The organism is Vibrio sp. BS-M-Sm-2, from assembly GCF_041504345.1.
Taxonomy (GTDB): Bacteria; Pseudomonadota; Gammaproteobacteria; order Enterobacterales; family Vibrionaceae; genus Vibrio; species Vibrio satsumensis.
In genome coordinates this window covers 115,344-173,014 of the sequence record NZ_CP167895.1, presented here as the reverse complement: position 1 = coordinate 173,014, position 57,671 = coordinate 115,344, and the positions used below count along the sequence as shown (strand labels likewise).

The following is a 57,671-nucleotide window of genomic DNA, read 5'->3' as shown; positions in this document are numbered from 1 at the left end:
AAAGCCACTGAGAGAACATAGCAGTAATGAACCAATGCGTATCTTCTCTTTAGGGATGCTTTGTGTCGTCATTAACGCCACTTTGTAACCCAACCAAGCAGCAGGCAGCAAAGGTATAGTGATGATCAAGTGGTGTAGCGTGAAGAAGCCAATTGGGATCTGTACAACCAACGAAATGATCGAACTAAACACGAAAAACGCAGAAAGGTTACCACGAAGCTGATTGGCATCTTGGTGTTGGAGTAGCAGTGCCATCGGTGGACCACCAATACCAGAACTGGTGCCAAAGAACCCAGAGAAGAACCCTGCAATACCCATCTTGATTGGGGTTGGTTCGAGTCTGAATGGCAGTAGGCTAACAATCACGGCAAATACCACCAATAAGCCTAACCATAATGACAACACGCTCGTTGAAACCATCACCAATAATGCTCCGCCTGCCAATGAGCCCGGAATGCGGCCCAGCAATGCGATTTTTAACCCGCCAATAGAAATGTTTGCACGGTGTTTAAAGGCGTTGAATAAAGAGATAAACAGGCCAACCAAGCAGATAGGCGCAGGTACATAGTCTGGTGAAACCAAAAACAGCAGTGGGGCTGCAACAATGGCCAAACCAAAGCCGATTGCGGTTTGCACAAATGAGCCAGCAAAAATGAGTGCCATTGCGATAAGGACAGTCTGATCTATGTATTCCATAAGCCTGCGGATTAGTTTTAAAGGAGCGAGTGGATACTATAAATTAAAACGAAAAGGATAGTCTTATTATTCAGTGAGGTTTATGCAAATATCGGCCGTTTTAATTGGTGAAATAGTGACTAACAAAAAAGCGAGTGAGTATATCAGGATGTTTCCCTTCAATACTCACTCGCTTTATTGGAACGACTTGTTGTTTACGCTAGTGGGGGAGTCAGCGTTAAACGTTAAGCCATTGCCAATTTCAGTCGCTCAATCGGCTTGTCATTGATTGGTAAATGGATAAGCGCTGCCGCAAATGCAAGTACCACGGTTGACCACCAGATTGGCTCGTAAGAACCGTAGTAATCGTAAATACGACCGCCAACCCAAGCGCCTAAGAAGCTACCCACTTGGTGAGTAAAGAACACCAAACCGTACAACGTCGACAGGTAACGAGCACCGAAGATCTGACGAACTAAGCCAGAAGTTAGCGGAACCGTACCCAACCAACAAAAACCAATCGCTGCACCGAAGATAGCCGCAGTTGACTCAGTAACAGGCAAAGTGACAAAAGCTCCGATAACCACAGTACGTACTAAGTACAGTGCCGACATTACATGACGCTTGCTGAACTTATCGCCCATCACACCCCAGAAGTAAGATCCGAAGATGTTGAAGATACCCACATAAGCCAGTGCCATTGCTGCGCTGCTCGCGGGTAGGTTTTTGTCGGCTAAGTAACTCGGTAAGTGCGTCGCAATGAACATCACGTGGAAACCACACACGAAGAAGCCTGCGTGAATTAACCAATAACTTTTGTTCGCAAATGCTTCAGACAGCGCTTCTTTTAGTGTCTGAGTGTCTTCTACTTGCTTATTGGTTGCCGACTTCGGCGCTCGCATAAACAGGGCAAAAGAGATCATGAAACAACAAAGTACGCCAAAGACTTGCATTGCACTCTGCCAGTCAAATTCGTTCAACATGTATTGTGCGCCCGGAATTACCGCGAACATACCAAATGAACCTGCTGCTGTGGTTAAACCAAATGCCTTCGCTGCGTGCTCTGCAGGTACTACTTTTGCTACCGCGCCTAGCACGATCACATAGCTCGTCGCACTCAATCCAAGGCCAACTAATGCGCCTAATGAAACGTAAAGCATGCTTGATTCGGTAGAAATAGAGGTAAGAAGTAAACCCAAACCGTAAGCACATGCGCCAGCAATAATGATGCGTCTTGCTCCCCATTTGTCAGCAGCCATACCAACAAAAGGTTGGAACACGCCAAACAATAGGTTTTGTAGCGCAATCGCGAAGCTGAAAAACTCTCGACCCGTGCCGAAATGCTCTGAAATTGGCATCATGAAAATGCCGAATGATTGTCTGATCCCTAGACTGATAATAAGTGTGCCGATCCCAAGCCATACCAGTAAAGGAAAACGGAAAATGCTCATTCTTATACTCTTAAACTAATGGTGGTGATGTGAGTGGTCTTGCGCTGACATGTGTTGGTCAGGCATCTCATGGTGATGTTCGTGCCCAGAATGCTCATGAGCTGACTGCTGGTGGCATCCACTGCTCACGGCATGCTGAGCCAAGAGATCAATCAATGGCTGGCTGTGATGCACAATAACCAAACTAATGACGAGAAATAGCGTCATTCTGGCCAGTTGGGCAAAAAGAGATTGTGAAAACATACGGTGTTGACATGCGCTCAATGTTGTAAGAAGTCGCGCATCATAATGACGAGTGAGGTATGTATCAAATGACCATTTGTGATTTAGTCTATGCGTTTTATGCATAGATTTATGCATGGTTTTATGCGTCGTTAGAATTAGGGTAAAACGTGACCAATAAATAGGAAAACTCGAAGTTTGCTGGTTAATAGATAGAAGTATGTAATTAAGAATGAAAGTCCAAATGCAAGATTGTAACTGTCTGTTTAATTGAAGATTTCACAAAACTGTAAAAACTAATATACAAACTAATCACTAATCAACATTGGCCATTTACTCGACTTATCTGTCAAACATCGTAAATTTGGGCATAAATCGTTTCAAAACTACTGAAACGCGATGTTAAAAGATTCAGGGAGAGTCATTCACATGGATAAAGATCATAACCTTCGCGAAAATTTACTGGCACTGCTCTTAGGTAGCGCACTAGTTTCACTCGGCGTTATCTTTTTCAACCAAGTCGGTTTGCTCACCGGAGGCACGGCTGGTCTAGCGATCTTCATTACCAAAGTAACAGACCTAAGCTTTGGCCAAGTGTTCTTCGCACTTAACTTACCTTTCTATATTTTGTCGGTCGCTCGTATGGGCTGGCGCTTCACCATCAATACGTTTATCGCGGTTTCGATTGTTTCGTTCGCCGTGGATCACTTGTATCACGTGATTCAAATTGCCGAAATTCATGCATTGTATGCAGCTTTACTTGGTGGCGGCTTGATTGGTACCGGCATGCTGGTGATCTTCCGTCATAAGATGAGCTTAGGTGGCTTCAACATTCTGGCGCTGTTCCTACAAGAACGTTTTGGAATTCGTGCGGGCAAGGTTCAGATGGCATTAGACTGTACGATTGTTGTGCTTTCACTGTTTATTGTTGATGTGTCACTGGTTCTCCTGTCTGTGCTTGGTGCGATAGTCACCAACTTGATTCTAGCAATGAACCATAAACCGGGGCGCTATCAACCTGTGGTAAAAGCGGAAGCAGCATAGTTCGGTTCGATCAAACACTCGATTCGCTTAAGCTTTAGATTTGCTTAAGTAAAGCGTGATTTGCAGATTATGAAAACAACAAAGCCAGCATCAATTGCTGGCTTTGTTCTATTGAAATAACGGATTCGATGTAACGATTAACACTTGCCGCAGCTAGCGTCCGGCTTAAGCTCGCAATCAATCACATTGCCTTGTTGATCAAGTGACAGGTTACAGCACTCTTCAAACAAGTTCTTAAGATCCCCGCGACTTTTCTGAACACGAGACTTAACGGTTGAGTAGCTGATGTTTTGAGCCTCTGCGATCTCTTTTTGGCTTTGGCCTTTGATATCGACAGCAAGCAGTAGCGATGAACTTTGTTCTGGCAGTGCCTGAATAAAAGGTTCAATACACAATGAGAGCTTCTGCTTAAATTCAGAGTCGTGGTCTAAATCGGTAAACCACAGATCTTCAGCATCAATTTGGCTATCACGTTGTTGGCGTGCATGCTTACGGTAGAAATCGATGATGGTGTTGTTGGCTAACTGGAACAGCCAAGCCTTAACACTGCTCGCATCTTGGACTTTGTCTAAGTTCTGATAGGTCTTAATCAAGATATCTTGGAGCAAGTCGTCTACATCCGCAGAATTGTTGACCTTTGAATGCAGGAATGACTTTAATGCTTGCTGATACTCGGCCCAAACTTGTTCGAGCTTCAAAGGTGCCTTATTCAAAGGTGCCCCGTTCAAAGGTGCATCAGTTGCACTGTTCATTCACGCAACACTCGTCTTGTAAGAAATCAATCACGCCTTCTAGACACTCATACTCCGCCACGCAGAATAGAGTTCTTCCTTCTCGTCTTTGGCTGATTAGGCCCGCAGACGCCAAGCTTGATATGTGGTGAGACAAGGTAGAACCGGGAATGCCTAGTTCTTCTTGTAGGCCGCCAACTGCAATGCCTTGATAGCCAGCTTTAACGACACTCTTATAAATGGTTAGGCGAATAGGGTGCCCCAACTCTTTAAGTGCTTTCGCAACGACTTCTAAGTTCATATTAACTCCTCAAGATTTAATTTCGATGTTAGTCGAAATGTATGTCGAATTCAAATTTAAAAACGGTGGCTGTGTAAGTCATTGAAAAAATGTGTTTTAGAAAATCATTTCGATTTTTATCGAAATAAAGCTTGATCTGGAGCTGTTTATTTCTATAATTCGAGAATATTCGAAATTAAGGGTTGGTTACTTTTCTCATAGAGCCCGACCTTCAATCCAGTTTGGAGTTAATTATGAGCAATGAAATGTTAACAATGCTAAAAGACGCACTTGATATGTTCGCTTTCTTAGCAGTAGAGCTAATTATCCTTTTCTTAGCGATCAGCTACATTGTTGGGATTCTTCAAGAGTTCCTTACACCAGAAAAGATTCAATCTATCCTGAGCTCACGTAATGGTAAGGGTTATGTAGTAGCAGCACTACTGGGGGCAATTACACCTTTCTGTTCATGTTCGACCATTCCTTTCTTAAAAGGATTGCTGCGTGCAAGAGCGGGTTTCGGTCCAATGATGGTGTTCCTATTCGGTAGCCCACTATTGAACCCAGTGATCATTGGTTTGTTCGTGATTACGTTCGGTTGGCAAGTCGCTGTGTTCTACTTCCTTGTAGCAATGACGGTATCTGTAGTGGCTGGTTACGCACTTGAGAAGCTTGGCTTTGAGCGTTACGTAAAACCTGAAGCGTATGAATCAACAGGTTCAGCTTCAAGCTGTGGCACTAGCTGTGGTGACTCTGCTCCTAAGAAAGCCGCACCGGTTAAAGCAGAATCTTCATGTGGTACAAGTGCATGTGGCGAACCTGCACCCGTAATGGCGAAAGAGACATCTTGCTGCGATTCTAAAAAAGAAGAGCCACAAGTAACGGTTTCATGCTGTTCAGCGGATGGAAGCGCAACAGCTGAAATCGTAGAGAAGAAAGAACCTAGTCGTTGGATGAGAATTTGGTTCTCAACTTGGAAAGACTTCAAACAAGTTTTCCCTTACCTAATGATGGGTATCGCGATTGGTTCATTCATCTACGGCTTCATTCCTACAGACCTAATTGCACAGTACGCTGGTGAAGGTATGTGGTATGCGATTCCAGTAGCTGCCGTGATTGGTATTCCACTGTACATTCGTGCTGAAGCGGTAATCCCATTAAGTGCAGCTCTAGTACAGAAAGGTATGGCGCTGGGTTCAGTAATGGCATTGATCATTGGTAGTGCAGGTGCAAGTTTGACGGAAGTTATCCTGCTTAAATCAATCTTCAAGAACCAAATGATTGCAGCATTCCTATTCGTTATCCTAAGCATGGCGATGGGTGCAGGCTTCCTATACAGCTTCATCTTTGGTTAATCAGGTCTGATTCTGAGATAACACCACAGATACCAAGAGATAGACAATTAAAAGAGCTCACATAGTTGAGTAATGCCGATCAGTTAAGAAATTTGTGAGATCATTTGACCGATCCTCAAAAGGCTTCAAAATCCGATATTAGGAAACTAATATCGGATTTTTTATGTCTTTAGAAAGCCAACTTGCTAATACTTTTCGGTCATGTAATACCTTCCATCACTTTGACAAATACTCTGACATTCTTAGTCCAGAGCTTATCCAGCAAGGCTTTGAGCAAGCTGGCGTAGCAACCGTTAGAAGAAGGCGGTTACCTTTGGAAGCAGTACTTTGGTCCGTTGTTGGAATGAGTCTCTTTCGTCAACAATCTGTTTGGGATATCGCTAACCAACTCGATATTGTCCTGCCAGACAAACAACGCTTTGTTGCACCAAGTGCTGTTGTTCAAGCGAGGCAGAGATTAGGTGAAGAAGGTGTAAAGCAAGTCTTTAAGAAGATGGCAGCGCATAGCTATCAAGCGTCTAACTTCGAAACTTGGTGTGGATTAAACCTTCTCTCCGTCGATGGTGTCGTTTGGAGAACAACAGATACACCTGAAAATCATCAAGAATTTAAAGCACAGCGTAATCAATCATCTGAAAATATTTACCCTAAGGTACGTATGGTTTGCTTGATGGAGCTTACAAGTCATCAACTAATCGATAGTGCATTCTCTGACTATCGCACCAGCGAAATGCGGCTCGCAGAAGAGCTCATCGAGCAAACACCAAATCATTCTCTGACTATTTTTGATAAAGGATATTACTCTTTAGGGCTGCTTAATCGTTGGAACAAAGTAGGTCAAGAAAGGCATTGGATGCTCCCTGTGAGAAAGGACTTTCAGTATGAAGTCGTCCATAAATACAGCCGGAGTGACGCTATCGTTGCCATAAAAACAACACCTCAGGCAAGAAAGAAGTTCAGTGATCTCCCTGAGACAATAGAAGCAAGGTTAGTATCGAAAATTATCAAGGGTAAGGAATATCAGGTACTTACATCAATGTGTGATGGGTTGCGCTTTCCTGGTGAAGACATCGTAGAGCTCTATCGCTATCGTTGGGAGATCGAATTAGGCTATCGGGAAATGAAGCAAACCTTGCTGGATAGTGAGTATACATTGCGAAGTAAGCGGCCAGATATGGTCAAACAGGAGCTCTGGGGAATTTTGTTAGCCTATAACCTTATAAGGCAGGTTATGACAAAAGCAGCGAGTAAGTTAGATAGCATCTGGCCGAATCAATTAAGCTTTACGAGTAGTGCCATGGCTGTGACTCAATACTTCGCTGCTTTACCTTTAACGAGCCCGGGAAAACTACCTAAACACTATGAAGTGTTATTACAGCAAGTATCTATGTTTATCCTACCACCCCGAAGAGAAGATAGAAGCTATCCTCGCTGGGTAAAACTGAAACCCAAGAAATATGCAACAAACAGAAAAAATGCCAGTCAGCTTAACTGACTGGCATTACTCACATAGTTGAGCTCTTTTTTTGCTTAGGTTGTCCCGTCCTGAAATGTGTTTAACAAAGCATGATTATCAGACTGCGTTTGGCAGCGCAGCCGAAGTACCGTATGCAGCGAAAGCATTGGTGGCTAATACATCACAGTGATGACGGTTAATGGCATCGCCGTAATTGTTAGTGATTCCGGGGAACTGAAAGCGATACATTGGAATACCATAGCGACGCTCCCTCTGCTGACCGATTCTATCTTTGCTTGTCCATAACAGCCGGTTCTTTGCCGTGTAAGTCATGCCGTGCATTTTATTGAAGTGATCTTCATTACTGCGCATTTGCTCGTATAGCTCAATGATGCGCTGCCTAGAAATGTTCAATGTCGAGTTCGCCTTAAGTTGCGTTCCCCAACCCGTTAGTACCTTTTCCATGAAATCACGGGTAACGAGCCCGGGGCCAGTAAGTAAACCCGCACCTTTACTTCCGCCTGAGGTATTGGCATTCCCTACCAAAGTACCGTGTCGGCCTGGCATATAGGTAGTGTAATATTTAGTGGAAGGGGACATGCGTGGCATTCTCGCTTTGAAAGCTAATGAGCGTTCGTCTTCAGCAAAAACACATACGATCTGTTTGACGTTTTTGCCCAGTAATTTGTAATCCTTGAATGCGTTCATCCCACCGGGAACGGGGTCACACGCAAAGATGTTGACTGGGATATGGCTTAGCTTGGGATCTTTGAGCATTCGGTTCGCCAATTCAAAGCAACTGACACCCCCGCGGCTCCAACCCACGATGTTAACTTGGCTAATCGGTTTACTTTGGCGCTCAATCGCGATGTTCTGCTGGCGTGCTGCCATGCCGTGTTTCAGGTCAGCCGCTAGTTCTTGCGAATCTTTCAACCAATTTTGATATTTCTGGTTGGTTGCAAAAGGCCAAGCCGATTTTGCAGGGCGAGATTCACTGAGCAGTCCTTTCGCTCGCTTCATGTAGTCATTCTTATCTTGTTGGTTTCCACGCAAGATATTCAGAACATGGCGCATATTGCTATCAATGCCTTTGCCCAACAATGTTCCCTTAACTCCAGAATACGTGTCGTCCTTACCTTGCTTCAACCACTCGTTCTGATTGCCACTGCCAACGCCATCCACTTGAATGTAGTCAATCATGTCTCTGCCCGTTGCATTCTTCGCTAGCGTCGAAATCAATTCGCCAGAAACATAGTTTTTGTGATTGTTGTCTTCTGAGTTTGAGCCTGTACCACAGAAGAATACGGTTAATACGCTCATCCTTTGCCTTTAACACAATTAATTAAGATTGGAATCAGTATAGAAGTGATATGAGAAATTTATAAGATTGAATGAGTTAGAGAGAAGCATTGCTCCGAAAGTTGATGTAATTAGTCTGAAAAAAGTATCGCTATCCAATTTTTGGAGTGCTGTTTATCTATAATTTTAAAATTATCATTAATATCTATGTTTCCGTGTTGTTAATGTAATGGTGTCAGTATTTTATATTGTTGGTTAATAATTGGACTGTTTTTACATCGATATCTAGTATTTGTATAAGGCCGACCAATCCAATAGCATTCATTAATATTCAGAATGTTACGTTTATTTGACGGTGGAAGTGTCAAAAGTATGGAGTTAATGAATGAGAGATAAATTAAAAATTTACTGTCTTGGGACCCCAATAGTTGATACGGAAAATCGATTTGATATTGCGCAAGTAAGTGATATTGAGCAACTACCAGAGTTGTTAGGTGGTGTGGTTTTTCTAAACACAGAAGCCAGTGTACAAGATGATTTATTAAGTCAACTTCACCGTTGCAGAAAGTTTTGGTCTTGGAAGATTTATGTATTTGAAACTAGCGCATTGTCAGTTTGTTTATCTGATGGAGTTTTAAATCAAGAGACTATCGAGGAAGAACTGCTCCAACATAGTAGAACGTTGAACAGTGTTTCCGAATCGACGGAGGCTTTAGACCCTTTAATTGGATGGTTAGGGTTAGAGCAAGATCGACGACTAGTCCCTCATCGATCCCTGACTCTGAAATCGATATATTCTTACCCTTTAGTCGACTTATATTATCCAGAGTTGAGTTCTACATATCGTTTTGTTTTGTCAGAAACCAAGCGTGATACGTTTGAATATGATGAGTTGATCAATCGAGTCCGTGTATGTTCTGACTGCGCTAGTGCTCATTTGAATTACATCGAAGTGTGCCCTTCATGTAAAGGCATTGATATTACCGAGCGTGTCTCATTACATTGTTTCACCTGTGGTCATGTAGCCGAACAAGGACAATTTAAACGTAACCATAAACTGGAATGCCCTAAATGTTTAACTCAACTTCGTCATATCGGTGTGGATTATGACCGCCCGTTAGAGACTCATTCATGTAACGTTTGTTCTCATTCCTTTTCTGAAGCTGAGACTTTGGCTGTTTGTTTTAGTTGTGATGCCAAGAATGATGTTTCTCAGTTGGTTGTCAGGAAAATCTATTCATTAAAATTAGGTGTGCAGGGCGAGTATATATTTCGTCACGGCGTCAAATTATCTGCTCCAGAGCTGACCCTACGCGGCAAAGTAGACAGCGGGTATTTTTCGAACCTCCTTGATTGGGTCAATCGTATCGCTATCCGTCATCAAGAAGAGCATCTTCTCCTAGGTCTGCATCTCCCTGATTTAGCTCAATATGTATCTAAGAATGGAGATGCGAAAATGTTTGCTTTGATCGAGCAAATTACTGAGCGCCTTAACGGTTTGTTTAGAGACTCAGATATTTGTTGTCAGTACAAAAGTGATGTTCTTTTCGTATTTATGCCTAAAGCTAAGATGGAACATATCAATGTTCTGCGTGAAAAAATAGAAGCCCTTTGTCTACTTATTGAAGACGATGATTTTACATTGAATGTGTTTGCTTGGAGCCTTCCTGACCCCATGGTTAAAGAGGACGTAGGGGCGTGGTTAGAGAGTAAAGTCGGCGAAATTTATGCTGTCGAATAGCCTCAATCTTCAACAATATTTTTGGGGAATGTTACTCGAAAATACAGAGTTATGGCTCATGCTGTTTCCCATGATGGTTATTGTTGAACTGCCACTTTTTTTACTCGTGTTAACAGGGATATTTCGTTGGTCTTATTCTGAGAGTGATATTGAGATAACAGAATACCCGAGCATATCTTTCGTCATTACTTGTTATGGCGAAGGGGATGCGATTGAAATTACGATAGACACACTAGTTGAGCAACTGTATCCCGGAAAGATTGAAGTGTTAGCGGTAGTTGATGGTGCAGCTCAGAATGAAGATACTTATCAAGCTGCGATTCGAGGTGAGCAGAGACATCAATCTGTAAAAAATCGAAATGTTCGAGTTATACCCAAGTGGCAAAGGGGAGGAAGAGTATCAACGTTGAATGCTGGTTTAGATAATGCCACCGGCGATTTTGTTATAAATGTTGATGGCGATACTTCTTTTGATAACGATATGGCACTGCAAATGATGAAGCAATTTACTGACAAGAATGTGATTGCTTCAGGTGGTGCGTTGCGTGTAAGAAATTGGCAGGACAACTTACTTACTCGTATGCAGTCTCTAGAATATATGTTGTCTATGCAAGCAGGAAAAACAGGGCTCTCAAATTGGGGAGTGCTAAATAATATTTCTGGAGCCTTTGGTGCATTTAGAAAAAATGTATTAAAACAAGTTGGAGGTTGGGATACGCATACGGCTGAAGATCTCGATTTAACGATGAGGCTTAAGCAATATAAGAAACGCTACCCAAATAATAGATTGGCTTTTACACCAAGAGCTGTCGGTCATACTGACGTGCCTCATACCTTAAAAGGATTAGTACAGCAAAGGCTTAGATGGGACGGAGATTTATTGTTTCTGTTTTTGAGGAAACACAATGAAGGACTAACCCCCGTTTACTGGGTTGGGGGAATTTCATCTTCACTCTTGTTTATGGTGTTTTGCAAAATGTATTGCTGCCGATTCTAGTTTCAGTGTTCATGTTTTATATATTTTGGGTGTACTCAATGGATTTTGTTGCTGCATTGATGATTCTAATTTATTGCGTGTATTTGTTGACCGTAATTCTATTTTTTACTGTTTACATTGGTTTAGTTTCTGAAAGGGAGAAAGAGGATCTAAGAATGGCTAAATGGCTACCCCTATATCCTTTTTATCAGTTTTTTATGCGGTTGATTACTGCGTTCTCCATGATTAATGAATTATTTAGAAGAAGTCACGAAGAGTCGAGTATGGCTCCTTGGTGGGTATTGAAAAAAGGCAAAAGGTTTTAGCAATGAAAGTAAAATTTCATCTGGATAAAAAAAGTAAACCTCAATCGGATGACGGTGTAAAGGTTGCTTACGGGCAAGCAAAAAGAGGGGGATATCGCTTTCGTTGGTATTTGATCTTGAGCTTGGTAGTAAGCCCCCTTTTATTTGTGGCTTATTTTTTGTTGAAGACAAATTTTCTCGTGATTGCTCCGGCTATTGTTACGTCTTATCCAGTTACTCTGACTGCTAAGGTTGCAGGCATTGTTGGGCCGATTCCCATAGACGACGGAACTCAAGTGGAGCGAGCACAGACTGCAATTCAATTGACGAATTTGGAAATTGAAGCTCAAATTGAGTTTATACATGCGGAGCTGTTAGGGTTAAAAGTCAATTTACCAAGCGATATGGAAGCATTGTACCTAAACGGTATTGCAGAAACACGTCGGAACCTCAGTAAAGTACAGCAAATTCAAAAACGTTATGAAGAATATCGTAAAAAAGGACAAGTATCGGATGTGGATTATGCCAGTATTGTTGGGATGGGTAACTCGCTGAACAACCAGTTGAACCAACAAAAGCTTGATTATCAAAGCGCGAAATTGGCTGAAGAGGAGAGGGAGTTAGCTGGACCAGTTAGTCAGGCTAGACGTTCATTGATGAAAGACTTAGCCCTTAAGCGTGTAAGAGAGCAAGAGTTATCAATAAAGTCTCCTTATGCGGGTCGCGTCGTAGATATACATGTTGTCGAAGGGCAGCGTGTTTTTGAAGGCGATGAGCTAGTGACGATAGCAAAAAATACCGCTCCTCATATCGTGGCTTACCTAGACCCGAAATATTTAGAAGACGCTGTAGAGGGAGCAAATGCGTTAGTAAAGTTTCCTAACGGTAGCTCTTTTGAAGCTGAAGTGTCCGATTCGGTAGAAGTTGTGAGTAAATTACCAAGCCAGTTAGTAAGCCCGTTTGAAGGTCAGCCAGCGTATTTGAAAGTTGTATTGGACTTTATTACAGCACCGCCAGAAGAGTATTGGGTTGAAGGGATGACAGTTGAAGCTCGTTTTTAGTGCGGATGTTAACTGAACAAAGGAGTAAATGGAGCGATGATCGCTCCATTTTATTTCAACAGCTATTGGGTTGAATTAGAAGCCTCTTAGATCTAGCTCATTGTTGATCAACACGACACACTGAGAAGCGAACAGCATGTTCGGACCTAAACTGATTTTCTCTGTTCCCAGACGCTTCAAGCTATTGTAGCTTTTCTTCGGCATAGGGATGTGGTCAGTTAGAAGGAAACATGGGTTTTCAGCAATCTCTGCATCACGGATAAAGTCACCTTTCTTATCCATCATGTACAGCTGGTGGTCTTCAGCCAGTTCTTTAACCAGCTTTTCAAAACTCATAGTACGAACAGTGATGCCCGGTTCAACCTGACGCGTCTGCTCTTTAGTCATACCTTGAGAAGCGTCAACTGCTCTTACTACCGCTGATAACAATGCAGACTCGTGGAAGCCACCAATGTTGGTGATCTCATTTGAATCGAATGTAATCGTACGTGAAAAGTCTTTAGTGCTTTCTAGTACAAGGTGCACGGTGACATTCTCACGGTGAGATTGAGCAACGAAGATCGTGTTCATCAGAGTATGAGCCAGAATCTCAGTATGAGCATCTTGCCCAACACCTTCTAAGATAAGTTTGCTCTCTGTAGGGGCTGCGCGAGCGCGTAATACAAATGAACGCATGGAATGTACCTTGTCAGTATGTGATAAAGCGAAACGGACTTTATCAACATGAATTGATGAATAACCAAAATTGTGGCGGTATGTAACTCTTTTCTATTAATGAAGTCAAATAGAGTTGCGTATAGCGCCAACCAGAAGAACTCTGCGTATTAAATAGAGAATGGCCACATTACAAGATGGTAAGGGTTGAAGCGACCCAATGTTTACGTAGATAGTATGCGCAAATTATTAGGTGACTTGCAGAAGGAAGTAGTCGATGAAGTTACAGAAGATCAATAAAGAAGAATACAGAAAGAAGATGAACCTGTTATTGGTTTCGTTGGTTGGTTCACTTGCCGTGTTCGCCATTGTATTCGGAACCATACTGATTGACCTATTCGGTACAGGACAATCAATCGCAGGCGAATCGACAGGTAATTTCCACTTGAATGTATTAGGTGTGATCTTATCAGTCGCATTGAATGCATTTATCGCGAGTCGTGTAAAAGGGCATGATTACTTCAAAGAAGCACTTTATGTGTGGAACCTTAAACAAATCCATAATCAAATCTATCGCAAGCTCAAGCGTATTCAACCCAAAGCTGAGCAAGGCGACCGAGATGCGCTGAGTATCCTTTACTTCTATTACACCACGCAAAAACAGGTATACGACCTAGACAACAACACATTGACGATAAAAACAGTTCAGCAATCGCTAGATAACATCCTAGAACTGAGTGAGAAATGGAGTATTGAGCTAGATATAGAGGCTTTTTCGAAAGATCTAATCGCAGAGTTTTAAGTAATATGCCCATTATTGTATGAGCTTTGAGCTACGAAAGAACCTTTTGACGTAAAAGTAGCCACTTAAGCAAGTTTTTTGAATTTTTATCAAAAAAGGGGTTGCCATGTTTTCGATGATCTCTATAATGCCGCCTCACTGACACGGCAGACGCCATAAGGCTTCAGCAGTAATCAGTATGACGTAAAGTTCGAAAGAAATTAATTTTAAAAAGTGTTTGACACTTAAGATTAAATCGCTAGAATTCACGTCCACTTCGAGAGACTCCTTACTAAAAGGAGCGCTCAACAAGTAAAGCTCTTTAACAATTTAAACCTATCAATCTGTGTGGGCACTCGTTGATGAATATCAAAACGTTTTATCGTTAGATAAAACAGATTCTTCGGAATCAAAATTGATTTCAATGAACTGAGTGACCAATACAAATAATTACTTTATAAAGAGGGGTTATTTGGCACAGTCAATTCATTATCATTCTGTTGGAATGGTAATAGCTTTAGAATTACATGTTTCTGTTCTTTTTCGAAAGAGTGGTAAATATTAGTTTTGAAGTCAGTATTCGTTGAGTCACGCCTATTAGTTTAGGTAATCAAAACTTTAAATTGAAGAGTTTGATCATGGCTCAGATTGAACGCTGGCGGCAGGCCTAACACATGCAAGTCGAGCGGAAACGACACTAACAATCCTTCGGGTGCGTTAATGGGCGTCGAGCGGCGGACGGGTGAGTAATGCCTAGGAAATTGCCTTGATGTGGGGGATAACCATTGGAAACGATGGCTAATACCGCATAATGCCTACGGGCCAAAGAGGGGGACCTTCGGGCCTCTCGCGTCAAGATATGCCTAGGTGGGATTAGCTAGTTGGTGAGGTAATGGCTCACCAAGGCGACGATCCCTAGCTGGTCTGAGAGGATGATCAGCCACACTGGAACTGAGACACGGTCCAGACTCCTACGGGAGGCAGCAGTGGGGAATATTGCACAATGGGCGAAAGCCTGATGCAGCCATGCCGCGTGTATGAAGAAGGCCTTCGGGTTGTAAAGTACTTTCAGTTGTGAGGAAGGGGGTAGTGTTAATAGCGCTATCTCTTGACGTTAGCAACAGAAGAAGCACCGGCTAACTCCGTGCCAGCAGCCGCGGTAATACGGAGGGTGCGAGCGTTAATCGGAATTACTGGGCGTAAAGCGCATGCAGGTGGTTCATTAAGTCAGATGTGAAAGCCCGGGGCTCAACCTCGGAACTGCATTTGAAACTGGTGAACTAGAGTACTGTAGAGGGGGGTAGAATTTCAGGTGTAGCGGTGAAATGCGTAGAGATCTGAAGGAATACCAGTGGCGAAGGCGGCCCCCTGGACAGATACTGACACTCAGATGCGAAAGCGTGGGGAGCAAACAGGATTAGATACCCTGGTAGTCCACGCCGTAAACGATGTCTACTTGGAGGTTGTGGCCTTGAGCCGTGGCTTTCGGAGCTAACGCGTTAAGTAGACCGCCTGGGGAGTACGGTCGCAAGATTAAAACTCAAATGAATTGACGGGGGCCCGCACAAGCGGTGGAGCATGTGGTTTAATTCGATGCAACGCGAAGAACCTTACCTACTCTTGACATCCAGAGAAGCCAGCGGAGACGCAGGTGTGCCTTCGGGAGCTCTGAGACAGGTGCTGCATGGCTGTCGTCAGCTCGTGTTGTGAAATGTTGGGTTAAGTCCCGCAACGAGCGCAACCCTTATCCTTGTTTGCCAGCGAGTAATGTCGGGAACTCCAGGGAGACTGCCGGTGATAAACCGGAGGAAGGTGGGGACGACGTCAAGTCATCATGGCCCTTACGAGTAGGGCTACACACGTGCTACAATGGCGCATACAGAGGGCAGCAAGCTAGCGATAGTGAGCGAATCCCAAAAAGTGCGTCGTAGTCCGGATTGGAGTCTGCAACTCGACTCCATGAAGTCGGAATCGCTAGTAATCGTAGATCAGAATGCTACGGTGAATACGTTCCCGGGCCTTGTACACACCGCCCGTCACACCATGGGAGTGGGCTGCAAAAGAAGTGGGTAGTTTAACCTTTCGGGGAGGACGCTCACCACTTTGTGGTTCATGACTGGGGTGAAGTCGTAACAAGGTAGCCCTAGGGGAACCTGGGGCTGGATCACCTCCTTATACGAAGATACTCACGATAAGTGTCCACACAGATTGATTAGGTTTAGAAAAGCAAAGAGATGAAGAACTCCCAAGTTCTTCAAAGTTTGTTTCTACTTTTTAAAGTGGAGATAAATTAGCAGTGTCCCGTTCGTCTAGAGGCCTAGGACACCGCCCTTTCACGGCGGTAACAGGGGTTCGACTCCCCTACGGGATACCATTGGGTCGTTAGCTCAGTTGGTAGAGCAGTTGACTTTTAATCAATTGGTCGCAGGTTCGAATCCTGCACGACCCACCATTTCCTCCCAAGGAAATAAAATTTGGGGCGATTAGCTCAGTTGGGAGAGCACCTGCCTTACAAGCAGGGGGTCACTGGTTCGAGCCCGGTATCGCCCACCATTTCCTCCCAAGGAAATAAAAATATGGGGCTATAGCTCAGCTGGGAGAGCGCCTGCCTTGCACGCAGGAGGTCTGCGGTTCGATCCCGCATAGCTCCACCATTCTTTCTCCATGAAGGAATCAAAACTATCATGGGCGATTAGCTCAGTTGGGAGAGCACCTGCCTTACAAGCAGGGGGTCACTGGTTCGAGCCCGGTATCGCCCACCATCTTTAAACATTCTTTGATGATAAAAGTCTGAAGAGAGTTTTTAAAAATGGTTTTGAAAGTTTAAAACTTGAAAAACTCTTGCTCTTTAACAATTTGGAAAGCTGACTGATTACTTAATTAGTTTTCACTTTAAAAAGTGAAACCAAACAGCTCAAGGCTGTGATTAAGTTAATCAAATTTAAAAGTTCTCAATGTTTATCTGCTCTTATTTAATAAGAACGGTATAAACACAACAAACACATTCAAGTGTCTTGTATTCGATTCAAACTTGTTTGAATCACATTGAGTCCGGCAAACAGTTATCAAGAATTAACCCTTCTTGATGACAACCAAAAACCTTGGTTAGTTGCCATACTAGTTTGATTTCACTTTTCAAAAGTGAAAGTAAAACAGAAACCCTTTCGGGTTGTATGGTTAAGTGACTAAGCGTACACGGTGGATGCCTTGGCAGTCAGAGGCGATGAAAGGCGTAATAACTTGCGATAAGCCCAGATTAGGTAGTAATAACCTTTTGAGTCTGGGATTCCTGAATGGGGAAACCCACTTACATAAGTAAGTATCCTGTTGTGAATACATAGCAACAGGAGGCAAACCGGGGGAACTGAAACATCTAAGTACCCCGAGGAAGAGAAATCAACCGAGATTCCGAAAGTAGCGGCGAGCGAAATTGGATTAGCCCTTAAGCTTTTAATGAGACAGATGAAGGCTCTGGAAAGTGCCGCAGTAAAGGGTGATAGCCCCGTAATCGACATCTCATCATCAGTGAAAACGAGTAGGGCGGGACACGTGATATCCTGTCTGAATATGGGGGGACCATCCTCCAAGGCTAAATACTACTGACTGACCGATAGCGAACCAGTACCGTGAGGGAAAGGCGAAAAGAACCCCTGTGAGGGGAGTGAAATAGAACCTGAAACCGTGTACGTACAAGCAGTAGGAGCACCTTCGTGGTGTGACTGCGTACCTTTTGTATAATGGGTCAGCGACTTAATTTTAGTAGCAAGGTTAACCGTTTAGGGGAGCCGTAGGGAAACCGAGTCTTAACTGGGCGTACAGTTGCTAGGATTAGACCCGAAACCAGGTGATCTAGCCATGGGCAGGTTGAAGGTTGAGTAACATCAACTGGAGGACCGAACCGACTAATGTTGAAAAATTAGCGGATGACTTGTGGCTAGGGGTGAAAGGCCAATCAAACCTGGAGATAGCTGGTTCTCCCCGAAAGCTATTTAGGTAGCGCCTCGGACGAATACTACTGGGGGTAGAGCACTGTTAAGGCTAGGGGGTCATCCCGACTTACCAACCCTTTGCAAACTCCGAATACCAGTAAGTACTATCCGGGAGACACACGGCGGGTGCTAACGTCCGTCGTGGAGAGGGAAACAACCCAGACCGCCAGCTAAGGTCCCAAAGTATAGCTAAGTGGGAAACGATGTGGGAAGGCTCAGACAGCCAGGATGTTGGCTTAGAAGCAGCCATCATTTAAAGAAAGCGTAATAGCTCACTGGTCGAGTCGGCCTGCGCGGAAGATGTAACGGGGCTAAGCTATACACCGAAGCTGCGGCTACGTACCTTAGGGTATGTGGGGTAGGGGAGCGTTCTGTAAGCCGTTGAAGGTGGTCTGTAAGGGCTGCTGGAGGTATCAGAAGTGCGAATGCTGACATGAGTAACGATAAAGGGAGTGAAAAACTCCCTCGCCGGAAGACCAAGGGTTCCTGTCCAACGTTAATCGGGGCAGGGTAAGTCGACTCCTAAGGCGAGGCCGAAAGGCGTAGTCGATGGGAAACAGGTTAATATTCCTGTACTTCTTACAATTGCGATGGGGGGACGGAGAAGGCTAGGTGGGCCTGGCGACGGTTGTCCAGGTTCAAGTACGTAGGCGGGTGGTTTAGGTAAATCCGGACCGCTACTAACGCTGAGATACGATGTCGAGCTACTACGGTAGTGAAGTCATTGATGCCATGCTTCCAGGAAAAGCCTCTAAGCTTCAGATTGTAAGGAATCGTACTCCAAACCGACACAGGTGGTCGGGTAGAGAATACCAAGGCGCTTGAGAGAACTCGGGTGAAGGAACTAGGCAAAATGGTACCGTAACTTCGGGAGAAGGTACGCTCTTATCAGTGAAGTCCCTTGCGGATGGAGCAGACGAGAGTCGCAGATACCAGGTGGCTGCAACTGTTTATTAAAAACACAGCACTGTGCAAAATCGTAAGATGACGTATACGGTGTGACGCCTGCCCGGTGCCGGAAGGTTAATTGATGGGGTTAGACTTCGGTCGAAGCTCTTGATCGAAGCCCCGGTAAACGGCGGCCGTAACTATAACGGTCCTAAGGTAGCGAAATTCCTTGTCGGGTAAGTTCCGACCTGCACGAATGGCGTAATGATGGCCACGCTGTCTCCACCCGAGACTCAGTGAAATTGAAATCGCTGTGAAGATGCAGTGTACCCGCGGCTAGACGGAAAGACCCCGTGAACCTTTACTACAGCTTGGCACTGAACATTGAACCTACATGTGTAGGATAGGTGGGAGACTTTGAAACCGCGTCGCTAGATGTGGTGGAGTCGTCCTTGAAATACCACCCTTGTAGTTTTGATGTTCTAACGTTGGTCCCTGAATCGGGATTACGGACAGTGCCTGGTGGGTAGTTTGACTGGGGCGGTCTCCTCCCAAAGAGTAACGGAGGAGCACGAAGGTGGGCTAAACACGGTTGGACATCGTGTGGTTAGTGCAATGGCATAAGCCCGCTTGACTGCGAGAATGACAATTCGAGCAGGTGCGAAAGCAGGTCATAGTGATCCGGTGGTTCTGAATGGAAGGGCCATCGCTCAACGGATAAAAGGTACTCCGGGGATAACAGGCTGATACCGCCCAAGAGTTCATATCGACGGCGGTGTTTGGCACCTCGATGTCGGCTCATCACATCCTGGGGCTGAAGTCGGTCCCAAGGGTATGGCTGTTCGCCATTTAAAGTGGTACGCGAGCTGGGTTTAGAACGTCGTGAGACAGTTCGGTCCCTATCTGCCGTGGGCGTTGGAAAATTGAAAGGGGCTGCTCCTAGTACGAGAGGACCGGAGTGGACGAACCTCTGGTGTTCGGGTTGTCATGCCAATGGCATTGCCCGGTAGCTAAGTTCGGAATCGATAACCGCTGAAAGCATCTAAGCGGGAAGCGAGCCTTGAGATGAGTTTTCCCTGACGCTATAAGCGTCCTAAAGGGTTGTCGTAGACTACGACGTTGATAGGCAGGGTGTGTAAGTGCTGCGAGGCATTGAGCTAACCTGTACTAATTGCCCGTGAGGCTTAACCATACAACACCCAAGGGGTTTTGTGGACTCAAAGACAGACCTTGAATGAGTTTGAAGAGAAATAACTTTTAGATAAGCTTTCCAGATTATTTTGCCTTCAGCTTTTTAAAAAGCTGAAAGTAAAAGCAAAATTTGCTTGGCGACCATAGCATTGTGGACCCACCTGATTCCATGCCGAACTCAGAAGTGAAACACAATAGCGCCGATGGTAGTGTGGGGCTTCCCCATGTGAGAGTAGGACATCGCCAGGCTTTAAATTACGTTTTCAGTTAACTTATCGTTTAGAGAAATACTGAAAGCAAAACTAGAAACAGCACACAAGTAAGACTGATTTTAGTAACAATTTGTTGGAGGGATGGCTGAGTGGTCGAAAGCACCGGTCTTGAAAACCGGCAACCGTTAATAGCGGTTCTAGGGTTCAAATCCCTATCCCTCCACCACCATTAGAAAGCCCGCTGAGAAATCAGCGGGCTTTTTTATTATCTGCTTCAAATCATTATGTATCAGCCAAATATTTACACATTCATTTAATTCACTTGCGGATACTGTCAGAGCTTCCTAAATCATCTCATTAGGCTGTTTGCTAACAAAGTTAATGAAGCTCTTGGATAAGTAAAATCGAGCTGATATCAGCTTACATAGTGATAAATAAGAGACAACTTGATGTGCGGAGAAGGTTACTTACTAAGTAACTTTATGGTGTTCAGAACCTTCTGTACCAGTTGTTCGCTTAGTCGATTTTTCTTATCTTAAACTCACTTGTTAGCACTGAGTCGTACTCTTTTCCTGTGTACTTGGTATTGAAGATACTTTTGTTTTGCTCTGTCTGTTCTGAAGATATTCCTATCCATTGTGCAAATGTGTCTGAAAAGTCTCTCAGATTGTATTTGACCGAATGTATTTTCGTTTCTTGTGGGTCATTACTCATTGCTATGAAAGGTACTTCTACTGCCTGCCTAGAAAAATGTGAGCCAGTACCGTGAATTAGATACGGTGGAACGTTTACAGACGTTAGGCCATGATCCGAAAAATAAATGATTTTATATGTTTTATCATGCATCGTGAGTAAGTCTCTAAGCTTCTCTATAAAAGCCACGCCATAAGCCACTGATTTTGAATAGCATTCTAGGTATTTGTTATCTGAAGGTTTTAGTGAAATCTCCTCATCAAATCTCTTACAAAAGTCATAGTGTGACCCCATGGTATGAATGAAAATGACTTTCGGTTTATTAGTTTCTTCACGAATCGCTTTGATCACTTCTGGTAGGAGAATATTATCGGGTTCAGCTTTATCATAAGACGTATTTTTATAATATTGGTAATGAGCCCTACTCGCGATTGCGGATACCTGTGTCTCGTATTGCCCGATCTTAGCTTGATTTGATATCCAATAAGTTTTCATTCCAGCATCATTAGCAAGATCTATCACATTTAAGCCTTTATCATGCCTGTTTACATCTAGGCTCTTTGATAATATTCGAGGAACTGAAAAATATGTAACAACGGATGGGGAAATAACACCATTAAATATTTCTGCTCCTTTTATCTTTCCATTCTCTTCGTTATACGATGGGTAATAATTTTTAATCACAGATTCACCGATATTTACGATATAAATATCCTTTAATATCTTATTTGTATGGACGTTCTCCCATTTTGAAGAGATTATTGATTTTCCTCCTTCGATAAGAGATAGTTCATAATATAAAGAAATAGGTTTAATAACTGTAATTAGTCCTAAAAAACTAAACCACACTTCATGATGGATTGTTTTTAAGTATTCTTCATTGAGGTATGTCGTCTTTTTATTATCATGTAAGCTATAAAATTTTGTGATTAATATGCTGGAAAATAATATTAACATAATTAATGAAAATGACTTACCAACCTTTCCTAAGGTAATGTTAAATGATAAAAAAAGTAGAATGGAAAATATAGTAATCTTTACATGTGTTATGATGCTAATGATTTTTATATGTTCAAGTGCTTCACCTCGATTAGACTCTAAAACCGAACCTAAGACACCTAAATCTAAGCTGAGAGAGTTTAACCTTAAGTAGAAGTCGAAAGTCATTATTACCGTGAGAAGAAGAAATACAAATCTATTACCGACAAATGCTATTATAGTTGCTATAAATAACATGTTTAAACTCAATATTGACAGGGTAAACCATACATTATCATCAGCCCCAGTTCTCAACAGGTAAAATGTCATGATACTTAAAGGAATCAGAGTCTTAATATCAATATTTTGTCTAGTTCTCATATGTTTTTGGGTAGTTTTTTTTATAGGCCCTTCGATGAGTGTAGTCATTGATGTATGGAGAGGCAACGTAAAGGCATATCCAAATACGCACAATAATATCTCCAATATTATCGTTAATTCAGGCAGTTTGATTGCACATGCCGGCGGGGGAATCGATGGTTTAAAATATACAAACTCCTTAGAGGCTGTAGAGAAGTCGATAGAAAATGGTTTTAAGATGATAGAGCTAGATCTTCTTGTATCGTCGGATGGAAAGATCGTCGCTGTTCATGACTGGAACTCTTTCCATTTGATGACAAATTCTAATAAAAATGGTCCTATTGCTTCAGAAGAGTTTGAGTTAAAAACAATTAACGATAATTATCACACTTTAAATATTTCAGAGGCGATTGAAATTTTAAGTGAGAATGAGGTTATATTAGTTACGGACAAAATAGAAAACCTTGAACTATTATCAAAAAGTATAATTGATAAAGACAAATCTATTGTCGAAGTTTTTAGTTTGAAAAAATATAATGAAGCAATAAAGTTAGGGTTCAATAACGTTGCATTAAATATAGATTTAAATACGCCGCTTATTATTGATTGGATTGAATTGAATAAAATAAGAACTGTGACTTATCGAGGTGATAACCTCAGTTCGCTTGGGAATGAATATAAAAAGGCTATTACACTGAGTAATATGGGGATCTCAGCGATGATATATTCAAGTAATGATTTGGATTTGGACACTATCAAAGCGTATGGGATCGTTAATTTCGCGATATATGTCGATTTTGTTCTTCCATCAGATGAACTCTAAGATTGCAGGTTATCTAAAAAGCAGAGCGTCATCGCCCTGCTTTGATGTCGAATTAAATGTTCTTTGGAGATTGCTTGGTTGATGAGCTCCCGAATTGCCTATTTGGCTAGCTTAGCTTCCACTTGCCCAAGTGCGCGTTGGTACATAAACCATGCACACGTACCGGCAAATACATTACCTATCATGGCACCCCAGAACAGGCCTTCAATTCCAGCCAGATGAGAGCCAATCCATAAGCAAGGCAAGAAGAAAGCGAACAGACGCAGTGCTGAAATTGTTAATGCGGTATAAGACTTACCTAGGGCGTTCGAAACCGACACCATAAGCATGCAAATACCCAAAGGACCAAGGCTGATTGGGACAATCATGAGGTGATAGTTGAGGATTGTGGTCACTTCGCTGTCGCTCGTCATTAATCCTGCTAATCCACTTGAGAATACCCACGTAACAAGCGCAATAACGACTTGAAAGCCAAGCACAAAGGTTGCGGCAATCTTGATCAAGCTGCGAATATCAGTCAGGTTCTTTTCTCCCAACATGCGACCAACCATTGGTGGCATCGACATGGTCAATGCAAGCACCGCAACAATCGAGAAGAATTCAAAACGTGAACCTAGCGCCCAAGCTGCAACGGCAGCGGTGCCATAGCCAGCAAGCAACTTAGTGGCGAACATTGATGAAACCGGAGGCAGCAACTGACTGATCATCGCAGGCCCCATGATGTTACCAATGGATCGAACACTCTTGCCGATGTTGAGATCGTGCCAATCGAATGTCATCCAATGCTTCTTAGTCACCTTAGGAGCAACGATAAAGATACCCGCAGCGAACGCCAAGATGGTCGCAATGGCGGCTCCATTGATGCCCATGTCGAGAGTAAAGATGAAAATCGGGTCCAATATCAAGTTGATGATACTGGTCGCGATCATCATTGAACCGGGCAGCATGGTATTACCATTGGCACGACACACACTGTAGAAGAAGTAGAGCAGCGCACCTGTCCAAGAGCTGACTAGCCAATAGATCCAATAAGAATCAATGATTGGCAATACCGTCGGTGGCGCATCCAACAACTGTAAAATTGGCCCACGCAGCAGATAGATGATGACGGAGAAAAGCGCGACACTCACACTGCCCATCGCAACCACCAATCCACCTAGCTGCTTGGCGTAGCGTATTTCGTTAGCACCAATTGCACGAGCAATTACTGCTGTAGTCGCAATGCCTAACCCGACTTGAATACCAATGATGATCATCTGTATTGGAAGCGTGAAGCCTTGAACAGCCAGCGGTAGCACGCCCAGTTGGCCAATAAAAGCACTGTCTACAAGCTGGAAGCTCATTAGGGAAAGTACCCCAAACAGCATTGGCCATGTCATGGTATAGAGTTGTCGGCCAAGTGAAGGCGTGGGAGTTGCGGTAGTAGAATTCATATTAATCTTATTGGTCTTGAAGATAGACTCACAGGGGTAAATGTCGAGCTGTGAAGAATTGTGTAAAGGATAACGTAAGGTCAGCGCGATACCAATGTTTGTTATGATAGGCAGGTTATCTTTGTTGGCTTTCGGTGAACAAAAAAGCCAGTCGCAATGACTGGCTTTGTAGTGTCTACTTTTCGTTGTATTTACTTGTTTGCGCTAAGCGTTACTTGTTCGCAACGTTACCAAGCTTCAACCACGTGTCGATAACCGTATCTGGATTCAACGAAACAGAGCTGATGCCTTGCTCCATTAACCACTCAGCTAGGTCGTCGTGGTCAGATGGGCCTTGACCACAAATACCCACGTACTTACCTGCTTTAGCTGCTGCATCGATTGCCATTTTCAGCATCGCTTTAACTGCTGGATTACGCTCGTCGAATAAGTGCGCAACGTCACCTGAATCTCGATCTAGGCCAAGTGTCAGCTGTGTCATGTCGTTCGAACCAATAGAGAAGCCATCGAAGTACTTCAAGAACTCATCAGCCAAAATCGCATTGGATGGCAGCTCACACATCATGATGACTTTCAGGCCTTGGTCACCGCGGCGAAGGTCGAACTTAGCCAGAATGTCGATAACTGATGCCGCTTCGCTTGGAGTACGAACGAATGGAATCATGATTTCAACGTTCTTAAGACCCATTTCGTTGCGAACGCGTTTGATCGCTTGAGTTTCTAGCTCGAAACAGTCTTCGAATACTGGTGAGATGTAACGAGATGCGCCACGGAAGCCCAGCATTGGGTTCTCTTCATGCGGTTCAAACGTTTTGCCACCGACTAGGTTGCTGTACTCGTTCGACTTAAAGTCAGACATACGTACGATCACACGTTTAGGCCAGAATGCAGAAGCGATAGTCGCGATGCCTTCGGTCAGTTTGCTTACGTAGAAGTCGATAGGATCTTTGTACCCACGAATACGTTCGCTGATTTCCGCTTTTAGCTCGTCAGTTTGTGCATCGAAGTTTAATAGGGCTTTCGGGTGAATACCGATCATCTTGTTGATGATGAACTCTAAACGAGCAAGGCCAACACCTTCGTTTGGTATCTGTGCGAAGTCGAAGGCGCGATCTGGGTTACCCACGTTCATCATTACTTTGGTTGGCAGCATTGGTAGCTCATCAACTTCAGAACGTTTGATTTCGAAGTCGAGCTCGCCTTGGTAAACGTAGCCAGTTTCACCTTCAGAACATGACACTGTCACGGTGTCACCGTCGTTTAGGTTACTTGTCGCTGTACCACAGCCAACGATTGCAGGAATACCGAGCTCACGAGCGATGATTGCTGCGTGACAAGTACGGCCGCCACGGTTTGTCACAATCGCAGACGCTTTCTTCATCACAGGTTCCCAATCTGGGTCTGTCATGTCGGTTACTAGTACATCGCCTTCTTGAACCAGTGACATTTGGTCTAGTGAGTCAACCAAGCGAACAGGACCTGATCCGATACGTTGACCGATAGCACGGCCTTCAACTAAGACATCAGCCTTGTTGTTTAGCTCGTAACGCTCGATGACGTTTTGGTCGCTTTGAGAGCATACTGTTTCTGGACGAGCCTGAACGATGTAAAGCTTGCCGTCGATGCCATCTTTCGCCCACTCAATGTCCATTGGACGTTGGTAGTGCTTCTCGATGATCATCGCTTGTTTCGCTAGCTCTTTGATCTCTTCATCGTTCAGCGAGAACTCGTTACGCTCTTGAGTGTCGGTGTCGATAATATCAACTTGCTTGCCGATCTCTTGATTGGTTGAGTAGATCATTTTGATCAACTTAGAACCAAACGTCTTTTTAACGATAGGGTAGTGACCCGCTTCTAGCATTGGCTTATGAACGTAGAACTCATCTGGGTTCACAGCGCCCTGTACAACCATTTCACCTAGGCCCCAAGAAGAAGTGATGAACACTACTTGGTCGAAGCCAGACTCAGTATCAAGGGTGAACATTACACCTGAAGAGGCTTTGTCTGAGCGAACCATGCGTTGAATACCCGCAGACAATGAAATGCCACGGTGGTCAAAGCCTTGGTGCACACGATAAGAGATAGCGCGGTCGTTAAACAGAGAAGCGTAAACATGCTTGGTTGCTTCTAGTACCGCATCGATGCCTTTCACGTTAAGGAAGGTCTCTTGCTGGCCTGCGAAAGAAGCATCTGGAAGGTCTTCTGCGGTTGCAGATGAACGCACAGCTACAGACAATTCTTCGTTGTCTTCAATTAGCTCGCGGTAGTTATCACGGATGTCTTGCTCTAGTGATTCTGGGAATGGAGCTTCTAGAACCCATTGTCGAATCGTTGCACCTGTCTTCCGCAGTGCATCAACGTCTTCAACATCAAGTTCATCAAGTAGTTGGTGAATGCGCTCATCAAGACCCTTGTAATCAAGAAAGTCGTTAAACGCATAAGAGGTGGTAGCAAAACCATTTGGTACAGAAACACCAGCATTGGATAGGTTAGAAACCATCTCGCCCAGTGAGGCGTTCTTACCGCCGACTTTGTCGACATCTTCCATGGATAGGCCATTGAACCATAGGGTATTATTTTGCATTTATTTCTCCAGAAACATAGCAAGCATTGTAGGGATTTAAAGGCAAACGATTACGTATCAGTTTAAAAAAATGTAAATTATTTTCTAAAGCTGTGGGGGACGTAATAGTCAGCAGGGTTTTGTTATATATATTATGGTACCCATCCTACTCAAAATAATTTTAAATATTAAATAAAAAATGCAAATTGATATCCAAAGTCGTGATGTATTCTATGTTTCTGATGGAACGGCCATAACATGTGAGACTTTAGGGCATGTTGTTCTAGGTCAATTCCCTTTCAAAGCCAATGAAAAAACCTTTCCGTTTGTGGAAAGTGAGGACAAACTTTCTGATTTATTAAAAGAGATCGAAATTTCGTATCGTGATAATGGAGTCGAACCATTAGTGTTCTTCTCAATCGTGATTCCAGATATCAAGGCCAAGCTGCTTGAAGCGCCAGCGCACTGCTATGACGTGTTGGAAAGTATCGTTCAGAAGGTTCAGGATGATATTCAGATGGCACCAGCGCCTAAACTGCAACGTTCACGCAGTGTGAACAAAGATTCGGTTAAGTATTTCGACCGTATTGCTGCGATTGAATACACACTCGCACACGATGATGGCATCACGCTCAAAGGGCTAGAAGAAGCCGACATCATCTTGCTTGGGGTATCTCGAAGCGGTAAGACACCAACAAGCTTGTACATGGCGATGCAGTTTGGCTTACGCGTAGCAAACTACCCATTCATCCATGATGATTTAGCGCGCTTGAAGCTACTGCCTGAGTTTGAGATATACCGACACAAGCTGTTCGGTTTAACCATTGATGCAGAAAGGCTGACGGAAATCCGTGAGAACCGTTTAGCGGGCAGTGAATACGCGAGTGATTCGCAATGTTTGTATGAGCTACAAACGGTAGAGGCGATGTTCCGCCGAGAAGCGATACCTTACATCAACACGTCTTCATTATCGGTTGAAGAGATCTCGACACGAATCTTAGAGCGAACTGGTTTGAGAAGGCGCCTGTTGTAGTAACAAGATCTTGGTGTAACAAGAGCTTGGCGTAAAAAAAGGCTTAGTCAGATCGAAAGAATGGGCAGCTAAAAGAAAATCGAAGCTAGCAGGGCAGTACCTGAGAGCTTCGATTTTTTGTTTGTGCTAGCTGCAATCGCTCTAGCGAAGTAAAGAGAGCTTCAGAGTTTCGCTTTGCTTCTCTAACCAACGTTCTAGCGCTGGTGGCCATGTGATGCTTGGCTCTACGCAGAAACCGCGCAACATAGAGAAGTACACTGCTTGGTCGATAAGAGGCTGTGATGACTCACCATTCTCTAGATCCAGTAAGAGCTCGGCATCTTTCAGTAATGGGTTAATCAGTTGAACGAACTGAGGTGTCTTTTCTAAGAGCTCTTGAAAGTTAAAACCTTCAGTCTCTTTACTGGCACGCCAAGCTTCTTTGGCTCCTGGAGAGCGATATTCAGCCAAGTCGAGGTTACACCAGCGTGGGCGTCCAATCTGTTGAGTTAGCGGGAATGCGCGAGCTTGGAATACAGTAACTTGCTCTGATGGCACACGCTGCTCATCGCTTGATTTCAAATCCAAGAAGTACGCGATGATATCTAAGCTCTCAGCCATGATAGAACCGTCGTCTTTTTGTAACACAGGCACCATCTTTTTGCCGATCAAATCGATAAGGGTTTGGGCATCATCATAATCCACAGAAACAAGTTCGATGTTTAAGCCTAGAGATTGAGCGATGTAGGCTACTCGTGCGCAGAAAGGGCAGTGGTCGTAAATATAAAGCTTCATAGCTTCCTTTAGTTCAGGTAATTACAAATATAAGATGATGCTAATGTACCAGAAAGTCTTGCAAATACTAAGCTTCAATAGACGCTAAGTCTCAATAAACGTTAAGCACCAATAAACTGTAGGCATTAACAAACAACAAGTACTTGATGCAAATAGTCTTTGATTCATTCAATTGTCTGTTGGAGCTAGTTTTACTGCAATGAGTAAACTAATGGGAGGCTGGTAAGGGATTGTAGGTATAAAAAAGGCCCTGGCTGTTCACTCTAATGCAGAAGAGTGAAATCAGCCAAGGCCTCAATTTTGTTACCTTTAGCAGAGTGACTACTAAAAGAGCGGAGCGGTTAGACTATGCTTTTTTAAGGTCTTTTGCAGGGTAAGTAAGCGTCATTATTGCGCCTTCTACTGTTGTAACGTGAACGTAGCCGCCACCAGCACTTAGGCCAATTACTACCATTTCACCTAGCTCAACACCTTTTGTTGCTACAACGCGATCATCAACTGAAAACACTTTACACACCTTCAATAAATTAAATTAATACGATAGATATCGAACGCGGATTTAAACAGATGGTACCCCAATCGACTAATCCGGTTGTTTGTCGTAAAGATTAAATTTAGTTATGCATAAATCGGTATTTATTAAAAATCAGCTGGTTACCCTAGCAGTGATGTTATTTATCGGCTGGATAAACGACACCGACTTGCTGACGCATCTCTGTAATTAACTTTGCAACAGTTAAAGCGCGTTGTTGGGCGTGAGCTTGAGTTTCTTTATCACCCTCAATGCAGCTTACAAAGCCTTGTGCTTCATAACTCATTGAGTTCTCGCTTTGTGCTTGAGTGAGGTTTTCAATGCTGCCATCACGGTAGCGGATCTTAACATCAGTACATTCAGCGATGTGATCGATGATGATTGCTCCTTGCTCGCCTTGGATCTCGCTTGGTGCGTAAGAGTCGCTGACTTTGGAGTGAGCAAGCGTCACGTCAAACTCAGGATACTGGAAGATCGCACAACCATGCGCATCCACACCGGAATCAAGTAGCTTTGCAGAAGCCTGTGCATTTTTGGGTTTGCCAAATAGCGCGACTGTCGCGGCAACACAGTAGAAGCCAATATCGACTAATGAGCCGTTAGAAAAAGCAGGATTGAAGGTGTTTGGGTTCTCACCGTTTAGGTATTTTTGGTAGCGCGATGAATATTGGCAGTAATTGATGTGTGCCTTATGTACCTTGCCAATCTTTTCTAACCCAAGTTGAACTTGCTTAAAGTTCGGTAGGAATTGAGATTTATACGCCTCAAACAACACTACACCGTTTTGCTGAGCAACCTTAAACATTCGGGTTGCTTCATCAATATTCGATGCGACAGGCTTCTCACAGATGACATGCTTGCCGTTTTCCATCATGAAGATAGATTGCTCGCAATGCAGCGAGTTTGGTGAAGCGATGTACACGGCTTCAACAGTTTTGTCATTTGCCAATGCGTCGAGTGAATCATAAGTTGTTTCAACGTCAAATTCTTGAGCGAACTGTACCGCGCTGTCTAGGTTTCGAGAGTAAACCGCAGCAAGTTGCATCGATTGAGATTCGTGAGCAGCTTGAACAAACTTTTGTGTAATCCAATTGGTTCCAATTACAGCAAACTTAATCATAGTGGTATCCAGTTGTTAGCGTATTGATTCTGCAGAGATAGTAGCACTCAACGCCTAGCAATGTGCCCGAGATTTACGGAACAATTTCCCCAAATTTAGTACCTAATATTAATAATCAGCCTTCACTGAGCGTCTGGGTTGATCAGTGTAACGGTGCACAACTAAGCCATTTTTGCTAAGGTATTATGGAATTCAAATAAGGTAATAATATGCAAATCCGGACCGCCAAGGTAACTGATATTAGCTCGATCTTGGAGCTCTCTGAGCAGATAAACCGTCAACATCATCTAGGTGCGCCTATGGTGTTTGCACCAGTTTCACAGAGCCAGGCCGATAGTGAAGAGTATTGGTTAGGCTTAATGCTTGATCCGGTTGGTGCTTTCTTTGTTGCTGTTGATGATCAGCAGGTGATCGGCTTTTTAGCGGGGAAGGTAACGCAGAACAAAGGTGTCAGTTTCATTCAGTCTCACAAGGTGGCAAGAGTTAATACGATTGTGGTGAATGATCAGACTCAGAGCCAAGGTGTCGGTAGAGCATTAATGAAGTCATTCAATCAATGGGCGCAAGCGAGTGGCGCGATCGAACTTCGATTGGAAGTGATGGAGTTTAATCAGCAAGCTCAGGGTTTTTATGAGTCGTTGGGGATGGAAACCCAGTCACGAACCATGTCCATGCGTTTTGAGGAGCTCTAACGGTGCATCTGTTTTTGCCTTTATCACTGTGTTTACTGTTTGTGACTTCGAGTGTATACGCTGAGAAGGTTGTCGTTGAAAAGATCGTATCTGACGCGACGGCTATCGAAACTATCGTATTTGAATCGACATCTGCTCACTCTCAACGTGTCTCGACTTCTTCCTCTAGTTCAACCTCTTCAGTGAGCTCAAACTCCAAACATGTGATTGTAGTGGATAATGTTCTCAAAAGTGATTCTGGTGAACAAGTTGCTCAGCTATCTCAAGGTTCATCTAAACGTTCGCCTCAAAGTTCCTCTCGACAGTTTTACAACGTACCGGATATCGATTCTGAGGTAGATTCGTTGTCGCAAGTGGTCACCTTGGTCAAAGTCGATAAATCGAAACGTAGGATGTATCTGCTTAAAGGCGAAAAGGTGATTCAGGAGTTTCGTATTGCGCTAGGCAAACAACCGAAAGGGCATAAACGCTTTGAAGGGGACAACCGAACGCCGGAAGGGACATACCAGCTCGATTATGTGATGGAAGAGTCGGACTTTTATCGCTCAGTACATATTAACTATCCGCAACCTTCAGATATGCAATGGGCAGAGCAAAATGATGTTGATCCTGGGGGGAACATCAAGATCCACGGTATCAAAAATGGTGAGCGTCGTTCGCCTAGTTTTATTCAAAGCTTTGATTGGACGGATGGCTGTATCGCATTAACCAATCAAGATATGGATGAATTTCTCCAACTTGTAAAAATGGGTACCCCTATCCATATCGAATGGTAGGTATCGGTACCCAATTTTCCTGAACAGCACCGCTAGAGCCAGTTACAGCAAGACTCGACCTGCACTGAATATCGCAATCACGATGAGCAGGGCAATGGTGACTGGTTTGAACTTCGCTCCGCCAAATCTCTCGAACAGTTTAGAACCGACATAGCCGCCAAACATGCTACTTGGTAGGAGTGCTAGAGTAAGCCAGACCACATCACGGTCGACTAACCCCGCGATAGATGCCGATACAAACGCACTGGAATCTGCCAACACAAAGAACGCAATCAGGCCTGCTCTGGCAATGTGGGGTGCGACTGGGCTTGCCAATGCATGCGTGCCAATCGGAGGCCCTGACATTGAAGCCGCGCCGTTCATTACACCCGCAAGGCTGCCCAGAATATAGGGAGCAAATCTAGGTTCACTTTTGTACTGGAACCCTTTGTAGATCATAAGTGCAGACGCAAAAATGAAGGCACTAATGATCAAAATTATTGTATCTTGGCTAACAGACTTGAGCAGAAGTAAGCCGACCGGAGTGAAGGCTAGACAAGGGATAAACACCTTTGAAACCCAGCGCCAATTGACGTGTTTTCGAACCTTCGGTAGCAATTGGATATTGCCCAATAGGTCGATAAGCATGAAAACAGGAACCAGTTCGATAACGGGCACGAATAACGCACTCAACGGCAATGCCACTAAAGTGAAACCGAAACCTGAGAAGCCACGAACAATAGCGGCGAAAATGAAGATTGCCCCCAAAATTGGGAAGATTGGACTAAAAATGAGATCCATAAATTAAGTAACCAATGAAGCTGTCTAAATAGAGCGAGCTAATGAAACCAAGTGAGTAGCGGAATGTACTCCTACTCACTTGTGTTTGCTACCTAATTTTAAGGTTTCCCGAGAGTTAATTTTAAAGTCTCTCGAGGCTGTTTTTGCAGTATTCGCGTGCTCAATTTATAGCGCTAAATTGATTCGGAAAATCAGTGAATACGGCATCGACTTCTGAGATGAGTTTGAAGTGAGATGGATCGTTGACGGTGTAGCACCATGTTTGAATGTTTGCTTCACTGAGCGTATTGAGATCGCTCTGATTTACATGCTCATAGTTCATGTGGCAACTGAATGCTTTAACCTCATTAATGAGCATAAGATCAGCTTGAGTCAGTTGCTCTGTGATCACACCGACGCGGTATCTCGGTAAGTGGCGAGCCATTTCAGCAACCACTTGATGGCTGAAGCTCGATAGTAAGACTTTATCGGTGTCCAAATTTGAGCGAATCAACTCTTCGTGCAGTAAATCAACGACATGAGGAGCTTGATGTCGGCTGTCGACTTTGATTTCGAGGTTGACGCTGAGATCATGTTGCTCAACAAGTGCAAGTAACTCTTCTAGCGTTAGTATTTTTTCTCCCGCGAACTGTTCAGATTTCCAACTTCCAAAATCAAGCTGACGCAGCTCTGCAAGAGTATGCTCGTCGACACGACCCTTGCCATCGCTGCAGCGCTCAAGGGTGTGGTCGTGACAAACCACAAGTTGATCATCCTGAGTCGGTTGAATATCTACTTCAATCCATTTCAAGCCGAGTTTAGCGGCTTGTTCAATGCTTGCTTTGGTGTTTTCTGGGTGAGTGCCTGCTACACCTCGATGACCTACGATGATAGACGACATAATTAATCCTTCTTGAATGCGCATCGTAAATAGTTATTAAATATCACTTTTCTCTTTTACGCTAGATTAATCGTTATATTGATTTGTCTAGAGGTTACTCTGCAAATTGAAGGTGTGCTCTAGTGGCACTGTTTTCGTTGTCCACATTAATGAAAAACCTCTCAATCGAGAGGTTTTAAAGTTCCGGTGTTAAAGACCAATATTTAGTGTGCGATATCGAGTTGGTTGTCTTTCACGCCGTTAATACGGAACCAACCTGCGATACTGAATCGCTCTGTGTTTGTCGGCAGTACCTCGTGTGGGAACTGTTCAGACAAGAACACAAATAGACGACCTGACTTTGGTGGAATGGTCGCGATATGGTTGTCTTTCAGATCGTAAACCACAAGCTCACCTGCGTCTTCTTCTGTCCACTCGTCATTCATGTAGAACACGGTAGTCAGACGGCGGTTCTCATTGCCTTTGAAGCAGTCTAAGTGCTTTTGGTAGAAATCACCTTTTTCGTATTTAGCAAAGTGCGCTTCGTACTCGAACAGACCCAAAAAGAACGCTTGGTTTGCCGCTAAACGAATTTGTTCCATCTTGTCTAGGAACAGAGAAGCTGGCTCGCCCATGTCGCGGCGTACCCACTGAATTTTGTCACTACGAATGGTCGACTCTCGTGTTACTTCATCGTTACGGCCAATCCTAGCCTTTTTCCAGTTCTCTGGAATGCAATCCCTTAATGCCACCACTTCTTCATGCGTTAAGAAGTCATCCCAAACAAAGTAACCTTGGGTAGAAAGAGCATCGATTAGTTGGTTCATGTATAGCACTCAGACAATAAATTAGAGGCGCATATATAGTCCGAATAACTCAGGGCAACAAATCACATGTTTTGTCGTCACGATAAATGGTGTTGGCAGCTTGAATCGTAAGGTTTATAGAGCAAGGTTTACGGCAATGCGGCATTCGATAATGGTGAAAACTACCGGATGAAATAGATGAGTATTTTCGGAATGTGCTTCCATTGTTCTGAGTTGAATTGGATTTTAGTAACGTTGTGGATACCAATAGAAATCTTGATTGGAGCTCTCTATCTTGTTTGAGATTGTTACTTTTAACAAAATGATCACAATTGGCTGTAAGTTTGCTATGGTGTAGGTCTGACCAGTTGGTTTATCGCAAGGAGTGGGTTTGCAGCTGCATACCATTAAAGGCTACATCCAAGATATGTACTTGGTGGAGTATCCTGACAAATTACTGTTGCTCGATGGTGCATGTCGAGCCGACATCCCGCATTTGAAGACTTTCATTGAAACTGAGCTTATGCGTGATTTTTCTGATCTACACACGGTGGTGGTGACGCATATGCACCCAGACCATGCAGGCGCTGCGCATGCACTCAGAAAACTGACTAATTGTTATTTGGTGGCAGCAAACCGAGACAAAGATTGGTATCACGGCATTGATGGTATTTTGATGCACTTGACTGATCTAGCCTTAGCAAGATGGATGGCGAACCGTTTAGGAAGAGCCAAAGCGAACTTGTGGTATTCAAGAAAGTTGAAACCGGACTATAAGCTGTCGGATGGGGATAGTATTCCGGGGTTTGATGATTGGTTGGTTCTAGAAACGCCGGGTCATACCGACAGAGATCTTTCTGTCTATTGCCCATCACATAGCGTTGCTTATGTGGCTGATTTAATGGTCGAGGTTAAGAAGAAGCTGATTCCGCCTTTCCCTATCTTTCACCCTAACAAGTACCGAGAGTCAGTATCTCGTATCTATGACATGCAGCTGGATACTTTGCTAGTGGCGCATGGAGGACAAGTCGATTTTAGTGAGACAGCCTTTGAACACTTATTGATGAGCGCCCCAAGAAGACCTGTGACGCATTGGCGGGTAACCAAAATCAAAGCTAAGAAACTGCTGTTATCGATTTGGCGTTTTGGTTTGCAGTCTCATGGTAAATCCAAGAAATAGATAAGCCAAAGTAAAAAGCAGAAACTAGAAATTAAAGAATAGAACGCAATAAGGCCAGTCATGAGACTGGCCTTATATCGTTGTGACTAGCTTTAGTTATAACCTGTGGAGCGGTTACGATGACTCTGATTAGTGAGTCAGCAGGAATTCACCCGCTGGGTCAACAATCACTTTGTCACTCATGCCTTGACGACCAAGCAACATCATATAAGTCATATCTTGACGGTTGCTTAGCGTGATATCGATAGGCCATTCCTGACCGCCGATTTTTAGCATGGTTTCAATCACACAACGGTGTTCAACTTCGCCGTTAGATGATTTGATTTTCTTGCTTGTTTTCAGTTTCGCCTTGCAGCGCACTGTCTCTTCTAGGTGGTAAACGTCTGGGTGAAGATCGAATTCAACGAAGTTCTCACCGTCTGTTTTTACACATAGTAGATTGTCTACGTGTAGAGAAGAGGTTTTAGCTCCTGTATCAACACGTGTATGTAGTCCAGTTATCCCTAACTCTGGTAAGCAAAGTGCTTCAGTATTCCCTATGATCATTTTATTGTTCATGTTATTTCCAATCATGAGTTAACGGCGTTAAATCAGCCTTTGCCACGAGTACGGTTAGCGTTTGGTTTTGCATTTTTTTCGATGAATTCGAAAATCATGTCTGCTACATCTTTACCAGTCGCTTTCTCAATACCTTCTAGGCCAGGAGAAGAGTTAACTTCCATTACAACAGGGCCATTCTTAGATTGTAGAATATCAACACCACATAGGTTTAAACCCATGATTTTCGCAGCATTGATTGCTGTAGCGCGCTCTTCTTTGGTTAGTTTAACCAGTTGAGCTGTACCGCCACGGTGCAGGTTAGAGCGGAATTCACCCTCACCAGCTTGACGCTTCATTGCCGCGATTACTTTGTTACCAACAACAAAACAACGGATGTCTGCGCCATTTGCTTCTTCAATGAACTCTTGAACCAAGATGTTCGCTTTTAGGCCCATGAATGCTTCGATAACGCTTTCTGCTGCTTTATTTGTTTCAGCTAAAACCACGCCGATACCTTGAGTACCTTCAAGAAGCTTGATAACCAGTGGTGCGCCACCAACGTTTTTGATCAAGTCTTGAATCTTGTCTGGGCGGCTAGCGAAACCTGTTTTTGGTAAGCCAATACCTTTACGAGACAACAGTTGTAGTGAGCGCAGTTTGTCGCGAGAACGACTGATTGCTACTGACTCATTGATACAAAAAGTGCCCATCATTTCGAATTGGCGAACAACCGCAGTTCCGTAAAAGGTAATGGAAGCGCCAATACGTGGAATAACAGCATCGTATTGAGGTAGCTCTTCACCCATGTAGCGAATCTTCGGATTGTTACTCGCGATATCTATATCACAGTGCAGCGTGTCGATAACATCGACCTGGTGACCACGTGCCTCTCCAGCCGCTTTTAAGCGAGAAGTAGAGTATAGGTTTTCGTTGCGAGAAAGAATTGCGATACGCATGGCGTTTCCTTAGTTAATACCTGATTGGTAACTGCAAATAAATTAGTTGTTAGCTGAGCTTTCAGTTTTTCTGAGGCTCTTTGCTTGCTTCGGGGCGAACCTTAAGGCTTTTCGTTTAACTAAGAAAACGAATTAAATTTGTCGAGTCGATAATAGAAATTTATCGAATGCGTGAGCGATTGGTACAGCTGGGTTGAGAGGGGATTTGGAATGGAAAAGCGAGTTGAGACCTAACTCATATCGGGGGTAGGAGCATATTAGGTTGTACTCAACTCGCGTTAACTCGGTGCTTAAAAGTGTACTAATAACGCCAGTTACATAGCTCTATAAGTGTTCGTAGTGCTTCTCTTTCGAGCTTGCTACAGGTGCTTTTTAGCTTATTAAGATAGTATTTTCTCATGATGATTACTTCTCTTGTCTTGGGCTTTGGTAGGAACTCAAAGTTCCTTGCTGACCCATTAATTATGGTTATTTAATAGGAAGTAATAAACAGATGATTTTTTAGATGATTGTTCCTGTTTTTGTCTTTTATCGTCACTTAAAGACAAATGTGTTTTATAATCGGCTTTATGAGGAAGGATTGTTTCTAAAAGGTTCATTATTTGTCTGATCTAAACATGATGCGTTACTACACTCGGCTGGATTTATTTGAGCCTAACATCTCACACTCGGTGACTTTAACTGAGGTCGCAGACAAGCTGTTTACCAGTTTGCGTCATGCACGAACCTTACTCGGCAAGATGCATCAAGCTGAATGGGTGGTGTGGGAGCCAAAAGTCGGAAGGAATCAACGTTCTAACCTGACATTGCGCTTTAGTAATCAACAATTGACGCAACATGTTGCCAGCAAGCTGATAGAGCAGGGCAAGTACGAAAAAGCACTCTCTATTTTGGATAATGACCGCTCAGTGTTTGGCTCTCTTCTCCAAGAAACATCCGGTGCGACGATGCGCGAAGGGTTACTGCACGTCCAATTAACCTACAAACGTAAGTTCGAAGATCTGTTCCCGCATCATATTCACCGCAGTAGTGAACGATTTTTGATCAGGCAAGTGTTCAGTTGTTTAGTGACTTGCAATGGCAAAGGCGAGCTGAAGCCTGAGCTGGCACATCATTGGCAATATGATGCTGAAAAGCTAGTTTGGACTTTCTATCTGCGCCCGGGACTTACTTTCCATGACGGGCAGCTTGTGGATGCTAAGCAATTAGTTTCGATGTTTTCTGCGTTGCAAACTTTACCTTTCTATCAGACAGAGCTCGCCCATGTCGCTTCGGTTTACAGTGAACAACCATTGAGGGTCAGCTTCCAACTCACCAAGGCAGATACCGGCTTTGCTGGTTTGCTTGCTGGCGTTAAGTATTCAATTCAACCTGCTGCCCAAGTGACCCGTGAGCCATCGCCATTAAATTCGGTATCTCATGCTGTTATTGGAACAGGGCCCTTCAAAGTGGTTGAGACCAATAATGAACGTATCAAACTCGCCGCATTTGAACATTATTATGGTTGCCGCTCTTTAACCGATGAGGTGACCATCTGGCAGTTTGAGGAATCAATGACGGGCACTGCTCGCTTCGATGGCAGCCAAATGCAGGTATCGCCTTATGAAGATTCATCTTGCTTCCATCAGTTAGGGAAAAGCGATGCGGAACTTGTTTCTGCAGATACAGACGGCCTTCGTAGCCGAGTCGAGGATGGGTGTCTGTTTATCCTATTCAATCAGAACTCAGCGGCCAGTTTACTAAATAATGAGCAGCGCAAATACCTTTCAGAACTGACCAACCCACAAGCGATCTTGTCTCAGTTGGAACATAACAAGGGTCTGTTTAGTGTCTCTTTAGCTCAAAATATACTGCCAAGTTGGAAGAAATTGTATCGAACGCCTTCGAAAGATGCACAACTGCCACAAAAGATGAGTATTGCGGTTTATGACTATTATGCGTTGTATCGATGTGCGGTTTGCGTATCCGACATACTCAAACGATATGGTGTGGAAGTTGAGGTGAACACCTACAGTTTTCGAGAGTTGGCGGAGCTCTCTCAGAGTGGCGAGTTAAAGGAGGACTTGGTGCTGTGTAACTTGAATCTCGATGATAATGCCCCGTCTTCGCTGTTCTCTTGGATGATGAACGATCCTGTTTTGCATTCTGCTTTAGGAGAGATGAACAGTGATTGGCTCAAGCAGCGTTTGGATAGTCATAAAGCATCCGTTGAACTGCCTAATTACTTGGCAGAGTTAGAACCGATCGCGTCTACTCTGATCTCAGATTATTGGTTAGTGCCTATGTTTCATCACTTGCAGACCGTTCGTTTCCAAGGGATTCTGAAAAACGTGGCCATCACTAACTGGGGATGGCCAGATTTCAAGAATGTATGGTCTGCTGATTAATGCTTACCGAGTAGGATAAAGCGTTTTCAAAGTCGATTTTGGCATGCTTATATCTAGGTAAAACCAAATTCTACAAAAAACGCCACCGATTATTCGATTCGGTGGCGTTTTTTCGTTTTATTTTTAAGATCAGCTCTCTAAGTTCTGCGCCATTTTCTTTGCAATTTTCCTGAATTGCTCTAACTCATCTTCGGCCATGCCTTTGGTCATTCTCTTCAACATGTCTCGGTCTAGATCCGAAACCTTACTCATGACCTCTTGACCCTTATCGGTCAGAATCAATAACTGGCTGCGCTTGTCTTCTGGATTTGGAGACTTTTTCACAAGCTCTTGATTGATCAATGCATTAACTAATCTCGTGACCTGCGCTTTATCGCGGTTTAAGTAGTGCGCGATATCGATAGCCGTACATGGAGATTTCTTAGTAATGATCTTCATGACACGAATGTTCATGGGTGCGATCTCAGAATCCAAGCTCTCAATCTGTTCACTCATTTGACGTTTCAAAGAGTGTACTAAACGAAAGATAGACTCTAACGATGTGTTATCAGACATAAACGATCCTTAGAATATAGTTGACACTATCAACCATTGTATTTATAGTTGATATTATCAACTTAATTGTTCGTGAATTCAAGTTAGGAGACAGTAATGACGATGCAAACAATCACAGGCAAACACAATCACTACCGTATCACTATCGAAGAAGTGAACATCAAGGAAGATCGTGAACTGCAAACCATGCAGTTTGAAATTGAAGATCGAGAAAACATGTTCGCGATTGTAGATAAGCTCAAGCAGGACAGTGGCTTAGATGAGCAATCCGCAACGAGACTAGGTGTAAGTATTCGCTTGCTGGGACCGTTGATGATGCAAGATAGAAAGCACCCTCTGTTTGTAGATTTCATGCCTCACTTCAGAAACTTCATGCAAAATCTTAAGAAGACGCTGAAAGGCGCGTAGCGCTTGTCCGGCAATGACATATTCAAAAAGCCAGCAAACTGATCATCAGGTACTGGCTTTTCTTTTAATATATTGACTTAGCGGTATGTGTTCACTTGCGGGACATGTGACAATAGGCCTTTGAACACTTTATGGTGCAACCATCGCATGAGTGATGCCATTGCCCGAGCCTATTTCTAATCGTTCTAAATTAAACGGTATATTATGACAAGTGTATTTGAGCAGGCGGCTAAAGAGTTGTTAAGCCGTCGCACAGCGGGAATTAAAGCGCCAAGATTAATCGAACAATATCGCCCAACCAGTTTAGATGATGCGTTAGCCATTCAAGAATCCATGATTGAAATTCGCGCAGATAGAGTGGGGGGCTGGAAGTGTCTGTTACCTCTGGCAGAAAACAAATTTATTGTAGCGCCTATTTTCGCTGACAACGTTCAGCAAGGTGAAGTTTGTGAACTGTTCGCAGATACAGGCTCAGTGCCAGGTAAAGAGGTAGCCCGAGTAGAACCAGAAATCGCTTTTGTACTGACTAAGTCTTTGCCTGCGAACTCAAATGGTTACAGCGAAGCACAAATCAATGATGCCATTGGCTCTTGCCATATGGCACTTGAGTTAATTCAATCTCGCTTTGCTGATGACAGTGGTGCAGAGTTTTACGAAGTTTTAGCCGATTGCTTGGCAAACCAAGGTCTGTTTCTTGGTCCTGAAATAGAGAAAGATAAAGCGTTTGCTGCTGCCAAGGTCGAAGTGGCTATAACTCAAGCTGGAAAAGTTCAGGCATTTTCTGGTACTCACCCTAACGCATTAGCTCAAAATCCCGTTTACTGGTTGATCGATACCATGACCAAGCGTGGAGTCAGTTTTGAAGCGGGCGAGGCGATCATTACAGGGTCTTACTGTGGTGTGGTTGAGGTTGGCTTCGACGAGCTAACAACCGTTGCTTATGATGGTATCGGAGAGTACCAAGTGACTTTCACTCAAAAGCGCTAAGTTATTTACAAGCTCTATTGATTAAGAAAGCTGTTCTCTACAACCCTGCTTTTCGCACAGGTGATTGGTTCTCGAAAGGCTATTTACTGGTGAGTAAATAGCCTTTCTATTATGTGATGTTCAATAGAGTTCGTATTACTTTGCATTATATTGGGCGTTTAGACGTCTAGACGTTGACAAGTCCTAAGTGTGACATTAGTCTGCTCTCCTTCCTGTTCTATAGTGTTGTCGTTCCATGTCCAATTCAAAAAATTCTAATGCGGTTATTGCTCCTTCGGCAGTGGCGCTTATCCCTCTGATCGTGTTCCTAGCGCTGTTTATTGGCGTAGGTACGTACCTGTCGTTGCAAGGTGTCGATTTTGCTTTCTATCAGCTTCCAGCTCCGATTGCGGCTTTACCTGCTGTGATGTTGGCGCTGTTGTTGAGCAAAGATAAATTGAACCGTGCTATCGAACAGTTCTTGAGTGGAGTAGGTCACAAAGACATTATCGCAATGTGTATGATCTACCTATTGGCAGGTGCTTTTGCAGCCGTTGCTAAAGCTTCTGGTGGTGTGGATGCGACGGTAAACCTTGGGTTATCGGCGATCCCGACGAGCATGATACTACCGGGTATCTTCCTAATTTCTGCTTTCATCGCAACAGCAATGGGTACTTCGATGGGCACCATCGCGGCGGTAGCGCCTGTTGCACTGGGCATTGCGGATTCTGCTGGCATGAGCATTCCACTGACAGCGGGTGTTGTTTTAAGTGGCGCAATGTTTGGTGACAACCTTTCTATCATCTCTGATACCACGATTGCTGCAACACGCTCGCAAGGCTGTGAGATGAGAGACAAGTTCAAAGAAAATATCCGTATCGCACTTCCTGCTGCACTGATCGCGATTGTTATCTTTGCTTTTAACAGCACTGTAACTCAAGTGCCTGAAACGGGTCCTATTGAGTGGCTTAAAGTACTGCCTTACATCACTATCCTGATTCTTGCGGTATCAGGTATGAATGTGTTCGTTGTGCTAACAATCGGTATCTTATTGGCGGGTGGCGTTAGCTTAGGTTCAGTCGAGAACTACGGTTTAACGGATTACGCGCAAGACATCTACGCAGGCTTTGGCAACATGCAGGAAATTTTCTTATTGTCGATGCTGATTGGTGGTTTGAGTGAACTGATGCGTCGCCAAGGCGGTCTGGCATTCTTGACTAACTTAGTCAGTAGCATGATTCGTGCATTTGGCTCTTCACACTCTAAGCAAGCGAATGGCCGCGCAAGTGAACTGGGTATTGCTGGTTTGGTGTCTATGGTGAACATGTGCACGGCAAATAACACAGTAGCGATTATTGTTTCAGGTAGTGTGGCTCGCCAATTAGCGGAAGAGAACGATGTATCTCCGCGCCGTTCGGCAAGCTTATTGGATATCTTCTCTTGTGTGATTCAAGGCGTGCTGCCATACGGTGCTCAGGTATTGCTACTAGGTTCGGTATTCAATTTATCGCCACTAGAGATCGTGTCTAACTCGTACTACTGTTTTGCACTTGCTATCGTGGCTGTTGTTGCTGTGTTTATCAAACACCCAGCACGCCAAGTGGCTCAAGCTTAGTAAAAATAGATTTTAATGAGAAGGCGCCGTAATCGGCGCCTTTTTTGTATCTACAAGAATTGTTCAGAAGCTGGCTTTTGATTTTGAGCTTTATTTAAGCAGGCTCTCAAGCTCGTTTGCTGTCGCGACATTGCAATAACCAAAGCTCAGTGCAGCCATGAATGCGGCGTGGACATGCGCTGCTGGAACCTTAACGCCATTGAACTCCATGTCTAAGGTTGTGCAAGCATCATGCGCTACGTGGCACTCATAGCCTAAATCGGTTGCTGCGCGGGTCACTGCGTCAATACACATGTGGCTCATCGCGCCAACAATGATCAACCTTTCAACGCCTTGTTCCTTCAATACTTTGTCCAGTTCTGTATCTCTAAAGCTATTTATTTGATGCTTTACGATGACTGGCTCACCTTCTCGCGGAGTCACGCTGCTGTGGATTTGAGCACCGTCTGATTCTGGCAAGAAGAACGGAGCATCATTCGTCGGAAACTCATGACGTACATGAACCACAGGAAGTTGCTTGTCTCTGAAAGCTGATAATAACTGTGCACCTTTTTCGGCTGCTTTTTCTGTTTCAGATAGCGGCCATTTTGCACCTTCGTATGAAGGGAAATAGTCATTTTGAAAGTCGATAAGTAGTAGGGCTGTGTTCTTCATAGTCTATACCTTTGTATTTAGTGTGTTGCGGTGTAGGGATATTATGACTACCCTGTGTTTTTTAACGCACGTCAAAAATGACAGACTATATGGCAATAGTGACAAAATCAGTGAAGGTCGAAATCATCGATTACCCAGGGTCTCTGCAGAGCGCTGTGTTTGGAGTAAAAGAGTTCCTTCAGATGGCGAACAGCCTTGATTCTGGCAATAAAGCGGTTCAGTTTCAGGTTGAGATTAAGCCTTATGGCGACTTATCGGTATCATCGGCTAATTCAGGTGAAGAGTCTAAAGCCGATATCATTTTATTACCGCCCAACCTAGATGGCAGTTACTACCTAGACCGTGATGATCGGCTAACAGATTACCTGATTGACTCTCATCAAAAGGGTTCAATATTGTGCTCAGCGTGCGCAGGCGTGTTCATTCTCGCTCAAACAGGATTGTTGGAAGGGCGAACCGTCACAACGCACTGGCAAGCTCAACAGTTGTTTTCGGAGCTACATACTGGAATCGAAGTGGATATCGATAAAATCTTGATCGATGACGATGACATCATTACCGCTGGTGGTTTGATGTCGTGGATGGATTTGGCTCTGTTTATCCTGACTAAATACACAACGCCGACTAATACACGTAATTTGGGTAAGTATCTGGTGTTGGATACGGGGTTGAGAGAGCAGCGCTACTACCAAAGTTTTGTGCCTAACTACGCTCATGGGAATGACAAGATTGTCTCTGTGCAGCGCTTTATTCAAAAAAATCACCATCTTCCTTTGACACTCGATCAATTGGCGGAAGAAGCCTTCATGACGCGAAGAACCTTCATTCGACAATTTACTAAAGCGACGACCTTGACTCCGATTAACTATATTCAACATGTGCGTGTTCAAAGCGCGTGCGAGCTACTGGAAAGTTCTCACAAACCAGTAGAACAAATCAGCTACTTAGTTGGGTATGAAGACGTTAACAGCTTCCGAAAAGTCTTTATGAAAATCATTGGTTTAACACCATCAAGGTTTCGAGCTAGATTTTTATCAGAGGAATGATTTACCATAGATTGATATTCAATATATATCACTGGTTCGCTCAGTGACTTCGCTAATGAAGTGCTGAAGGGGAAGTGACCTTTTCTCGAACCTAAACGGACTGTTGATGCTTGCCATTCCTTTACCATTTGTCGCGGCGCTGTTGTTATTGATGACAGGTGGGCTGCTTCGATGCCGTTACCCACAAACCAGTCAAAAGCCATTTTGGTTTATCATTCTGTGCGCGTTGATGGTGACGGTAGTGGGCCTTCGGTGGACGTTTGATATTGCGTTGTTTCGCTTCTTACAACCCATTTTTGGTGCCTGTGTTCCTGTGGCGGCTTGGTTATGCTTTGCAGGAGCTCATCGAAGTCAATCCAGTACACATTTGCATTGGCTAGGCCCGATTGCTGTTTTAGTTGGCTCACTTTTCTATGCGCATCTCTGGGCGGGAACTCTTGATGTATTGCTGATCTTTCTCTATCTCGGGTATGGTAGCTTGCTGCTGAAGTCGTCGCTGCGCGTGCCGGAACAAGTGCGGCTGACCGATGTATCGAAAGTGCTGGCTGCTGAAAGAGTTGCAGGTGTAATGCTACTATTTTCCGCCTTAGTCGACGGTGTGCTCTTTTACGATATCTTGCTGTTGGATGCGCAGCACACCCACCTGATTTTATCGCTAAGCTACCTTGTCCTTATTCCCGCCATTGTGTCCGCTGTGATGGTGGTCAGTATGAGCACGCCTGACGAAGAAAAAACCAAGCAGGTTCAGGATTTATCTTCCATGTCACAACGCTCTCCAGAAGAAGTCGACACATCGACTACACTAGCGAGCAGCCTAGATGAAGACCAAGCAGAAGAAACCGCGCAGATCATGGTTAAGTTCGATGCATTAATGAGGGAGCATCAATTATTTAAGGATCCTGATCTGTCTCTCAATCGCTTGGCACGAAAGCTAGGCATCCCAGCTCGCAAGATATCGTCAGCGGTTAACCAAACTCATAATGAGAACATTTCAAAGGTGATTAACGCCTATCGAATTGAGCACGCTAAGACTCTCCTGATGCAAAGTGATGAAGCGATAACTGATATCTTCCTTAGTTCAGGCTTTCAGACCAAGTCCAATTTCAATCGCGAGTTTTCAAGGATAACTGGGCAAACTCCGAGTGAGTATCGAAGTTCGCCGCAAGTGTTAGATTGAGTGTGTTTGCTTTCTGTTTATCAATTCAGAAAGCTAACGATGTCGTTTAAGATCAATTGATGTAGCTGGTCGCGTGATATACCGACGCCATCTTTACAAATAATGCCATCACCTGGCACTTCTTCTTCAAGCATTGGTACTGCCCCAGGTTTGCAGCTTTGAATAAAGCTGAAATGGGTAGCGCTTTCATAGACCTTATAGCGCCTTAAATTAAGAGGCATGTGCTCAGCAATATAGCCAGACTCTAATGCCTGAGGTAGATCCCCAATATCAATCCCAGCCCCCAATATTAAGGTTGGCACTGTAACGTCATTTAAGCTGCCGACTGAGAAGCTGCGAGCAAGCCCTAGATCAAGGCTAACTACACGTTGAATTCGAGGGTCTGAAAGGTCTTTATTGCTTGGCTCTTGGGCTTGGACTTTGGATAGCCCTAACTCCACAGCGAGTCCACAAATTCGTGGGTTCGGGTATACCAAACAATTGGCTTCAAAGGTTGATCTATCCAATCTCGCGCCCGCTAATTGCATTACAGTCCAGCCACCTAGAGAGTGTCCGATTGCGGTAACATTTTCAGCGTTAGCAAATTGCTTCCACGGGGTTTCGGATAACAAGTAGTCCAGAATGCGTGACATATCTTGTGGTCTCTCCCACCATTTCGCCGCTTGCTTCGGGGATTGGTCGAAAGAAGTGGTTCCCGGATGGTCAGTGGTCGCTACGATGTAGCCACGACTCGCCAGTTCGGTCGCCAACCAATTTTGGTTTCGCCAGTTTCCTCGGTAGCCGTGTGATAGCAGTACTACTGGAAAAGTGCCGGATTGAATCTCTCCATCTTTGATGACTTGCGTACCGATGAAGGCTGGATTATCGGCAATCAAGGTTGTGTCTGACGTATCTTGTGTGGGATACCAAATGGCAGTGTTTAGCGGGCGATTAGGATCGTCAGTTAAGGTGACTTGAGTGAATCCGACATCGGAAGCGATGGCAGAAGTACAAAAGGAAAGCAGGGGTGCGAACAGTAAATGTGCCCATTTCATGAGGTTTACTCCAATTGAGGGAATTGGAGCCAATATGCGCTAAAGCCAGTGAGGGCGAGACCTCAAACACGATCGAGGACGCCCTAAATCGTGTTGGAGTACAAACTTAGCTATTTTGGATGTGCCTAATTCAGCTTCTTAGTCACATACTCTTTGTTTCTGACCATCAGCCACATCAAGCCGCCTAGGATTCCCACCGATAATTGAATAAAGCCTAGGTTTTCAATTAACGAATCTGGGCGGATTGAAACCAAAACCATACCAAGTGAACCACAAATCATGCTAAAGAACTGAATCAATGCGACGGCAGAACCTGTGTCATGGTCTTGCTGGTTCAACATTAAGTTGGTGCCAGGTACTCGCATGATGATAACCATCAACGTCGCTGGTGCTGCGATAAACATAAAGAACCAAGGTGACAAACCACCGACTGTCAGCGTAAAGATTCCGGCAATCGCCAGCAGGGAAAAACACGCTGAAATCACTTTTTGAACCGACACTCGGTAGGACAACTTCATATAAAGCGTTGGCCCAAATGAGGCGCACAATGCGTTGAATGCGAAAGCGTAACTGAACTGTTGTTCGGTCAATCCGAAGTCATTGATGTAGATATATGAACCTGCGGCAAGAAAGCCCATTAGCGCCATTGGTGTGATAGAAAAAATAACCAGTAGCTTTATGAATGAGCGGTTTTTCATGACCACGGCCAGTCTTCCCCATGACCGGAAAATAGAGCCTTGGTATTTGCTTTCAAGCGTCTCTCGGTAGCAAAGCGCCAGTACTGATGCGAATGCACCAAAAATAGCGAGAGTGACGAACATCATTCGCCAAGACGCTATTTTCAGCAGGAAAGCACCAAATACAGGCGCAACCATCGGTGCGATGATCACCAACGACATGATAGTTGCCATGATCTTTTCACGTTCTCGGCCGTCATAAAGGTCTTTCACAATGGCGGTTGCGATAACGGTGATGGCACTGCCCGCAAAGGCTTGGAATATACGAGCACCAATCAACTGCTCGATGCTATTGGTCATAGCACATAAGACGCTCGCCACCATATAGCTTGCGATGCCAATGAGTAGAATCGGCTTACGCCCGAACTTTTCGCTGAGTGGTCCCCAGAACAACAGGCCAACCGCATAGGTCACGAAGTAGCTGCTCAGGGTTAGGTTGACCATCGATTGGTCGGTATTGAACACCTCAACCATTTGCGGAAGGGCTGGCAAATACAGGTCGATGGTCAATGGAGGAAACGCACTGATGATGACGAGGAAAAATAGCATACCGGTCTTACCCAGTATTGGTTGTGGTTTCTTCAAGGTATTCCCCGCTATCCAATAAAGGTTTTTTAATGGATGTGATGTTGGCTTTCAGAAGGTTTAAGACACGCTAGACATGAAGGATGGATTCGCTCAAGAACTTGGCGGAAAATCTCTAATGGTTTGTCTTGGTACTTATTGTATTACAAAATATTATCACTCTTATAGTGAACGAGTTCAACCTGTTAGTGGCTAGGCTGGATTGCAATGATGATTGATAGGTTGTAATGCGGATCGATAGTTTGTAATGCTCATCGAAAGCTTGTAGTAGCTGTGAGCTAGCTGGTTATCTTTTCTTTGGGCGCTTTTCTACCAAGCCGTTGCGCTCTAGGCCGCGTCTAACACTACTGCATAGCTTACCAAAACGGCGTAATTCTTCGAAATTAGGGCCTTGGCCGATTGAAATACTGTGTTCCCAGTACATCAATTCACTGTCGACCATCTCCAATAATTTCTTAGAGCAACCAGAGCAGTTTCCTTTCGGTCCACAGATAAACGTCTCCGACTCGTAAAGAGGGAGTTCGTTTTTAACTTCTTCAATTAGATTGAGCATTGCCGAGTTTAAGTCTGGCTTTTTGTCTGTGAGTGGTTTCAAGCTTAGTGCTTGCGAAGCGATCACGGAAGAAGTCGTTGTGTTGGGTTGTATATTCAAAGCAGCTGATGACATATCAAAGGCCTCAAGGAAAGAAGAAGAGGCGAATGCTACTCGTCATAAGAAAGTGAACTTTGATGTAGTGCAATAAGCGTGGAGAATTATCCGAAAGGGGTAGGGGAAAGAGGGAGGCAGAGTCACAAATGGTTTGTGACTCTGGTTTATCCCCTAGGCTTAACGCTTAGAACTCAGCGTCGAACTGGAACTCCATCCACTCTTTGGTGACTGGGTGGTGTAGTGCTAGCCTTTCTGCGTGTAAGTGCAGTCGGTCGGCTTTGTTGCCGTATAAGCCGTCACCCAAGATAGGCATATCTAGCCCTTCTTGGTGTGAACAGTGAACTCGTAATTGGTGTGTGCGGCCTGTTTTAGGGTGCAGATAAACCTTAGTGGTGTCTTGGTTTCGCTCAATCACTTCCCATTTCGTTTCAGCTGGCTTGCCGTGTTCGAAGCAGACAATCTGACGAGGACGATCGTATAAATCTCCACGCAGTGGTAAGCGAACATAGCCTTCATCTTGCTCTAAAACGCCTTCTATCATTGCCACGTAACGCTTCTCAACTTCACGAGTAATGAACTGCTTCTGTAGGCTTTTGTTCGCACGTCGTGTAAGAGCAAATATTAGAATGCCAGAGGTCGCCATATCCAAGCGGTGGATAACAAATGGCCCTTCAACATCGGGATGCATTTCTTGAACACGAGTGTAGGCCGAATCTTTGATGGTTTTACCCGGTACGGAGAGAAAACCTGCTGGCTTGTGTACCACAACGATGTGATCGTCTTGGAACAGGATATCGAGGTCTTTACCTTCTGCTGGGTTCTCTAGCAATGGGTTGGGATCGACTTCAAGGCCTTTCATCATGTGACCTAAAATCGGTACACACTTACTTTGGCAAGAGGCGTAGTATTTCTTGTGTTTACGGATTTCCGATTTCGGTGAACGACCCCACCAAAATTCAGCCAGTGCCAATGGTGTGTAACCGTTTAAATACGCGTATTGCAGAAGCTTGGGTGCGGCACACTCGCCAGAACCTGCTGGTGGTATCTTGTTTGGCGTGTCTTCAAAGATCTGGTTGAGATCCTCAATGTTACCTTCCGCATTTTGGAAAGCGTATTGTGAAAAAAGCTTGTGCTGAAGCTGATGAGAAAGGTGTGCTCTTTGCTCTTTGAGTTCAGCTAATTGAACAGTGAACACATCAACTTTGATTTGTAACTCATTTAGAATTTGTTCCCAGTTGAGCTTAAGATATTTTTGCTGATTCTTGTCGGCAACACTGGCCTTGTTTAACTCGTTATTTAGCTGTTCGAAGGCTTGCTCATCAAGGTTTTCTTTACCTTGTTCGCGTTGTTCTTTACGTGTTTTTCGGCCTTCTATAATTAATAAACGCTGAGCTTCAATCTCCTGTTCAGCTTGCGCTTTCTGCTGCGCTAACTGTTCGCACAGTTCAAGGTATTCAGCGTTTGCTTGCAGCGCTTTAAATTCCGCATTCACAGCCATCATGTCGGCTGTGTCTTGATGGAAAAAGCTGTCGCTGCTCAACATGTCGAATACGGGTGGCACAAAGTGAGGCAGTAGGTTTTGGTCGGCGATTTTGCCTGAGAAAGCAGAGAAGTAACCCAATTCACCTTCAGGGCTTTTCACCAGTAACACACCAAACATTTTGCCGCGACCAGCGTCAGAATCCAGTCCGAAGTCATGCTGCCAGTCGGTTTGAGTTTCTAGATATTGTTGAAGCTGATGAGAGGCGATTTCACACAGTGGGTGCGGTTCGTAATAGAACGGGAAGGTGAAACGCTCAGGCAACGAATATGACTCGATCGGCTGTTGAAAACGAGTGAAGCAATGCTCAGGAGTATGGCTGTTTTCTGAGTCGTGCGTTGATTTTGATGAGTGCATAGTCGTATTAATACTTATATCGTGGTGATAAATGGTTGTGAGTCTACTGTGTGAGAGTCTAAAAACTGATGCGCTAAAAACAAAAGTGAAGAAACACAGTACAAGGCGGCGATTCTACTCTTTATCGAAATACGCCTCAAATAAGAATCGCTCAATGACTGGGTACAAAGGTTGTTATTAGATATACAAACCTCAAGAGTTACGCTTGATGTTTATAAATTGATGAGTGGCCTCTCGTTTTTAATCAAAGAAGACAACTTCATAAACGAAGGGTGGTAGCCTTGCCGCCCTCTTGTTCAATCTAAGGTAACGTTATGATTCCACTCAATACTTCGATTGTATCCGGTGTCGCTATTTCAGAGATCGACGGACAAATGAAAATGTTATTAATGAAGCGTGTGAAAGGCGAATTTTGGTGCCATGTCGCAGGCTCGATTGAAGCAGGTGAAACAGGCTGGCAGGCTATCGTGCGCGAGTTTGAAGAAGAGACCCAAATTAAAGTGAAAGCTTTGTATAACGCGCAGTTTCTGGAGCAGTTTTACGAGGCTCACGTTAATGTGATTCAGCTAATCCCAGTGTTTGCGGTGCTATGCCCACCCAACCAAGCGATTGAACTGAACGAGGAACATACAGAGTACCGCTGGTGCGATTTAGAGGAAGCGAAAGCACTTGCGCCGTTCCCCAACCAACATGCCGTCTACGATCATATTTGGTCGTATTTTGTCGATAAGCCAGTCAATCCGCTTTATCGAGTCAAATTGAGCTAGCGTTGGCTTGTTTAAGAGCTAAGACTTACCAAGATACGGGGTTAGAAAAGCGCTCACTTGTTCTTGGCATAGCCCTACATCCACTTTCACGCCGTGCGATTCAAGTATCGCCACACCACGACCATTATTGCGCGGGTCTGGGTCTAGCATCGCCACTACTACGTGTTTTACACCTGCTTTAACCAATGTATTGGCACAAGCGGGTGTTCTGCCAACAAATGAACATGGCTCTAAAGTTACGTAAGCGGTAACGCCCTCCATTTCTCCGTCCGTTTCGCTGTCATAGCCATTCAGTGCTTCAACCTCGGCGTGGTTTCCACCGACTTTTTGCGTATATCCAACAGACACCACTTTATCGTTCCTAACCAAAACACAACCCACTGGCGGGTTTGGTTGGCAATCGGGTAGGGCTTGGCGCGAAGCTTCAAGAGCTTGCAGCATGTATTGTTGGTTCATGGTCGTTACTCAGTATGACGAGAGAGCGCAGCAGTGAGTGACCGAGCGCGGTTGATGACTTGGTTAGTTACTAACTTACTAAGCTAATAAATTAATAAGCTAAGCAAGTGGGGGCATGTTCGATCTGATTGGGCTTTTAGTCAATGGTTTTCATTTTGAATCCGGCCGATCGTTGACTGTAGCCGCTCATTAACTCACTGTGGCTAATCGCTAATCGCTAATCGCTAATCGTTAATCGTTAATTGTTTCCAATCGTTAACTTGGGCCAATGAGTTAACCAGTTTTTAGACTGAACTCGTTGGTCAAACACGTCTTTGTTGCGATTAGGGGTCGGTGTGATCTTTAAATCAAACAAACTCTCTAAACCAAAAGCGGAAATACACTCGATTTCTCCTGTCGGGCTTTGCTTTACGGCGACGGCGGTTTCTTTCTCTGGCCAGTAACGCATCGCATCCAATGAACCTTGGTAAGGCCCATCCCCATTTCTGGTGTGCATGCTGGCTTGATTGCGAACTTGCCAGTTGAGTTCAGGTAACCACTCTTGAAGCTGAGCCTCGTATCGAATAGCCGATTCGTAAGAGGTATCGTTGGGATCAAAGTAGATCACATCAATATCATTGAGTGGAGTCGGGGAGGCATAACCATGTAGGTAGTCCCAAACGAAATTTCGCACAAAGCCCGCGGCGATATAGCATTGTGGTAAACCCAGCTGAGAGACGTAGTCTAAAACCTTCATTCGCAGGGGATCTTGTTTGATCAATGTGATAATACGGTTGGCTAGCGGGTCAATCATTATGGTGTCGGAACATCGGTGACTTGATAGTGACGTGTTGCATTCTTCGAAATGTCACCCCACTCAGAAATTTTGACTCGCTGTTGGTGCGCTTCAAACGCCTCACGGCTAGTGAATTCCTCATAAACTTCAAAACGATTAGGTTGAAGTGAGCTTTGACTGACTCGAAACACGATACAACCAGGTTCTGAGAGTGTGAGTTCCTTATGAATAACCAGCGCTTGTGTGACGGCTTCTAGGTCGTTGTTTGGCACAAGGATATGCCCTTGTAGAATGACTTTACTCATGATCACGTCCATTTGATTTTATCTATTACTGTCTTTTTCTATTAAAAGCTCTTCCGTTACAAACATAATCCCATTTTGAGTTTGTGTCGTATAGGCCTGTGTGAATAAAAAATAGTCAATACAAAAAGCACACCAGTTACGCTGTAACTTTAATTGGGAGGAAGACAAGTATTACGCGAGAAAGGCCAGTTAATGGCAGGAGTAGGAAAGGCAAATTATTGGGAACTAAATCCGTGTTAGTCCGGTCTATTAAATACGTATCACTGAACTGTATTGATACTGAAATGAATTTGTCATCTGAGATAACTAATCTAAATTTCGAACAACGGCTTAAGAGATTGAATTGAGCCATAGTTGATAACTAGGTCATACTTTGATGTAAATGGTACTCAAAACTCTATATATTTTGTGATTTGTATCATTGATCTGGCCGTCAAACACCGTTAGATTCGAATAGTTGGCAATAAAAATAGCTCATGAAGAGCAGTTAAAGAAAAGGAAATATCCCTTATGAAAAAAATGAGAAGAGCACAGCTTCATCGCGTTCGCATCCAATACTGGAAAGACACAGCGAAAGAAGCTTCAAAGAAATAAGCTTTAAATCGTAAAGCTTTAAAAAAGCTGAACAGCTTAATCAAATGTAAAACGCAACAAACCGATTTCAATAGCGCTCTCAAGGACCTTCATCTGGTCAGCGACTAAAGAAATCATCCCCCAAAGAGCTGGCAGGCATTAACAATAATGCAATTCAATGTCAGCTCATTAATACCTCCTAGATTATCCTTACCTCACTCAGTACTCAGCTCCCTGAAGCAAAACCAACCACCAATCCGTATCTTTGCCTCTATCACGAAAACCGTTGTTAGAATTCAAAGCACCTAACAATAAAACAGCAGCCAATAAAAAAGCTCCCGATTTCTCAGAAGCTTTGATTTAGATTTTGATATCTAATTTGGTTACCCGTTGAGGGCTCAGAATAAGTGACTCTATCGTTGGAACAGCGTCTTCAAGCTCACATCGTCCGTTCTATTTAGCTTTAGGCTCAACAGATAGCCGCCAACACCAATCAGTACATAAATACCCAAAGACAGAACTGGCGCTTCTGCAATCACGCTGAATGGATTGCTTGCTGTGAGTAGATTCATCGGCAGTGAAGCGATGAGAGAGAAGAAGTCATTGATGCCATAAAATCCAAACACGGCGACAGACAGAAACTTAATCGCATAGCTTGAGATAAAAATGACAAGCAATGGAGAGTTCACCAGTTGTGAAATCGCCAGAGTAACCGTTGCTAATGGCAGCAGAACTAATGCAATTAACATCATTCGTCCAAAGAACACCAACCAATTGCTCAGCACATAAAACAGTGATTGCTGCTCTACTATCAATGCCAATTGTTGTTCGCTTGAAACGTTCAGTACCCAAAACAGGACGTCAGCGAATAGAACTAATAGCGCGCAGATAGCCGGAATAACCACGAGACCGAAGCCTAGCTTCACGGCGTGAGTCATGGCATTGGATACTGGCATACTTCTCCAAAACATCGAACTGCCTTCTTGGCGCTCTTTACGCAGTGTTTTAGGGATGTAAAGCGTCGAAAGTATGAGAGAAATAAGGCCTGCACCAAAGTAGATCACTGAGTTGAGGTCTTGTGCGAACTCTCTGTGGATGTCGCTCACGTCACCATTCACTTCCATTTGGAAGAAAAACTCATGCTGCGCTGCGCCATTGAAAAACAAACTAACGAACAGCAAGAAACCACATAACGCGATAAATAGAGGCAATCGAGTGTTAATTTTGTGCTCGATCAGTTCTTTTTCTAGCATATAAAAAGTTGGGTGCATTATGCCTTCTCCGTCTGTGTTGCAAGGAATAGGTCTGCGAGACCAACGTTGTAGATGTTACCCAATGATTCAACTTGCGCTTTGTATTGGCCTTCCAATAACCACTTAGTGGTTCCTAGCCCAGGCTGTGAGGTCAGTGGATTGAGTTTCTGGATTTCACTTGAGTGGTTGTTTGCGACATCGATAATGAAATAGTCGTTCTCGATGTCTTCCATGCTCTTTTGCAGCACACAATGGCCTTGTTTCAAAATTAATACGTCTGTTAATAGGTGTTCAATCTCTGAAACCTCGTGGCTAGCGATGATCATCGCGCGTTCGCCGTCATGGAACCACTCTAGGAGGTGGCGATAGAAAGTATCGCGGTAGAGCAGATCTAGACCTAGCGTTGGCTCATCTAAGATCAACACTTGAGTGTCGGTCGCGATAATGATTGCAAGGTGAAGCTGTACCTTCATCCCTTTAGAAAGCTGTTTGATCGTTGAAGATAGCTTAATGTTGGTGCTACTTAACGTCTGTTCTGCTTTTTGCTTGTTGAAGCTTGGGTGAACGCCTTGTGTGTATCGAAGCAGTTGCTTTACTGTCATCCACTCAGGCAATACGTTCACATCTGAAATGTACGACAGGTGCAACATGAGTTCTGCATGCTGGTGGATAGGGTGGTAGCCGTTAACTTCTATCTCACCTTGATAGTTGTGCCCACCAAGCAGTGATTTGATCAGGGTCGATTTACCTGCGCCATTGTGACCTAGCAGCCCAAGCACTTGGCCCGGCTTTAACTTAAAGCTGATGTTCTCGACACCCACTTGATTTGAATAGGTTTTGGTTACGTTTTTCACTGAAAGTAAAGTACTCATGACTTGTCCTTTATATGTTGTTCTAGCTGTTTCACGAGTTCTTCGACACTCATATCAATGATGCCTAGCGTCTCAGCGATGGCTGGGATCTGTGTGTTGATGAATGATTGATGTGCGGACTCTTTCAATTTTTGAAGTGCCCCTTCTGCGACATACATACCTTGGCCGCGTTTTTTCTCGACTAGGTCTTCATCAACCAGTAACTGATAGCTTTTCATGACAGTAAGGTGGTTGATTTTAAGATCGGCGGCAACAGCACGCACTGAGGGCAATGCTTGTTGTTCTAACCAAACACCTTGAAGAATTTGGTCACTGATCTTTGCAGCTAGCTGCCTAAAGATCGGTTGGTCGTCTTTCCATTCGGTCATAATTAAAACTGCATGGTGATATACATGTGTATAACACTAACCTTTTTATCCAGATTGGCAAGGTTTTTATTGGAAATAATTATTATCGACGGACCAGACGTGCTTGAAGGTAGAGGTGTGATATATAGATAAGATGCTGAATTTGAAGTGATTTAACTTCGATTGTTCACTTGATGATTACTTCGATAAGCTGTTGCCTGTTTGATTTTAGGGTAGGCAATATTTCCCCTGTGAGCTCTGACATGATTGTCTTTTTGAGCCTAATGTCATTCGGGATAAATGAGCTCACAGGTAGTTAATGTCTAGAAAGTGATCAAGTCGTGGTGCTTTGAGGCCTGCTGTACAAGTAGCCTTGTTGCAGGTTGTAGCCGAGTTGACACAAGATGTATTGTTGTCGGCGAGTTTCGACACCTTCGTAAATCATAGTGATGTTAGATAAGCGTCCAATTTCGGATATGTTGAGCAACACTCCTTGATGATGTTCTCCTGATTCAATGTCTTTGACAAAACAGCGATCTAACTTCAGGTACGTCGGAGAAATAACGCTAATAATCTCGATATTATTGTTCCCGGTACCGAAGTCATCCAGCGCGATAGTAATCCCCAACTTTTTAATTTCTTTGATGTTATCAATCACCTCACACCCATACCCGATGTTCGAGTATTCGGTGATCTCGACAACAAATTCGTTCGCTTCCATTGCCGCTAAATGGTACTGAATTTTAGCAAAGTTAGTACCCACTAACGCACTCGGGCATACGTTGACGCCATAGATCTCATGGCTATTGTTTGATTTGGCGTTTTTAACCGTCTCAATCAGCAAAATAGTATGGAAGGTCAATAGGTTAGTGCGTCTCATGGTATTGATGAAATCTAACACACCGACATTGCGCACTCTGGACAACAGTTCATAGTACAAGACGCTGCTGTCTTCCGTGTTGATGATAGGCTCTTCTTCAAAGGAGATATTCTTCCAGCGAAACAGATAAACGACAAAGCCCAACAGGTAAGAACGATAAAATATTAGAGTTAACAGTAAAGTTAGCCCGATCCAGAATGCGATTATATTGTGACTATAAAAAGTGATAGTCGCACCGCTTGGCAGTGAGTGTTGGTAAATCGGCTGGCTTTGCTCTCCGAGATTCAGAATGTAATAGCCATTTTTTTGTATCGAGACTGAATCTATGAACAGCGGTAATAATGAGTTTCTATAGCGAGCTTCTATTGAGTTCTTGGAAATTCGAGCGGTAAGGTAAACGCCGTTTTCAGGCAACTTAAAACGTGAGTAAGCAAAATCTAGGCTGTCGTAGAACTCATCAACTTGGTTTGGCTCTATGAACTTGGAGCGGCTCTTAGATATGTAACATGAGCCATCTGGTGTTG

49 protein-coding genes, 6 tRNA genes, 3 rRNA genes and 1 pseudogene (2 of these 59 cut by a window edge) are annotated in these 57,671 nt (G+C 44.0%); 29 read left to right on the top strand and 30 right to left on the bottom strand.

The window, feature by feature from the left end; genetic code table 11:
- Both AB8613_RS16925 and AB8613_RS16920 read right to left on the bottom strand, forming a co-directional pair.
- On the bottom strand, window positions 1–696 hold the 5' portion of the coding sequence (locus AB8613_RS16925) for a sulfite exporter TauE/SafE family protein (RefSeq protein WP_017083156.1). 30 nt of this gene lie to the left of the window's left edge; the window shows 696 of its 726 coding nt (coding positions 1–696); the start codon lies at window positions 694–696; its stop codon lies off the left edge, out of view.
- A 224-nt stretch (window positions 697–920) separates the two neighbouring features.
- The gene (locus AB8613_RS16920) at window positions 921–2,126 is read right to left on the bottom strand and encodes an MFS transporter (RefSeq protein ID WP_102549410.1); all 1,206 of its coding nucleotides are present in this window, start codon (window positions 2,124–2,126) and stop codon (window positions 921–923) included.
- 29 nt (window positions 2,127–2,155) lie between these two features.
- Here AB8613_RS16920 and AB8613_RS16915 point away from each other — a divergent pair, with 29 nt between their 5' ends.
- Together AB8613_RS16915 and AB8613_RS16910 are read left to right on the top strand one after the other, a co-directional pair.
- Window positions 2,156–2,305, top strand: coding sequence for a hypothetical protein (locus AB8613_RS16915; protein ID WP_372224565.1), 150 nt, complete (start codon window positions 2,156–2,158; stop codon window positions 2,303–2,305).
- A 472-nt stretch (window positions 2,306–2,777) separates the two neighbouring features.
- Complete coding sequence (locus tag AB8613_RS16910; RefSeq protein WP_009846279.1) at window positions 2,778–3,392, top strand: YitT family protein; 615 nt, start codon at window positions 2,778–2,780, stop codon at window positions 3,390–3,392.
- A 137-nt stretch (window positions 3,393–3,529) separates the two neighbouring features.
- On the opposite strand, the gene sigZ is transcribed toward AB8613_RS16910, so the two are convergent.
- Entirely contained in the window at window positions 3,530–4,144 is a 615-nt protein-coding gene (gene sigZ, locus AB8613_RS16905) for an RNA polymerase sigma factor SigZ (protein ID WP_372253221.1), read from the bottom strand.
- Complete coding sequence (locus AB8613_RS16900) at window positions 4,128–4,424, bottom strand: helix-turn-helix transcriptional regulator (RefSeq protein WP_004733042.1); 297 nt, start codon at window positions 4,422–4,424, stop codon at window positions 4,128–4,130. The genes sigZ and AB8613_RS16900 overlap by 17 nt, the downstream gene beginning before the upstream one ends.
- Window positions 4,425–4,657: 233 nt before the next feature.
- On the opposite strand from AB8613_RS16900, the gene AB8613_RS16895 reads away from it, so the two are divergent.
- Both AB8613_RS16895 and AB8613_RS16890 read left to right on the top strand, forming a co-directional pair.
- Window positions 4,658–5,758 (top strand): permease, encoded by a 1,101-nt coding sequence (locus AB8613_RS16895; protein WP_017070391.1) that lies wholly within the window; start codon window positions 4,658–4,660, stop codon window positions 5,756–5,758.
- 163 nt (window positions 5,759–5,921) lie between these two features.
- Entirely contained in the window at window positions 5,922–7,253 is a 1,332-nt protein-coding gene (locus tag AB8613_RS16890) for an IS4 family transposase (RefSeq protein WP_372383695.1), read from the top strand.
- 78 nt (window positions 7,254–7,331) lie between these two features.
- Here the strand turns inward: AB8613_RS16890 and AB8613_RS16885 are convergent, their stop codons facing one another.
- Window positions 7,332–8,534 carry a hypothetical protein gene (locus AB8613_RS16885; RefSeq protein ID WP_372385295.1) on the bottom strand — a complete coding sequence of 401 codons (1,203 nt, stop codon included), beginning with the start codon at window positions 8,532–8,534 and terminating at the stop codon, window positions 7,332–7,334.
- A 364-nt stretch (window positions 8,535–8,898) separates the two neighbouring features.
- Between AB8613_RS16885 and AB8613_RS16880 the strand changes: the two genes are divergently transcribed.
- The 3 genes and pseudogenes from AB8613_RS16880 to AB8613_RS16870 all read left to right on the top strand — a co-directional run bounded on the left by AB8613_RS16880 (window position 8,899) and on the right by AB8613_RS16870 (window position 12,596).
- Complete coding sequence (locus tag AB8613_RS16880) at window positions 8,899–10,254, top strand: diguanylate cyclase (protein ID WP_372385294.1); 1,356 nt, start codon at window positions 8,899–8,901, stop codon at window positions 10,252–10,254.
- Window positions 10,241–11,556 (top strand): annotated as a pseudogene (locus tag AB8613_RS16875) (glycosyltransferase). Before AB8613_RS16880 ends, AB8613_RS16875 begins: the two are co-directional and overlap by 14 nt.
- Window positions 11,523–12,596: an HlyD family secretion protein gene (locus AB8613_RS16870; protein ID WP_372385293.1), complete on the top strand. Its 1,074-nt coding sequence runs from the start codon at window positions 11,523–11,525 to the stop codon at window positions 12,594–12,596. Before AB8613_RS16875 ends, AB8613_RS16870 begins: the two are co-directional and overlap by 34 nt.
- Window positions 12,597–12,671: 75 nt before the next feature.
- Here AB8613_RS16870 and trmY read toward each other — a convergent pair whose 3' ends face one another.
- On the bottom strand, window positions 12,672–13,271 hold the full coding sequence (gene trmY / locus AB8613_RS16865) for a tRNA (pseudouridine(54)-N(1))-methyltransferase TrmY (RefSeq protein ID WP_102462221.1): 600 nt from the start codon (window positions 13,269–13,271) through the stop codon (window positions 12,672–12,674).
- A 256-nt stretch (window positions 13,272–13,527) separates the two neighbouring features.
- On the opposite strand from trmY, the gene AB8613_RS16860 reads away from it, so the two are divergent.
- The 10 genes from AB8613_RS16860 to AB8613_RS16815 all read left to right on the top strand — a co-directional run bounded on the left by AB8613_RS16860 (window position 13,528) and on the right by AB8613_RS16815 (window position 20,537).
- The gene (locus AB8613_RS16860; protein WP_372385292.1) at window positions 13,528–14,052 is read left to right on the top strand and encodes a DUF3087 family protein; all 525 of its coding nucleotides are present in this window, start codon (window positions 13,528–13,530) and stop codon (window positions 14,050–14,052) included.
- 599 nt (window positions 14,053–14,651) lie between these two features.
- Window positions 14,652–16,206, top strand: a 16S ribosomal RNA gene (locus AB8613_RS16855).
- 123 nt (window positions 16,207–16,329) lie between these two features.
- Window positions 16,330–16,405 (top strand) — tRNA-Glu (locus AB8613_RS16850).
- A gap of 2 nt (window positions 16,406–16,407) precedes the next feature.
- Window positions 16,408–16,483 (top strand) — tRNA-Lys (locus tag AB8613_RS16845).
- A gap of 25 nt (window positions 16,484–16,508) precedes the next feature.
- Window positions 16,509–16,584, top strand: a tRNA-Val gene (locus AB8613_RS16840).
- 25 nt (window positions 16,585–16,609) lie between these two features.
- A tRNA-Ala gene (locus tag AB8613_RS16835) sits at window positions 16,610–16,685 on the top strand.
- Between the two features lie 32 nt (window positions 16,686–16,717).
- Window positions 16,718–16,793 (top strand) — tRNA-Val (locus tag AB8613_RS16830).
- A gap of 413 nt (window positions 16,794–17,206) precedes the next feature.
- Window positions 17,207–20,100: ribosomal RNA gene (locus AB8613_RS16825) — 23S ribosomal RNA — on the top strand.
- Window positions 20,101–20,232: 132 nt separating this feature from the next.
- Window positions 20,233–20,348 (top strand): 5S ribosomal RNA (gene rrf / locus AB8613_RS16820).
- Together the 16S, 23S and 5S rRNA genes with 6 tRNA genes alongside form the textbook arrangement of a ribosomal RNA operon.
- A 98-nt stretch (window positions 20,349–20,446) precedes the next feature.
- Window positions 20,447–20,537: transfer RNA gene (locus AB8613_RS16815), tRNA-Ser, on the top strand.
- 290 nt (window positions 20,538–20,827) lie between these two features.
- Here the strand turns inward: AB8613_RS16815 and AB8613_RS16810 are convergent.
- Window positions 20,828–22,411, bottom strand: coding sequence for a sulfatase-like hydrolase/transferase (locus tag AB8613_RS16810; RefSeq protein WP_372385291.1), 1,584 nt, complete (start codon window positions 22,409–22,411; stop codon window positions 20,828–20,830).
- On the opposite strand from AB8613_RS16810, the gene AB8613_RS16805 reads away from it, so the two are divergent.
- Window positions 22,311–23,165, top strand: coding sequence for a glycerophosphodiester phosphodiesterase family protein (locus tag AB8613_RS16805; RefSeq protein WP_372385290.1), 855 nt, complete (start codon window positions 22,311–22,313; stop codon window positions 23,163–23,165). The genes AB8613_RS16810 and AB8613_RS16805 overlap by 101 nt on opposite strands.
- 98 nt (window positions 23,166–23,263) lie before the next feature.
- On the opposite strand, the gene AB8613_RS16800 is transcribed toward AB8613_RS16805, so the two are convergent.
- Entirely contained in the window at window positions 23,264–24,598 is a 1,335-nt protein-coding gene (locus AB8613_RS16800; protein WP_372385289.1) for an MATE family efflux transporter, read from the bottom strand.
- A 211-nt stretch (window positions 24,599–24,809) separates the two neighbouring features.
- Window positions 24,810–27,182 carry a phosphoenolpyruvate synthase gene (gene ppsA, locus AB8613_RS16795; protein ID WP_372385288.1) on the bottom strand — a complete coding sequence of 791 codons (2,373 nt, stop codon included), beginning with the start codon at window positions 27,180–27,182 and terminating at the stop codon, window positions 24,810–24,812.
- Between the two features lie 178 nt (window positions 27,183–27,360).
- Here ppsA and AB8613_RS16790 point away from each other — a divergent pair, with 178 nt between their 5' ends.
- Window positions 27,361–28,194 carry a pyruvate, water dikinase regulatory protein gene (locus tag AB8613_RS16790; RefSeq protein ID WP_372385287.1) on the top strand — a complete coding sequence of 278 codons (834 nt, stop codon included), beginning with the start codon at window positions 27,361–27,363 and terminating at the stop codon, window positions 28,192–28,194.
- A 141-nt stretch (window positions 28,195–28,335) separates the two neighbouring features.
- Here the strand turns inward: AB8613_RS16790 and grxB are convergent, their stop codons facing one another.
- The 3 genes from grxB to AB8613_RS16775 form a co-directional block, all read right to left on the bottom strand.
- Complete coding sequence (grxB, locus tag AB8613_RS16785; protein WP_372385286.1) at window positions 28,336–28,968, bottom strand: glutaredoxin 2; 633 nt, start codon at window positions 28,966–28,968, stop codon at window positions 28,336–28,338.
- 346 nt (window positions 28,969–29,314) lie between these two features.
- Window positions 29,315–29,476, bottom strand: a complete 162-nt coding sequence (locus tag AB8613_RS16780; protein ID WP_009846296.1) for a hypothetical protein — start codon at window positions 29,474–29,476, stop codon at window positions 29,315–29,317.
- A gap of 163 nt (window positions 29,477–29,639) precedes the next feature.
- The gene (locus tag AB8613_RS16775) at window positions 29,640–30,620 is read right to left on the bottom strand and encodes a Gfo/Idh/MocA family protein (protein ID WP_372385285.1); all 981 of its coding nucleotides are present in this window, start codon (window positions 30,618–30,620) and stop codon (window positions 29,640–29,642) included.
- Between the two features lie 209 nt (window positions 30,621–30,829).
- Between AB8613_RS16775 and AB8613_RS16770 the strand changes: the two genes are divergently transcribed.
- Window positions 30,830–31,312 carry an N-acetyltransferase family protein gene (locus AB8613_RS16770; RefSeq protein WP_372385284.1) on the top strand — a complete coding sequence of 161 codons (483 nt, stop codon included), beginning with the start codon at window positions 30,830–30,832 and terminating at the stop codon, window positions 31,310–31,312.
- 2 nt (window positions 31,313–31,314) lie between these two features.
- Window positions 31,315–32,088 (top strand): murein L,D-transpeptidase family protein, encoded by a 774-nt coding sequence (locus tag AB8613_RS16765; protein ID WP_372385283.1) that lies wholly within the window; start codon window positions 31,315–31,317, stop codon window positions 32,086–32,088.
- A 42-nt stretch (window positions 32,089–32,130) separates the two neighbouring features.
- Here the strand turns inward: AB8613_RS16765 and AB8613_RS16760 are convergent, their stop codons facing one another.
- The 3 genes from AB8613_RS16760 to AB8613_RS16750 form a co-directional block, all read right to left on the bottom strand.
- The gene (locus tag AB8613_RS16760) at window positions 32,131–32,868 is read right to left on the bottom strand and encodes a sulfite exporter TauE/SafE family protein (protein WP_060981690.1); all 738 of its coding nucleotides are present in this window, start codon (window positions 32,866–32,868) and stop codon (window positions 32,131–32,133) included.
- A 160-nt stretch (window positions 32,869–33,028) separates the two neighbouring features.
- The gene (locus tag AB8613_RS16755; RefSeq protein WP_285955101.1) at window positions 33,029–33,748 is read right to left on the bottom strand and encodes a glycerophosphodiester phosphodiesterase family protein; all 720 of its coding nucleotides are present in this window, start codon (window positions 33,746–33,748) and stop codon (window positions 33,029–33,031) included.
- 203 nt (window positions 33,749–33,951) lie between these two features.
- On the bottom strand, window positions 33,952–34,554 hold the full coding sequence (locus AB8613_RS16750; protein ID WP_108020116.1) for a 2OG-Fe(II) oxygenase: 603 nt from the start codon (window positions 34,552–34,554) through the stop codon (window positions 33,952–33,954).
- Between the two features lie 370 nt (window positions 34,555–34,924).
- Here AB8613_RS16750 and AB8613_RS16745 point away from each other — a divergent pair, with 370 nt between their 5' ends.
- The gene (locus AB8613_RS16745) at window positions 34,925–35,713 is read left to right on the top strand and encodes an MBL fold metallo-hydrolase (protein WP_146492709.1); all 789 of its coding nucleotides are present in this window, start codon (window positions 34,925–34,927) and stop codon (window positions 35,711–35,713) included.
- A gap of 129 nt (window positions 35,714–35,842) precedes the next feature.
- Here the strand turns inward: AB8613_RS16745 and AB8613_RS16740 are convergent, their stop codons facing one another.
- Entirely contained in the window at window positions 35,843–36,271 is a 429-nt protein-coding gene (locus AB8613_RS16740) for a RimK/LysX family protein (RefSeq protein ID WP_017631356.1), read from the bottom strand.
- 32 nt (window positions 36,272–36,303) lie between these two features.
- Window positions 36,304–37,209 carry a 30S ribosomal protein S6--L-glutamate ligase gene (gene rimK / locus AB8613_RS16735; protein ID WP_019824669.1) on the bottom strand — a complete coding sequence of 302 codons (906 nt, stop codon included), beginning with the start codon at window positions 37,207–37,209 and terminating at the stop codon, window positions 36,304–36,306.
- Window positions 37,210–37,811: 602 nt separating this feature from the next.
- Between rimK and AB8613_RS16730 the strand changes: the two genes are divergently transcribed.
- Window positions 37,812–39,596 carry an SgrR family transcriptional regulator gene (locus AB8613_RS16730; RefSeq protein WP_372385282.1) on the top strand — a complete coding sequence of 595 codons (1,785 nt, stop codon included), beginning with the start codon at window positions 37,812–37,814 and terminating at the stop codon, window positions 39,594–39,596.
- Between the two features lie 129 nt (window positions 39,597–39,725).
- Here AB8613_RS16730 and AB8613_RS16725 read toward each other — a convergent pair whose 3' ends face one another.
- Window positions 39,726–40,151 carry a MarR family winged helix-turn-helix transcriptional regulator gene (locus tag AB8613_RS16725; protein ID WP_146492711.1) on the bottom strand — a complete coding sequence of 142 codons (426 nt, stop codon included), beginning with the start codon at window positions 40,149–40,151 and terminating at the stop codon, window positions 39,726–39,728.
- Window positions 40,152–40,253: 102 nt separating this feature from the next.
- Here AB8613_RS16725 and AB8613_RS16720 point away from each other — a divergent pair, with 102 nt between their 5' ends.
- From AB8613_RS16720 to AB8613_RS16710, 3 genes are all read left to right on the top strand, one after another.
- Complete coding sequence (locus tag AB8613_RS16720; protein WP_146492767.1) at window positions 40,254–40,559, top strand: DUF3861 domain-containing protein; 306 nt, start codon at window positions 40,254–40,256, stop codon at window positions 40,557–40,559.
- 204 nt (window positions 40,560–40,763) lie between these two features.
- The gene (locus AB8613_RS16715) at window positions 40,764–41,546 is read left to right on the top strand and encodes a hydratase (protein ID WP_372385281.1); all 783 of its coding nucleotides are present in this window, start codon (window positions 40,764–40,766) and stop codon (window positions 41,544–41,546) included.
- A 235-nt stretch (window positions 41,547–41,781) separates the two neighbouring features.
- Window positions 41,782–43,140, top strand: coding sequence for a Na+/H+ antiporter NhaC family protein (locus AB8613_RS16710; RefSeq protein WP_372385280.1), 1,359 nt, complete (start codon window positions 41,782–41,784; stop codon window positions 43,138–43,140).
- A gap of 90 nt (window positions 43,141–43,230) precedes the next feature.
- On the opposite strand, the gene AB8613_RS16705 is transcribed toward AB8613_RS16710, so the two are convergent.
- On the bottom strand, window positions 43,231–43,794 hold the full coding sequence (locus AB8613_RS16705; RefSeq protein ID WP_372385279.1) for a cysteine hydrolase family protein: 564 nt from the start codon (window positions 43,792–43,794) through the stop codon (window positions 43,231–43,233).
- A gap of 89 nt (window positions 43,795–43,883) precedes the next feature.
- Here AB8613_RS16705 and AB8613_RS16700 point away from each other — a divergent pair, with 89 nt between their 5' ends.
- Window positions 43,884–44,840 (top strand): GlxA family transcriptional regulator, encoded by a 957-nt coding sequence (locus AB8613_RS16700; RefSeq protein WP_372385278.1) that lies wholly within the window; start codon window positions 43,884–43,886, stop codon window positions 44,838–44,840.
- Window positions 44,841–44,946: 106 nt separating this feature from the next.
- On the top strand, window positions 44,947–46,017 hold the full coding sequence (locus tag AB8613_RS16695) for a helix-turn-helix domain-containing protein (protein ID WP_372385277.1): 1,071 nt from the start codon (window positions 44,947–44,949) through the stop codon (window positions 46,015–46,017).
- A gap of 20 nt (window positions 46,018–46,037) precedes the next feature.
- Here AB8613_RS16695 and AB8613_RS16690 read toward each other — a convergent pair whose 3' ends face one another.
- From AB8613_RS16690 to AB8613_RS16675, 4 genes are all read right to left on the bottom strand, one after another.
- Entirely contained in the window at window positions 46,038–47,051 is a 1,014-nt protein-coding gene (locus tag AB8613_RS16690) for an alpha/beta hydrolase family protein (RefSeq protein WP_372385276.1), read from the bottom strand.
- 125 nt (window positions 47,052–47,176) lie between these two features.
- Window positions 47,177–48,337, bottom strand: a complete 1,161-nt coding sequence (locus AB8613_RS16685) for a multidrug effflux MFS transporter (RefSeq protein WP_372385834.1) — start codon at window positions 48,335–48,337, stop codon at window positions 47,177–47,179.
- A 322-nt stretch (window positions 48,338–48,659) separates the two neighbouring features.
- A complete protein-coding gene (locus AB8613_RS16680) occupies window positions 48,660–49,040 on the bottom strand; it encodes a hypothetical protein (RefSeq protein ID WP_065105314.1) in 381 nt (126 codons plus the stop codon).
- Window positions 49,041–49,206: 166 nt separating this feature from the next.
- The gene (locus AB8613_RS16675) at window positions 49,207–50,919 is read right to left on the bottom strand and encodes a pseudouridine synthase (protein WP_372385275.1); all 1,713 of its coding nucleotides are present in this window, start codon (window positions 50,917–50,919) and stop codon (window positions 49,207–49,209) included.
- A 314-nt stretch (window positions 50,920–51,233) separates the two neighbouring features.
- On the opposite strand from AB8613_RS16675, the gene AB8613_RS16670 reads away from it, so the two are divergent.
- Window positions 51,234–51,686, top strand: a complete 453-nt coding sequence (locus tag AB8613_RS16670; protein WP_076676350.1) for an NUDIX pyrophosphatase — start codon at window positions 51,234–51,236, stop codon at window positions 51,684–51,686.
- A gap of 18 nt (window positions 51,687–51,704) precedes the next feature.
- Here the strand turns inward: AB8613_RS16670 and AB8613_RS16665 are convergent, their stop codons facing one another.
- The 7 genes from AB8613_RS16665 to AB8613_RS16635 all read right to left on the bottom strand — a co-directional run.
- Complete coding sequence (locus AB8613_RS16665; RefSeq protein WP_017108272.1) at window positions 51,705–52,142, bottom strand: bifunctional diaminohydroxyphosphoribosylaminopyrimidine deaminase/5-amino-6-(5-phosphoribosylamino)uracil reductase RibD; 438 nt, start codon at window positions 52,140–52,142, stop codon at window positions 51,705–51,707.
- Between the two features lie 238 nt (window positions 52,143–52,380).
- Entirely contained in the window at window positions 52,381–52,935 is a 555-nt protein-coding gene (locus tag AB8613_RS16660; protein ID WP_102353680.1) for a nucleotidyltransferase family protein, read from the bottom strand.
- Window positions 52,935–53,222, bottom strand: a complete 288-nt coding sequence (locus tag AB8613_RS16655) for a putative quinol monooxygenase (protein ID WP_102300333.1) — start codon at window positions 53,220–53,222, stop codon at window positions 52,935–52,937. The genes AB8613_RS16660 and AB8613_RS16655 overlap by 1 nt, the downstream gene beginning before the upstream one ends.
- Window positions 53,223–54,208: 986 nt before the next feature.
- Complete coding sequence (locus AB8613_RS16650) at window positions 54,209–55,066, bottom strand: hypothetical protein (RefSeq protein ID WP_372385274.1); 858 nt, start codon at window positions 55,064–55,066, stop codon at window positions 54,209–54,211.
- The gene (locus AB8613_RS16645; RefSeq protein ID WP_372385273.1) at window positions 55,066–55,920 is read right to left on the bottom strand and encodes an ABC transporter ATP-binding protein; all 855 of its coding nucleotides are present in this window, start codon (window positions 55,918–55,920) and stop codon (window positions 55,066–55,068) included. Before AB8613_RS16645 ends, AB8613_RS16650 begins: the two co-directional genes overlap by 1 nt.
- Entirely contained in the window at window positions 55,917–56,288 is a 372-nt protein-coding gene (locus tag AB8613_RS16640) for a GntR family transcriptional regulator (protein ID WP_017111621.1), read from the bottom strand. The genes AB8613_RS16645 and AB8613_RS16640 overlap by 4 nt, the downstream gene beginning before the upstream one ends.
- A 313-nt stretch (window positions 56,289–56,601) precedes the next feature.
- On the bottom strand, window positions 56,602–57,671 hold the 3' portion of the coding sequence (locus AB8613_RS16635; RefSeq protein ID WP_372385272.1) for an EAL domain-containing protein. 673 nt of this gene lie beyond the right edge of the window; the window shows 1,070 of its 1,743 coding nt (coding positions 674–1,743); its start codon lies off the right edge, out of view; the stop codon is at window positions 56,602–56,604.

Bases quoted from the DNA above. Each gene is read 5' to 3' on its own strand.
- AB8613_RS16650 (WP_372385274.1), bottom strand. From the start codon at position 55,066: ATGCACCCAACTTTTTATATGCTAGAAAAAGAACTGATCGAGCACAAA.
- sigZ (WP_372253221.1), bottom strand. From the start codon at position 4,144: ATGAACAGTGCAACTGATGCACCTTTGAACGGGGCACCTTTGAATAAG.
- AB8613_RS16755 (WP_285955101.1), bottom strand. From the start codon at position 33,748: ATGTCGTCTATCATCGTAGGTCATCGAGGTGTAGCAGGCACTCACCCA.
- AB8613_RS16800 (WP_372385289.1), bottom strand. From the start codon at position 24,598: ATGAATTCTACTACCGCAACTCCCACGCCTTCACTTGGCCGACAACTC.
- AB8613_RS16665 (WP_017108272.1), bottom strand. From the start codon at position 52,142: ATGAACCAACAATACATGCTGCAAGCTCTTGAAGCTTCGCGCCAAGCC.
- AB8613_RS16880 (WP_372385294.1), top strand. From the start codon at position 8,899: ATGAGAGATAAATTAAAAATTTACTGTCTTGGGACCCCAATAGTTGAT.
- AB8613_RS16715 (WP_372385281.1), top strand. From the start codon at position 40,764: ATGACAAGTGTATTTGAGCAGGCGGCTAAAGAGTTGTTAAGCCGTCGC.
- AB8613_RS16700 (WP_372385278.1), top strand. From the start codon at position 43,884: ATGGCAATAGTGACAAAATCAGTGAAGGTCGAAATCATCGATTACCCA.
- AB8613_RS16910 (WP_009846279.1), top strand. From the start codon at position 2,778: ATGGATAAAGATCATAACCTTCGCGAAAATTTACTGGCACTGCTCTTA.
- AB8613_RS16895 (WP_017070391.1), top strand. From the start codon at position 4,658: ATGAGCAATGAAATGTTAACAATGCTAAAAGACGCACTTGATATGTTC.
- AB8613_RS16680 (WP_065105314.1), bottom strand. From the start codon at position 49,040: ATGTCATCAGCTGCTTTGAATATACAACCCAACACAACGACTTCTTCC.
- AB8613_RS16770 (WP_372385284.1), top strand. From the start codon at position 30,830: ATGCAAATCCGGACCGCCAAGGTAACTGATATTAGCTCGATCTTGGAG.
- AB8613_RS16750 (WP_108020116.1), bottom strand. From the start codon at position 34,554: ATGAACCAACTAATCGATGCTCTTTCTACCCAAGGTTACTTTGTTTGG.
- AB8613_RS16720 (WP_146492767.1), top strand. From the start codon at position 40,254: ATGCAAACAATCACAGGCAAACACAATCACTACCGTATCACTATCGAA.
- AB8613_RS16810 (WP_372385291.1), bottom strand. From the start codon at position 22,411: ATGACTACACTCATCGAAGGGCCTATAAAAAAAACTACCCAAAAACAT.
- AB8613_RS16920 (WP_102549410.1), bottom strand. From the start codon at position 2,126: ATGAGCATTTTCCGTTTTCCTTTACTGGTATGGCTTGGGATCGGCACA.
- AB8613_RS16695 (WP_372385277.1), top strand. From the start codon at position 44,947: ATGCTTGCCATTCCTTTACCATTTGTCGCGGCGCTGTTGTTATTGATG.
- AB8613_RS16900 (WP_004733042.1), bottom strand. From the start codon at position 4,424: ATGAACTTAGAAGTCGTTGCGAAAGCACTTAAAGAGTTGGGGCACCCT.
- grxB (WP_372385286.1), bottom strand. From the start codon at position 28,968: ATGAAGCTTTATATTTACGACCACTGCCCTTTCTGCGCACGAGTAGCC.
- AB8613_RS16690 (WP_372385276.1), bottom strand. From the start codon at position 47,051: ATGAAATGGGCACATTTACTGTTCGCACCCCTGCTTTCCTTTTGTACT.
- AB8613_RS16760 (WP_060981690.1), bottom strand. From the start codon at position 32,868: ATGGATCTCATTTTTAGTCCAATCTTCCCAATTTTGGGGGCAATCTTC.
- AB8613_RS16805 (WP_372385290.1), top strand. From the start codon at position 22,311: ATGATACTTAAAGGAATCAGAGTCTTAATATCAATATTTTGTCTAGTT.
- AB8613_RS16640 (WP_017111621.1), bottom strand. From the start codon at position 56,288: ATGACCGAATGGAAAGACGACCAACCGATCTTTAGGCAGCTAGCTGCA.
- AB8613_RS16710 (WP_372385280.1), top strand. From the start codon at position 41,782: ATGTCCAATTCAAAAAATTCTAATGCGGTTATTGCTCCTTCGGCAGTG.
- AB8613_RS16645 (WP_372385273.1), bottom strand. From the start codon at position 55,920: ATGAGTACTTTACTTTCAGTGAAAAACGTAACCAAAACCTATTCAAAT.
- AB8613_RS16775 (WP_372385285.1), bottom strand. From the start codon at position 30,620: ATGATTAAGTTTGCTGTAATTGGAACCAATTGGATTACACAAAAGTTT.
- AB8613_RS16660 (WP_102353680.1), bottom strand. From the start codon at position 52,935: ATGATTGACCCGCTAGCCAACCGTATTATCACATTGATCAAACAAGAT.
- AB8613_RS16655 (WP_102300333.1), bottom strand. From the start codon at position 53,222: ATGAGTAAAGTCATTCTACAAGGGCATATCCTTGTGCCAAACAACGAC.
- AB8613_RS16685 (WP_372385834.1), bottom strand. From the start codon at position 48,337: ATGCTATTTTTCCTCGTCATCATCAGTGCGTTTCCTCCATTGACCATC.
- AB8613_RS16670 (WP_076676350.1), top strand. From the start codon at position 51,234: ATGATTCCACTCAATACTTCGATTGTATCCGGTGTCGCTATTTCAGAG.
- AB8613_RS16705 (WP_372385279.1), bottom strand. From the start codon at position 43,794: ATGAAGAACACAGCCCTACTACTTATCGACTTTCAAAATGACTATTTC.
- AB8613_RS16740 (WP_017631356.1), bottom strand. From the start codon at position 36,271: ATGAACAATAAAATGATCATAGGGAATACTGAAGCACTTTGCTTACCA.
- AB8613_RS16860 (WP_372385292.1), top strand. From the start codon at position 13,528: ATGAAGTTACAGAAGATCAATAAAGAAGAATACAGAAAGAAGATGAAC.
- AB8613_RS16790 (WP_372385287.1), top strand. From the start codon at position 27,361: ATGCAAATTGATATCCAAAGTCGTGATGTATTCTATGTTTCTGATGGA.
- AB8613_RS16675 (WP_372385275.1), bottom strand. From the start codon at position 50,919: ATGCACTCATCAAAATCAACGCACGACTCAGAAAACAGCCATACTCCT.
- AB8613_RS16725 (WP_146492711.1), bottom strand. From the start codon at position 40,151: ATGTCTGATAACACATCGTTAGAGTCTATCTTTCGTTTAGTACACTCT.
- ppsA (WP_372385288.1), bottom strand. From the start codon at position 27,182: ATGCAAAATAATACCCTATGGTTCAATGGCCTATCCATGGAAGATGTC.
- trmY (WP_102462221.1), bottom strand. From the start codon at position 13,271: ATGCGTTCATTTGTATTACGCGCTCGCGCAGCCCCTACAGAGAGCAAA.
- rimK (WP_019824669.1), bottom strand. From the start codon at position 37,209: ATGCGTATCGCAATTCTTTCTCGCAACGAAAACCTATACTCTACTTCT.
- AB8613_RS16885 (WP_372385295.1), bottom strand. From the start codon at position 8,534: ATGAGCGTATTAACCGTATTCTTCTGTGGTACAGGCTCAAACTCAGAA.
- AB8613_RS16890 (WP_372383695.1), top strand. From the start codon at position 5,922: ATGTCTTTAGAAAGCCAACTTGCTAATACTTTTCGGTCATGTAATACC.